We start from the raw sequence: 57,671 nt of genomic DNA, 5'->3' as shown, positions 1-57,671 counted from the left end.
ACTGCAAATTCTTTTTTACGCCTGGCCATTCATGTTCCAGAATACTATAAACCACGGTATCGCGGATACGGCCGTCTGGCATGATAGTGTGGTTGCGCAAAAGGCCATCTCGTTTCGCACCAAGCCGCTCTATCGCTGCTTGTGACTTGTGATTGAAGTAATCGGTACGGAATTCAACTGCAATGCAGTTAAATACCTCAAATGCCTGGGTTAGCAATAATAACTTGCATTCGGTGTTGACGCCGGTACGCTGCACTGATTTTGCATACCAGGTGTGCCCGATTTCCAGGCGCCTGTTGTTGGGTTCCATTTTCCAGTAGCGCGTAGAACCAACAATTTTTCCGCTGGCGTTGTCTCGGATCGCGAATGGAATGGCGGTCTGTTGGTGTTGCATGTCGAGCGCAGCAGCTACCCATTGCTGTACATTTTCCGATGCTGGAACAGAAGTAAAGAAGAGCTTCCATAGTTCGCCGTCAGCGACCGCGCTTTGGATTTCCGGCAAATGCTCCTGTGTGAGGGGTTCAAGCGTGACGTAAATGCCAGACAGTTGTATCGGAGTACATTGCATGATCGTTTCTTTCATTGAATTTATTGAATAAAGATGGAAAAAGGGAATATTTCCTCACGAGCTACACATGACTGTCGCATAATTTTTCTAGCTTGTTGCGTAACAGATGCGAAAAAATGATGAAAACAGTTTGATCGGACCTTTGATAGGAGGTTATAATCTTCTATTCACTCAGAACAACAGTAATGCTTGCTAACGAAAATAAAAGCCGTTATACTGCAAAGCTGTATAGAATTTTGCGGCGTGGCATTTAATCAAATGTTTTGACCTCGTCGCTTTGACCACGTTTAGGAAATCTCATGGCAAATACCGCACAAGCACGCAAACGTGCTCGTCAAGCAGTTAAACAAAACGCACATAACTCTAGCCAACGCTCGACTCTGCGTACAGCAATCAAAGCTGTTCGTAAAGCAATCGAAGCTGGTGATAAAGCTGCTGCTGCAACAATTTTTCAAGCATCTGTATCGACTATCGATCGTATCGCTGACAAAAAAATCATTCACAAGAACAAAGCTGCTCGCCATAAGAGCCGTTTAGCTTCTGCTCTGAAAGCATTGGCTTAATAGCTAAAGCTTAAATTTGTTGCTTGAGCACTGGGCACTGAGCACTGAGCTCAATTAACGAATATATTCAGATGTGAAAAGAAAAAAACCGCAAAAATTTGCGGTTTTTTTTGCTTTTCTGGCATCTTTGTTGGTCTTAGTGATGTTCTGGGTGTTCAGGATATTCTCTTTGATATTCTGATCGTGCTACTGTTTCTCCATCAGAAGAGACGATGTTACGCGCGAGTACGCAATCATTCCTTGTGCTGTTTGTAATACCTTGACCGACCAAAGCTTGTGCTTTTCAGGTCGGTTCGTCGTACCCAATGATGGAGCATGTGCTCTTATTTCAGTGGCAAGCCTTCAATTTTCATGCCTGGTTTGATATTTTTTTGTTTAAACCAGCCTAAATTCATTTCTAAAGCGTAGTTGACGGTTCTTTTTGCGCAATGGGAATCTAATGTTTCTGGCTGCATATCTTCAATGTTGACGATGCGGCCGTCTATATCGATAAATGCGACGGATAACGGAATTAGTGTGTTTTTCATCCACATGCAAACGCCTGCAGGAGCGCCAAAATCGAAAACCATGCCTTCATTGCTGCCCATTTTTGTTCTTAGCATTAAGCCTTGTTCACGCTCTGCAGGCGTGGTGGCGAATTCTGCCTGGATGACATAAATTCCTACTGACAACGGTTTGACAGGTAATTTTCCTTGCGTTTGTGCTTGTGAGGCCGTGCTCAATATGGCCAAAGTGGTTGCGCCCAGCAATTGCATTGCGATAGTGGAGATTTTTGTCATAACCAATGTAGGAATTTAATTTTAAAAGCCGTATCGTACAGTAAAAAAAAAGGGCAGGAAAAGCTCCCGCCCATATTTTTGATTTAACAAGTACTTATTTTGATGTTGCTGCAGAAGAGGCTGCTGTGTCAGCAGCTTCTTTTTTGTGTTTTTTGTGTTTTTTTGCTTTTTTGGCTGGTGCAGCCGCGTCAGCTGCTGGTGCGGCAGTAGGTGCTGCAGGGGCTGCCGGAGCTTGGGCGAAAGCCGCGGAAGCAAATAAACCAACGATTACGGTAGCGATCAATTTTTTCATTTTAAGTCCTTCAAAAAAGTAATTGTTAAGAAGTACGGTAAGTGCGATTCCATTGAACCAATCATGACAACGAAGCAAGGGCGGATTGGTTGACAGTTTTTTTAAGAAATTTTTCTTTGGGTTTATTTGCGCCTTGATTCGCTATTTTTGCGCCTCTACTTCTTGCCATTCGCCTGGCATCAACGGGTGGCTTTCTAGTGAGAAACCGCCAATGTCTGTGCGTATCAGGCGCAAAGTAGGTAATCCTACCGCAGCTGTCATGCGCCGGACCTGACGATTTTTTCCTTCAGACAAGATTATGCACAGCCAACTGGTAGGAATGCTGGCGCGTTGGCGTATCGGTGGATTGCGATCCCAGAGCCAATCTGGCGTCTGAATATGTTTAGCTATGCAGGCTTGTGTAGTAAAGTCCCCTAAATCCAGCGGTTCTGATAGCTTTTTGAGTATGGCTGGCGTAGGCGTGCCTTCCACTTGCACCAAATAGGTTTTTGCTTGTTTATGATCAGGATGGCTGATACGGTTTTGCAGCTTGCCGTCATCGGTCAGCAAAATTAATCCCTCACTATCCGCATCAAGGCGGCCAGCTGGGTATATATTAGGAATATCAAGGTAATCCGCTAAAGTCTCCCTGCTGGGATGGGCGGAAAATTGACACATGACGTTAAAGGGCTTGTTGAGTAAAATCAGTTTCATAACAATATGGTAACCGCAATTTGGTAAACTGATGGCATCTAGTAAAATTCTAGTGCATAATACGAAATGAAGGTCTTGTGTCTTATATAAGAGTTAATACGGCTTAATTACTAAGAATTAATTGCGAAATTAATTGCTAAATTAATTGCGAAATGCAAAAGGCAGAGGCATAACCGGGTAGCACAGTGTTAATATCGCCATCGCTGTTTGCATTAGCACGCAAGGCATATTTGAGAATAGCGCAATTTGCTTATTCATCCAACTACGGAGAAAACGATGTATCAACATATTCAAGTTCCTGCTGAAGGTAAAAAAATTACCGTCAATGCTGATTTCTCGCTGAATGTTCCTGACAATCCTATCATCCCATTTATTGAGGGTGATGGTACTGGCGTGGATATCAGCCCTGTCATGATCAAAGTAGTGGATGCTGCGGTTGCCAAAGCTTACGCTGGCAAACGTAAAATCAGCTGGATGGAAATCTATGCTGGTGAAAAATCAACAAAAGTATACGGCCCAGACGTCTGGTTGCCAGAAGAAACACTGAAAGTCTTGAAAGACTACGTTGTTTCTATCAAAGGTCCTTTGACAACACCGGTTGGTGGCGGTATCCGCTCCCTGAACGTTGCTTTGCGTCAAGAGTTGGATCTGTATGTTTGCTTGCGTCCAGTTCGTTATTTCAAAGGCGTGCCATCTCCAGTACGTGAACCAGAAAAAACTGACATGGTTATCTTCCGTGAAAATTCTGAAGATATCTACGCAGGTATCGAATTCGCAGAAGGTTCCGATCAAGTTAAAAAACTGATCAAGTTCCTGCAAGACGAAATGGGCGTGAAGAAAATCCGCTTCCCAGAATCTTCTGGTATCGGCGTAAAGCCAGTATCCCGCGAAGGTACAGAGCGCCTGGTACGTAAAGCAATTCAGTACGCAATCGACAATGACAAGCCATCCGTGACGATCGTTCACAAAGGCAATATCATGAAGTACACCGAAGGTGGCTTCCGTGACTGGGCATACGCATTGGCACAAAAAGAATTCGGCGCAGAATTGATCGACGGCGGCCCATGGTGCAAATTCAAGAATCCAAAAACAGGTAAGGATATCGTTGTTAAGGATTCCATCGCTGATGCGTTCTTGCAGCAAATCTTGTTGCGTCCAGCAGAGTACAGTGTTATTGCTACATTGAACCTGAATGGCGATTACATTTCTGATGCATTGGCTGCTCAAGTTGGTGGTATCGGTATTGCTCCAGGTGCTAACTTGTCTGACTCTATCGCGATGTTCGAAGCAACGCACGGTACAGCGCCAAAATACGCAGGTAAAGATTATGTGAATCCAGGTTCTTTGATCTTGTCCGCAGAAATGATGTTGCGTCACATGGGCTGGACTGAAGCTGCTGATTTGTTGATCTCTTCAACAGAAAAGGCGATTACAGCGAAGAAAGTGACTTACGATTTTGCGCGTTTGATGGAAGGTGCTACACAAGTATCTTGCTCAGGCTTCGGCGACGTGATGATCGAACATATGTAATAGTGCTCAGTAGAAATGGATGCGTTCATTTCACTTGCATAAAAAACCGGCGTAAGCCGGTTTTTTTTATTTGTTCCGCAGGTTCTACTGAGATGTCGTACGCGTTGATCTGGAGAGGTTAAAGTGGATGGCGTTGGTTGTAATGAACGTATCGTAAAACTCTGCAACTTGTTATTGATGCAAAACCATGGCGACTTTGCTTATGAGTTGGCCTAAGTTGACCTACATGGCGGAACAAATAAAAAAACCCCGCCGAAGCGGGGTTCTTAAAAATACCACAACCCAAATATTAAGGGTTTTGAATGTTAGAAGCTTGCTTGCCTTTAGGGCCTTGCGTGACTTCGAACGACACTTTTTGACCTTCTTTCAGAGTCTTGAAGCCGTTCATTTGGATTGCGGAAAAGTGGGCGAACAAATCCTCACCACCGTCGTCCGGAGTGATAAAGCCAAAGCCTTTGGAATCATTGAACCACTTGACGGTACCTGTTGCCATAATGCATCTTTCAAATAGAAACTAATCACACGAGCCGTAAAAGCAAGAAAACTAGCGACATGCTGGCCTTCCCTTAACTTGCCCCCTTCTTATTGACGAATAAATACTATTCATGTCAATAAATATCATTCTTGGCGGAAAAAAAACTAAAGTCAAGAAACTTTTTATGGGCACTGTTGTATTGTTGTATTTTTAACTTAATTTCTTAATTTTGTCTCAAATCTAACACTCCAAAATAGTTTTGCTCTACTTTGTGCAAAAAGCTTGATCTATCGAAAATGATCACCATCTGTGAAAAGTCTTGAAAGAGGGTAACATTTGACCAGCGATGAAATAAGGTGCTTTTATTCGCTTATTATTTGCCTCTGGATTGAATCAACGTACTAGAATAGACGTATGGGAACTAAGCATGAAAACGGTACGATATTGGAGCGGCAGGCGCAAAAGCTTAAGCCACCATCGATGTACCAGGTAATTTTATTAAACGATGACTATACTCCTATGGAGTTTGTCGTCGCGATTGTCCAGGAATACTTTAACAAAGACCGTGAGACTGCAATGCAGATCATGCTTAAAGTTCACCGGGACGGTAAAGGTGTATGTGGCGTATATTCTAAAGATATTGCACTGACTAAAGTTGAACTCGTTTTGACACACGCTCGTAAGGCAGGACATCCCCTGCAATGTGTGATGGAGGAAGTATGATTGCGCAAGAATTAGAAGTCAGTTTGCACATGGCCTTTGTTGAGGCCAGACAAGCTCGTTATGAATTCATCACTGTTGAGCATTTGTTGCTCGCATTGCTTGATAATCCCTCGGCAGCAGAGGTGATGCGGGCTTGCGCGGTAAATATTGATGATTTGCGCAAAACACTTGGTAATTTTATTACCGATAACACCCCTACGGTTTCTGGTACTAACGAGGTGGATACCCAGCCTACGCTTGGCTTCCAGCGGGTTATCCAGCGTGCGATTATGCACGTACAGTCTTCTTCTAATGGTAAGAAGGAAGTCACTGGCGCCAATGTTCTCGTGGCGATCTTTGGAGAAAAAGATTCGCATGCTGTGTATTACCTGCACCAACAAGGCGTAACCCGCCTTGACGTGGTCAACTTCATTTCGCATGGTGTGCGTAAAGACAATCTGAATGAGCCACAAAAGTCGCCTGAGGGTGGTGAAGAGGGTCATGCTGACGTGCAATCCAAAGAAAGTCCGCTGGATCAATTTACCCAAAATCTGAACAAGCAAGCGGCAGAAGGTAAGATCGATCCGTTGATTGGTCGCGACAGTGAAGTGGAGCGCGTGATTCAAATTTTATGCCGTCGCCGTAAAAATAATCCGTTGTTAGTTGGTGAAGCGGGTGTTGGTAAAACCGCGATTGCGGAAGGTCTGGCGCTGCGTATTACCGAAGGTGACGTGCCTGAAATTTTGCAAACCGCCGTCGTATATTCACTCGATATGGGAGCGTTGCTGGCTGGTACCAAATATCGCGGTGATTTTGAGTTGCGCCTCAAAGGTGTACTCAAGCAATTGAAAGATACGCCTAACGGTATTTTATTCATCGATGAAATCCACACCATTATCGGTGCTGGTTCAGCCTCTGGCGGGACACTGGATGCGTCGAATCTGTTGAAACCGGCTTTGTCCAGCGGACAATTGAAATGTATTGGTGCGACCACTTACACCGAATACCGTGGTGTGTTTGAAAAAGATCATGCTCTGTCACGTCGTTTCCAGAAAATAGATGTGAATGAGCCAACGGTAGAACAAACCGTGCAAATTTTGCGCGGCTTGAAGTCTAAGTTTGAAGAGCATCACAATGTGAAGTATTCCGCGTCTGCCTTGACGACCGCTGCAGAGTTGTCGGCGCGCTTTATCAATGATCGTCATTTGCCAGATAAAGCGATTGATGTGATTGATGAAGCGGGTGCTGCACAGCGTATTTTGCCAAAGTCCAAGCAAAAGAAAACAATTGGTAAGGCCGATATCGAAGACATCATCTCCAAGATTGCGCGTATTCCGCCACAGACTGTTAATCAGGATGATCGCAGCAAGTTGCAGACGATTGATCGCGACCTCAAAAATGTGGTCTTTGGTCAGGAGCCTGCGATTGATGCTTTGGCGTCTGCTATCAAGATGGCACGTGCTGGTTTGGGTAAAACGGACAAGCCTATCGGCTCCTTCCTGTTCTCAGGTCCGACCGGTGTTGGTAAGACAGAAGTCGCCAAACAGCTCGCCTTTACCTTGGGTATCGAGTTGATTCGCTTCGATATGTCCGAATACATGGAACGCCATGCGGTGAGCCGTCTGATCGGTGCGCCTCCTGGTTATGTTGGTTTTGATCAGGGTGGTTTGCTGACCGAAGCGATTACCAAGAAACCGCACGCGGTCTTGCTGCTCGACGAAATTGAAAAAGCCCATCCAGACGTATTTAACATCTTGTTGCAGGTGATGGATCACGGCACATTGACCGATAACAATGGCCGTAAATCTGACTTCCGCAATGTGATCATCATTATGACCACGAATGCGGGTGCAGAAAGCTTGCAGAAACGATCAATCGGCTTCAACGACAGTAAGGAAGCCGGCGACGAAATGGCGGATATTAAGCGTATGTTCACGCCTGAATTCCGCAATCGTCTGGATGCCATTATCAGTTTCCGCCCATTGGACGAAGAAATTATCTTACGTGTGGTCGACAAGTTCCTGATGCAACTGGAAGAACAGTTGCATGAGAAGAAAGTTGAAGCTACCTTTACCGATAATTTGCGTAAATTCCTGGCGAAAAAAGGTTTTGATCCATTGATGGGCGCGCGTCCTATGGCACGCCTGATTCAGGACATGATCCGTAAGGCGCTGGCTGATGAACTGTTGTTTGGTAAGCTGGTTTCTGGTGGTCGCGTGATCGTTGATCTGGACGAGAAGGATCTAATTAAGTTAGAGTTCTCTGAAGGTGATGCTGCCCCTCCTGAGGCGTCTCAAGAAATTGTCGAAGTGGAGTAAGTTCATTTCAAGAGAGAGTAGCTGTCTGAGTATTTCGTCGTTAAAACAAAACGTTTTCGTGCTGCGGAGGAAAAATGGCTAGTCTGATACTACCGTTGTATGTACTGGAATACACGCCTAAGACCATAGACTCGGTGCTTTCGCCTGCTGCTCTGGAGGGGAAAGAGGTAGAGGTTGATGTGTACGATAGAAGGGATGTGACAAAAAAACACATCGGTATCGGACGCAGAATCAAAGGTGAAAGTGATGTGTTCCGGGTTCGGGTCGCTATTGAGGCCGGACAGCACGAAGATGAATGGAGTTACACCATCTTACGAGAATCTGCTGGTCGTAGTCGTAAGGCTAGAAAATGAGCGTAATATAAAAAATCCCCGTAGTTTCTACAGGGATTTTTTTCATCTTTTATGTAGTGACTGACCTCGTCTTTATCAGGTCGTCACTGCGGCGGATGGTTTGTTTGCCATTGCCACCGTGTCATCCACGCTGATGCCAGAAGAATACGCGGGCATTAAGCCTATAGCGACGCCTTCATCGAGGATGTCCTGTACCTGATCTTTGAGTCTGGCAAAAAATAATTGTCGATGTTGACTTGCAATGAGATTCGATAGATCTGCTAAGGCTTGAAGACTGGAGCTATCGAGGTCATACGACTCTTCAAGGCTGACGACAAAGCTGTGGACGCTGTTGTCTGCCGCTGCGATGCCATGACGTATTTCTGTCGTGATACGTTCAGCGTTAGCAAAGAACATCGGTGTTTCAGGGCGGAAAATGATAACCCCTGGCACTGACTTCGCCTCCGGATGTTTTTGCATGCTGACAAAGTCATGGCTGCTCCCCAAGCGTCCAAGCACTGTCACGTTGGCGTTGGCGATCCGGCGTAGCATTAGCGCAATACTGAGTGCGATGGCGGTCAACAAACCATCCAGCACGCCGAGTATGATCACGCCAGCAATCGCAACGAACACCACAATCACATCCCTACGCCAGACCATATATGGTTTAAATGCGTTCAAACTTAAAGAGTGTGAGACTGCATGAATAACGATGGCTGCCAATACCGGTTCGGGAATAAGCTCTATTAAGGGGAGCAGGGTCCAAACCATCACCAAGACCGTTAAAGCGGCGCACAAGCCCGCTAATTTTGATTGTGCCCCCGCCGCTTCATTGGCAGAGGTTGCGGAATAGCCAGCCCCAACAGGCATGCCGTGAAAGAGCCCGGAAACGATATTACTGATGCCGAATGCAAACAAGTCGCGATTGGCAGAAGTCTGGTCGCCATGCTTTAACGCATAGGTGCGAATTGAACTATACGATTCGGCATACAAAATCATGACCATCGCTAGTGCTAACTCACCCAGTCTGGCCCATTCATGATGCGCCAGTGGCGGAAGGCCGGGCGTGGGTAATTGCAATTGCATACTGCCAACCAAGTGGATGCCATATTGCTCGAGATGCAGAAATTTTCCAGCTGCAATACCGCAGGCGATCGTAATCAAGCCGCCAGGAATTTTCGGAAATCGTGCCAAGCTAAACAACATCGCCAGCGCGATAAGTCCAACAAGAATGCCGTTCATATTCCAGGTAGCAAATTGTGAACCGATATCCGCGACGTAATACAGAAAGTTAGTTTCCGTAGAATGCACGTCGACGATTTTAGAAAATTGTTTGATGGTAATCGTGAGCGCCAGCGCAAATGCAAAACCGCGTAAAACGGGTTTAGCGACAAATTCTGAGACACTGCCTATCTTTGCGAGGCTGGCCAAAACAAAGAAGATCCCGCTTAGTATGATCAGGCCAAATGCCAGCGCCATGCGATGTTGTGGATCGCCGTTAGCCATCGATGCGGTGGCAGCCGCCATCACGGCAGCAGAAGAGGAGGTCGCTGAGACAATGGCAAAGCGACTGCTACCTAGCAACCCGTAGCAGAGCAAACCCGCAAATAGTGCGAGTACGCCAGCCTGTGGCGGTAAGTTGCCGATACTGGAATAGGCTACCGCTTCGGGTAACAATAAGCCTGCAATGGAGAGACCTGCAATCACGTCCTGGGTGCTGAATTTCGGCATTTGTAGCCGGAGTCCGGACCATCTGAATTCCATGCTTTTACCTTTTTGGCAGTGCATCAAGCAAACGAAGTGGGCGTTTCAGTATCTTACTTTCAGCCCATCATCAGTGTGTTAGCGCTCAAATTTTTTATACTCCCCATGAGTACTTTTTAAGTATCTATATCATTCGCTGGAAAGACGTAAAGATTTCAAAAAAATGCGGGGAGTATCTCTAAAAGCGAGAGATTAATGTTTACCAGTGCTACCAAAACCACCTTCACCGCGTTCGCTGTCACCGAACTCTTCAACGATATTGAAACCGACTTGCAATACCGGAACGATGATTAACTGCGCCAGACGTTCCATCGGGTTTAAGACAAAATCGTTTTGACTACGGTTCCAGGTCGAGACCATTAATTGGCCCTGGTAATCAGAATCGATCAAACCAACCAGATTGCCCAAAACGATGCCGTGTTTATGGCCCATGCCGCTGCGTGGCAAGATCATTGCTGCATATGCCGGATCACCAATGTGGATGGCTAAACCGGTTGGAATTAAAACGGTTTCACCTGGTTTGATAGTGATCGCTTCATCGATACAAGCGCGCAGATCGAGACCCGCACTGCCAGGTGTGCCGTAAGCTGGCAATTGGTCTTGCATGCGTGGATCAAGGATTTTGAGGTCGATTTTTTTCATATTTATTCAGAGTGTGCTTTGGGAATGGATGTGGCATTGCGCTTGGCAATGCCAGGAAATTTTATTTTGTTAAGCGGATTGCGAGTTCAGACATCAGCTTTGTCGCCAGCGTTTGCTTGTCTGCGCGTCCCAATTCAGCGTGACCATGGGCGTCGAATAACATCAGCTCATTGTCATCTTTGCCAAAGGTATGGTGGCCGATATTGCCCACCAATAATGGAATGTTTTTCTTGATGCGTTTGGCAGCACCGTACTGCAATAAATTTTCTGATTCAGCGGCAAAGCCAACGCAATACGGCGCATCAGGCAACGCCGCGACCAGTGCCAGAATATCCGGATTCTGCGCAAATTCTAAGTGCGGTGTGTCGCTGTCACTGGTCTTTTTAATTTTTTGATCGCTGGCATTCGCGACGCGCCAGTCAGCCACCGCAGCAACAGCGATGAAGACATCCTGCACTTGTGCTTTTAAAGCGCTCATTACGGCATCATGCATTTGCTGGGCCGTTTGCACGTTCACACGTTGCACGCCATACGGTTGCGCGAGAGCGGTTGGCCCTGATATCAAGGTAACCTTGGCACCCGCTTCCCATGCCGCTTGTGCAATCGCATAGCCCATTTTGCCAGACGATAAATTGGTGATGCCACGTACCGGATCGATAGGTTCAAAGGTCGGTCCGGCCGTAATTAGCAAGTGCTTACCTGCCAGAGATTTGGGTTGAAACGATGCAATGATCTCAGTGAGTAATTGCTCCGGCTCTAACATGCGTCCCATACCAGTTTCACCACAAGCCTGATCGCCTGAGCCTGGGCCCATCACCTGTATGCCATCTGCTTTGATTTGGGCGACGTTACGTTGGGTGGCGGGGTTTTGCCACATTTCTACATTCATCGCTGGTGCAATAAGCAAAGGGACATGGGCTGGACGTGCAACACATAAAGTAGAGAGCAAGTCATCACATGCGCCATGCGCAAGTTTGAACATGAAGTCGGTACTGCACGGTGCGATCACAATTGCATCGGCATCACGCGTCAGATCGATGTGCGGCATGTTGTTGTGGATACGCGCATCCCATTGATCGGTGTAGACCGTATTACCGGACAAAGCCTGCATGGTGACCGGCGTAATGAATTGCGTTGCCGCATTGGTCATCACTACTTGCACCGACGCACCGGCTTTGCCTAACGCGCGGGTCAGTTCGGCGACCTTATAGCAGGCGACGCCGCCAGTGAGGCCGAGAACGATTGTTTTACCAGCCAGACGCAGACTCATGATGCTGACTCCTTATTTTTTGACGCGGCGTAGTTCATCGAGAATGAATAAACCTGCGCCCAGGCAAATCGCACTATCGGCCAGATTAAAGGCCGGGAAGTGATAGATGTCCTGATAATGGAAATCCAGAAAATCAATCACATGACCATACATCAAACGGTCAATCACATTACCCAAAGCACCGCCCATAATCAATGTTAATGCCCAGCAAAACAACTTCTGGCTGCTATGGCGGCTCAATAAAAAAATGATGTACGCTGAAGCAATTAAACCAAGGGCCGTGAATACATAACGCTGCCATCCAGATTCCGCCGCCAGAAAACTAAATGCCGCGCCTTTGTTATATACCAACACCAGATTAAAAAACGAAGTCACGCTCATGGACTCAGCATAGGCGAATAATTTGGTGATGGTGATTTTACTGACTTGATCGAGCAAAATCACAATCGCTGCCAGACCCAGCCATGGAATTAATGAAGAACCGGACGACCCGGAGGAGCGTGAAGAGTTAGAGCCTGCTGAAAAATTAGAACGTTTTTTAGTTGCCATGAGTTTTAATTAAAAAGAGGTGAATCGCTAAATGTGCTTTTGCGTGTACTTGCACTTGTGCTATTTGCTTTGATCGTATCATTAATAGAAAAGACCGGGCTGGAGTCCGGTCTTTTCTCAGATGACAATTTGGGGCTTACCAGATAAATCTAAAACAATCAGGCAAAGCGGCGTGTTTCGCCAGCACCAAACAGATTGCTGACGCAACGTCCGCACAAACCGCTATGGTCTGCGTGGCTACCGACGTCGGCACGATAATGCCAGCAACGTTCGCATTTTTCGTACTTAGACGGCGTAACAACAACCGTTTCTGCTGCCTCATCGGCGACTTGTTCAACGTTTGCCGCCGATGTAATCAAAGCGAATTTCAGATCATCGGCAAAGCTGTTCAATACATCAAACTTAGCGCCACTTGCTTTGATCACTACTTCGGCTTGCAGGGATGAACCAATGCCACCAGCAACGCGTACTTCTTCCAATTGCTTGGTCACGTCGTTACGGACGGCGCGCAAGGCCGCGAATTTTTCCAGCAGTGCTGTACTTGCTTCAATCTCAGGCAACGCATAGTAAGTTTGCGTGAAGATGGTTTCATCGCTGGCGCTGTATGCTTCAGCAGTGGCAAAGAATTGCCATGCTTCTTCGGCAGTGAACGACAACATTGGTGCCATCAGGCGCAACAATGCCTGAGTGATATGCCAGATCGCTGTTTGTGCGGAGCGGCGTGCTGCTGACGTGGTACCGCTGGTGTACAAACGATCTTTCAGAATATCGAGGTAAAAGCCACCAAGATCTTCGGAGCAATACGATTGCAGCTTGCTGACCACAGGATGAAATTCAAACTGTTGGTAGTGAGCAAGTACTTCGGATTGCAGAACTGCCATGCTAGCGATCGCATAGCGATCAATTTCCAGCATGTCCGCAATCGCCACCGCATCTTTGTTGATATCGAAATCAGAGGTGTTTGCTAACAAGAAACGCAAGGTGTTACGGATACGACGATACGATTCCGTCACTCGTTTCAGAATTTCATCCGAGATCGACAATTCGCCGGAGTAATCCGTAGAGGCAACCCACAAGCGCAGGATGTCAGCGCCCAATGTGTCAGAAATCTTTTGCGGCGCGACGACATTGCCCTTGGATTTGGACATTTTCTTGCCTTCGCCATCGACCACAAAACCGTGTGTCAGCAACGCTTTGTAAGGCGCATGACCGTCCAACATCGATGCGGTCAGCAATGACGAATGGAACCAGCCGCGATGTTGGTCAGAACCTTCCAGATACAGATCGGCCGGGTAAGCAGATTGCGCTTTATGTGAGCCGCGCAGAACGGTTTTATGCGTCACACCAGAATCAAACCAGACGTCCAACGTATCGCGGTTTTTGACATACATCGGCGCTTCATCGCCTAATAAATCGGCGGCTTCGATTTTATGCCAGGCTTCTATGCCTTCGACTTCGATACGTTTAGCAATGATTTCCAGCAATTCTGGTGTGCGTGGATGTAATTGGCCGGTTTCTTTATGTAAGAAGAAGGCCATCGGTACACCCCATTGACGCTGACGCGACAAAGTCCAGTCAGGACGATTCGCGATCATGCCGTGCAAGCGCGCTTTACCCCAGCTTGGGAAGAAGGCAGTTTCATCAATCGCTTTGAGCGCAGTTTCACGCAAGCTGGTTGCCCCATCGTTAGGGATGTTGTCCATACTCGCGAACCATTGTGATGTCGCGCGATAGATGATCGGTGTTTTATGACGCCAGCAGTGCATGTAGCTGTGGTCAAACATTTTCAATGAGAATAAGGCACCCGCTTCGCGTAATTTATCGCAAATTGGCTTGGATGCTTCCCAGATTGTCATGCCGGCGAAGAAAGGCAGTGTAGACGCAAACTTACCATCACCCATCACTGGCGCGATGATGTCATCGTCTTTCATACCATGCGCTTTGCATGATTGGAAATCTTCGATACCGTAGGCTGGTGCCGAGTGAACGACGCCGGTACCGCTGTCGAGCGTCACGTAGTCGCCCATGTAGACCGGAGAAAAACGATCGTAGCCCGCATCCAATGCTGCAAAAGGATGTTTGAATTTGATTTCAGATAAAGCCGCGCCGAGGCAGGTCGCAATGACTTTGCCTTCGAGTTCATATTTCGTCAGGCTGCTTTCAACCAGATCTTGCGCCATGATCAACAACAAAGGCGCGCCATCACGCGTGGTTTCTACCAGCGCATAGGTGATTTCGGGATGCATGTTCAACGCCTGGTTCGACGGGATAGTCCACGGTGTCGTGGTCCAGATCACGCAGAAACCCTTGTCATGCGGCAGTTTGTCTAATTTGAATGCTGCTGCCAGCTTGTCGTGTTCAGCAAATGGAAAACCCACGTCGATCGATGGATCACGTTTGTTTTCGTATTCAACTTCCGCTTCCGCCAAGGCGGAGCCGCAGTCAAAACACCAGTTGACTGGTTTTAAACCGCGATACACATAACCTTTTTCCAGCAATTGACCGAGTGCGCGTAATTCATCCGCTTCATTGCTGAAGTTCATGGTTTTATATGGATTGTCCCATTCACCCAATACACCCAGACGGATGAAGTCAGCTTTTTGACGGAGGATCTGTTCTTCGGCATACGCACGTGCTTTGGACTGCACTTCATTGACTGGCAGATTTTTACCGAACAGTTTTTCGATCTGGATCTCGATCGGCATACCGTGGCAATCCCAGCCTGGTACGTACGGTGCGTCAAAGCCAGCCATGCTGCGTGCTTTGATGATCATGTCTTTTAAAATCTTGTTCACTGCGTGGCCGATGTGGATATCACCATTGGCGTACGGTGGGCCGTCGTGCAGAATAAATTTTGGACGGCCAGCACTGGCTTTGCGAATACGTTGGTAGATATTTTTTTCTTGCCATTCTTTGACCCATTTTGGCTCACGTTTAGCCAGATCGCCACGCATAGGGAAAGGTGTTTCGGTCATATTGACCGGGTATTTGTTCGCAGCTTTGGCTGTTTTATTTTCAGACATGATGAATTTTCTTTAAAAAATAGAGGGAGAAGAAACCGCAGTGTGTTTCTTCAAATTCGGTCGGTGGCGTTGCTGGCCGGAATGCGGGCGGTCGCCGCGAAATAAGCACGCGCTTGTGCGGCATCGTTATCGATCGCTGCTGTTAGGGTCGCCAGATCGCTGTATTTTTCTTCATCGCGCAATTTCTTTAAGAACTCGATTTGCACGACTTTGCCATAGGCATTGCCTTGATAGTCAAAGACATGGGTTTCCAGCAACACGCGTCCGCTATCATCGACGGTAGGGCGTACGCCCAGACTGGCGACTGCTGGCAGAGGCTGGTCAGACAATCCATGTACTTGCACGATGAAAATACCCGTCAACGCAGGGCGATGATGTGCAATGCGCAAATTGAGCGTAGGAAAACCTATTGTGCGTCCCAGCTTTTGGCCATGAACCACATGCCCGGAAATCCGGTAAGGGTGGCCAAGTAAGTCATTCGCTTCGCTAAAATCACCAGCAGCCAATGCAGCACGCACGGCAGACGAAGAAATTCTGACGCCTTTGTTTTGTACTGCAGGCAAGGTAACTACTTCAAAGCCGTATTGTTTCCCAGCTTCTTCCAGGGTTTTGATATTGCCAGCACGTTTGGCGCCAAAGCAAAAATCTTCGCCAATCATCAGCCATTTCACATGCAAGCCATCGACCAACACTTGTTGGATGAATTCTTGCGGTGTCAAAGAAGCGAAATGCGCGTTGAAATGCTCGACGATCACCCGATCAACACCGGCTTTTCTTAAAGATGACAAATTATCACGCAGATTGGCGATGCGGGTTGGTGCTAATGCGAGGTTACCAGCCAGTTTTGCAAAAAAAGCACGTGGATGCGGCTCGAAGGTCATCACCGCCGATTCCAACCCCAGACGGTCCGCTGCTGCGCGTAAATGGGCGAGCAAAGTCTGGTGCCCCAGATGTACACCGTCAAAATTGCCTATCGCCAGTGCACAGGGGGCACGGGAGGCTGCATTGGGGAGTCCGCGAAATACCTTCATTGTTTCCAGAAAACTGCTGCAAAGCGGTAGATTATAAATGCTTTCGCTCTGAATAGCCCCGTTTGGGCTGCAATTCGGCTTTAAAAACCGCATTCTCATCCCTGGTGTGCGCATATCCGTGTGGATATCGCCGCAAATGAGACTGTGATCGATGGGTTTAGATCGATGGGTTTATGAAGGCCTCATTCGCCTTTGCCCTGATTTTTAGCAACGAAAAAGCGATATTAAGTGTTGAATTTACAAAAGAATGTCGAAAATTTAGCAGTAATATCAACCATCAGTGATGGTGAGACCAGGTGACGCTATCAGAACTCAGACACGACTCTACCGCGTCTTTATTGCCGGTGGCATGTTTCATCACTTCGCCACAGGTGCAAATGCCTTGGTAGGGTTGAATATGTGAGCAGGCGGACACTTTTTGCAAAAACACCTGGACGGATTTACTGCATTTTTTGCATTTAAAAGTCAGGATACGGGCTGGTTTGTTCATGGTAAATCAATTCAAAATAAAAATAGCTGGCGCAGAGTAGATTGACTGCGCCAGTCAGTAAGGCTCAATAAGGCTCAATAAGGTTCAATAAGGCTCAATTTTAAAGCATTACTTCAGTTTTAGACGCCAGAGTGAAGTCACTTCTTTGACCCGCGCTGCATGCAAGGGGTCTGTCGCATCGGTCGATTTTGGATGCTGCGGTTTAATGTCCAGTTTGCCAACGACGGTCAGACCACCGGCATCGATCCAGCTGAAAAACTCTTCTGCAGTGCGTAAGCCTAAATGCTGAGCGAAATCGGACATGATCAGCCAGGCTTCGCCATGTGGTTCCATATGGTCAGCAACGCCAGCTAAAAAGCTTTTCAACATATGACTATCGGGGTCATACACCGCATATTCTATCGGTGAGTTGGGACGCGCAGGCACCCATGGCGGGTTACATACGACCAATGGAGCGCGACCTGCTGGAAATAGGTCAGCTTCCTGCAAAGTAACTTGTTCGCTATAGCCGAGATTGTCTAAATTCTCTTTGGCGCAGGAAAGCGCGCGCAGGTCTTGATCTGTGGCGATAATTTTTTTGACACCACGCTTCGCCAGTACGGCTGACAAAACACCAGTACCAACGCCGATATCAAAAGCAAGCTCAGTCGAAGGCAAGGGTGCTTTTGCGAGCAAATCTATATATTCACCTCGCACCGGTGAAAACACGCCGTAATAAGGATGAATTTTTGCATCCAGTGCTTTAATCGTCACGCCATTTTTACGCCACTCATGCGCACCAATCAAACCCAACAACTCACGCAAAGACGCTACGAACGCATCTTTGGGCTCGCCATACACTTCAGCGCAGGCGAGTTTGACGTCCGGTGCACGGCGTAAAGAAATACTGTAATCGGCTTCAAATGGAATCAGCAACATCGCCAGTACGCGGGCGCGCTGTGATTGTGCTTGCCGGTGCAAGTGAAACGCCTCGCTGGCGCTAGTCGGCACTTTGGCTTTCTTGTTAGCAGGTTTTTTATCAATACGGCGTGCCAGCGATTGCAATAATTGCTTGCCGTTATGAAAATCGCCACGCCATAGCAAGGCAGTTCCTTCACACGCTAGTTTGTAGGCTGTTTCCGTATTCATCCTGTCATCCGCGATCTGCACCCGCTTTGGTGGTGGTGCACCGTTTTCGGCATGCCAGCGGCATGAGCGGGCTTCGTCGTTTTCTATCCAGTGCAATTGCGGGGAGGGGGAATTCATGATTTTCTTATGGTAGTCGCCGTATTTGTGTGGCGAGTTGGGTGATGTTCTTCATTAAGCACGGAGTGTAACAAAGAAATCGCCGGAATTTTACCGATATAGCACGACTTTGACAAAAATCTGCCCGTATTACCGAATAATAAATTGTTTATACCTAAAGGGATTTTGCTCTTTTTGAGCATATGTTAGGCTCCCACTCGACATTCATTTGTACTCTGTTCCGACAAGTTTTTTAATCAGGCATCCCACAATTTCTGGACAACCATGCAAAAACATTTCCATCGTGCAGCCATCGCTGTTTTGATTTCTTCTTCATTGAGTGCACCTGTGAGTTTTGCTCAAAGCGCCGCGAAACCAGATGCGTCAGTGTTAACGTCAGCGTCAACTACAAAAGAAGCAAAAGCTTTTGTGGCAATAAAGCAAGAATTTTTGAATGCACTGTGGAAGCAAGATCCTGACATGGCAATGGCAGCGGGTAAGTATATCGATGCAGCTCGTCTGGTTATCCCTGATCAGGCTGGTCGCGATCAATATCTGGCATTTGCTGATCGTTGGTTAACCCGCCTGGATAAAGTGGATGTAAAGTCATTGCCTGTCAATGAACAAACTGATCTGGTACTGATGCGTAACTACCTCGATGGCACTCGTTGGTACCTGACTCAGTTCCGCGAGTTCGAGTGGAATCCTACTCAGCACAATATTGCCGGTGGTTTTGATGCCATTCTGAATACCGATTTTGCGCCTAAATCTAAGCGCGTCAAAATTGCCATACTGCGTTTGCAAGGTGTTCCAGCATTCTATGCAGCGGCAAAAGCGAGTATTCATGCACCAACGATGGAACACACGCAATTGGCGATACGCCAAAGTGCTGGTGCAATCTCGGTTTTAGCTGAGTTAGAGAAGGATGCCGCCAAAGAAAAATTGACGTCTCGTGAACAGCAAGCCTTGAGTTCCGGTTTGAAAAATGCTCGTGATGCCGTGAATGATTACGTCGCATTTTTAACCGATACTGCAAAAAATCTGACACCAGAAACCGCGCGTTCTTTCCGTATCGGCAAAGATTTATATGAAGGAAAATTCAAAGCCGATATCCGTTCCTCTCTGACTGCGGAGCAAACTTATCAACGCGCATTGGCCGCAAAAGATGAAGCCCATCGCAATATGGAGAAACTGGCCGATCAGCTGTGGTCTAAAACCATGGGAGATCAGCCTAAGCCAGAAGATCGTGCTAAAAAAATTGCGATGGTGATTGCGAAATTATCGGAACAACATATCAAAGGTGAAGACCTATTTCCGGCGATCCGCCAGCAATTACCGGTGTTGGAAAAATGGATCAAAGATCACGACCTGTTAGCGCTTGATACCAAGAAGCCATTGATCGTTCGTGAAACACCAGAATACGAACGCGGCGTTACCATTGCCTCAATTGAAGCACCGGGCATTTTCCGTCCGCACGACAACACCTATTTTAATGTGACGCCATTTGATGGACAGTCAGCAGAAAAAATAGAAAGTACGTTGCGTGAATATAATCACTGGGTATTGCAGATTTTATGTATCCATGAAGCGATTCCAGGTCACTACACACAATTACAACACGCCAATCAATCACCTTCTGTGATCAAAACTTTGTTTGGTAATGGCGCCATGATCGAAGGCTGGGCGGTCTATAGTGAACGCATGATGCTGGAATCTGGCTACGGTGAAAATTCACCAGAAATGTGGTTGATGTATTACAAATGGAACTTGCGTACCGTCTGCAATACCATCCTCGATTACAGCGTGCATGTGTTGGGGATGAGCGAAGCCGAAGCCAAAGATTTGTTAATTAATCAGGCTTTCCAGACGCAGGCCGAGGCTGATGGCAAATGGCAGCGTGTGCAATATTCATCGGTGCAATTGGCGAGCTATTTCAGCGGATTTAGTGAAATCCTTGATTTGCGTGAGCAGCTCAAGAAACAGCAGGGTGATAAGTTCAAGCTGAAGCAATTCCATGAGCAGTTCTTGAGCTATGGCAGTGCTCCGGTGGGGATGATTAAAAATATGATGTTGAGTGGGGAAGCGAAGTAATTTCGTAAGTTCGGGGCAGACCACTCTTGCATTTGCGTTAGAGGGGAGTATTCGTCGTGATTTTTTTAGGGGGAGTGTAACCCGCAAATCACGATGAGCATGTCAACTTCGATACAAATTGATTGCCCTTCGTAGAAACAAGCCGGGGTGGCCCGGCAGCCACTTACTTTTCTTTGCTTCGCCAAAGCAAAGTAAGCAAAAGAAAGGCGACGCTGAGACTTTGCCCTGCGGGTGCCGTCACTGCGTGTCGGCACAATTTGTGCATCACAAAAAATGGGAAAGCGTCGAAACTCGCTACGCTCAGACAGCGACGCTTTCTTTTCCATTTTCTGTGAAGCACAAATTGCTTTGTATAAAGCGGTGACGGGCAAAATCGATATTGCAACGATCACGATCGATTCGTAAGACGCGCAACCCGACGAATCAATATGCCGTGCGAGCCGCACGGGTTGCCCCCCCTCCATAACTTCAAAAACCTCACCCCTTATCCGCTTTCCCTGCCGCATTGGCAAAGCGACTTAGTAATTTATCGATCATCCAAGGCTGGCGATTGTCGTCTTCTGCTTGCTCCTTACGCCGAATCGCATTACGTACGACGTGGGCTCCGATGTAGCGTATAGGTTCAGGTGGGAAGTGGTCCAGCGGCCCTTTGACCAATGGGCTGCGGGTCCAGGCGTTGTCTTGCTCCAGCAGGAGTGAAGACAAAATCTGCCCGCCCATATAGCTGGGGCCTACACCATTACCTGAATAGCCAAAACCGTAAAAAATATTCTCGGCACCATGGAGTTTGCCAAAAAATGGAAATCCAGTCGCGGAGCGGTCAGAGGGGCCATTCCAGCTTGCCGCCACGGGCACATCTTGTAATGCCGGGAAGAAGCGATGCAGGCTCTGCGTCAATTGATCTTGATAAACAGAAGGACGATCAAATGCAGGAGCAATCTGATTGCGCCATGCAAAGGTATTGCCACCTTTGCCGAGCATCAAACGTCCGTCGCTCGTATTTCGGTAGTAGTAGACAAAGGTTCGCGAGTCGAGCACAGAAATGCCATCCGTCAGGCCTATTTGTTTTAACAGCTCAGGACATTTCTCGGTAATGATCATGTCGCTCGACACCACCGCGATACTGCGCTCAAATTGCGGGAAAAAGCTCGCCATCCAGGCGTTCATTGCCAGCACCATTTTTCCGGCTTGCATGACACCAGCAGGTGTCTGGATAGTCACCGTAGAACCCGGTGTGAAGCTCGTCATCGGTGTGCGCTCAAAAATGGCGATACCCATATTAAGCGCCACTTTGCGCAATCCACGAACCAGTTTGCCTGGGTCCACTGTGGCGGCGTAAGGCGAAAAAACACCTTGTATATTCAATCTCGAACCGCTGCGTTTGCCGACTTCTTCTGGCGGTAAATGGCGATATGAATCTAGTCCAACGCTATTCAACGCCTGCATCACCGCATCCATGCTACCTGCTTGCGCAGCATTTGTTGCCGTGTAGAGCGTACCGTCCATGCGTAAATCTGCATTGATGCCTTGGTCTCGGCAGAAATCGGCAATGTGTTGGACTGCATCTTCCGATGCTTTCACCAGACGTACAGCTTCCGCTTCACCAAACAAGCGAAGTAATGTAAAAAATTTCGCTGACCAGGTGAGCACGCAGCCCCCATTGCGGCCGCTGGCGCCTGCGCCGCATAAGTCTTGCTCCAGTATGCTAATGCTGAGAGCGGGATTTTGTTGCTTGGTTTGAATGGCTGTCCACAAACCAGTAAAGCCGCCACCGATGATGCAAATGTCGCTAGTATGCTTTCCTTGTAAGGCGGGAGCGAGTTCCCCGTCCTGCATTAAGGCTTGTTCTATCCAGAATGGTCGCATGAGATTTATTCTTCTCTTTATTTCTTTAGTTCTTTAGTTCTTTATTTCAGGCCGTTTGTCGATGTGCGTCAGATTGACGGTGAATCAGTTCAGCATTTTTCATGTGCCTGGCGAAGTAGATAAAATCCGGAGTTTGCTTTGTCGCAGATTTTGCGGCATCGTCCCAGCGGCGAAGTGCGATTGCATCTGCTGCAAATGCTCGGTTGATAAACTCATCCGCTTGTTCTGGATTGAAAACGCCGCCTTGCAAAGCCAGGCTGCGCTTAGAGTCTGCAGATAAACTGTCATAATAGGCAGGTTCCACGGCGCATAAATAACGCTTGGCGTCGACGTGTAATTTAATTGGTTCCAGAACCGCGTCACCAAACAAAAAGCGCATGTAGGGCAAACAACGGTATTGGTGTACATCGTCCTTGCCAAAGCTGGTGGGCGTAGGGCCGATATCGTGCAATAAATGCCCAATGTCGTGTAATAAGGCAGCAACGATTAATTCATCGCTGGCGCCAGCTTCTTCTGCTAGCGCCGCAGATTGCAATGCGTGCTGTAATTGCGTGACGGGTTCGCCATCGTATTGTTCGTCGCCGCGACGTTCAAATAACGCGATGATGTCGGTAATGTTGACGTTGGATGCCTGCGTCATTTTCCATCCCACGGCAAAGAGTAAGTTTTGGTATTGCAGAAGCTTTTCATCGCTTCTAAAACACCTTCTTTGTAACCAAGGCCAGAATCTTTGATGCCACCAAACGGCGTCAATTCAAGGCGGTAACCTGGCACCTCACGAACATTCACGGTACCGACTTCCAACTCAGCAACAAAGCGGGTGATGTAGTCGAGCCGGTTGGTGCAAACAGCGGATGACAAACCGTATGGCGTCGAGTTAGAAATGCGGATTGCATCGTCAATATCTCTGCAACGGATCACAGGCGACACCGGGCCAAACGTTTCTTCTGCCACTAAAGTGCAATCGTAAGGTACGTGATCTAAGACCGTCGGTGAGTACAATGTGCCTTCGCGGATGTTGCCAACAATGAGTTGTGCCCCACACTTAATCGCATCATTTACCTTTTGTTCAAAACTGATTGCTGCCGCTTCATCAATCACCGTACCCATGTCTGTGTTGCTATCCATCGGGTTGCCGTATTTGATCGCCTTTGTTTTTTCTGTGAGCAAGCGGACAAACTCATCGGCGACCGCTTCATGCACGATCATGCGCTTGACTGCAGTGCAGCGTTGGCCGGAATTTTTATAAGAACCCGATACCGCCAGTGTTGCCGCTTCTTCCAGATCGGCATCTTCCATGACGATTAAAGGGTCATTGCCACCTAATTCCAGTACCTGACGTTTGTAGACGGCTTTGCCAGCGATGTATTTACCGATTTGTACACCACCGGTAAAGGTCGCCAGATCCATATCGGCATTGGTCAACATCTCATCGGCGATTTCACGCGGGTCGCCAGTGATGACAGAAAACATCTCTGGCGGCAAACCTGCTTCATATAAGATATCAGCGAGTAAGAGCGCAGAAAATGGTGTCTTTTCAGACGGCTTTAACACCATGCGATTATTGGTCGCAATCGATGGTGCGACTTTATGCGCCACTTGATTTAATGGATGATTGAATGGCGTAATTGCAGATATCGCGCCCAGTAAGGGCTCACGCAAAGTAAATACTTTACGTTGTTTACCATGTGGTGTCAGATCACAGGAAAACACCTGACCATCATCGACCAGCGTTTGGTTCGCCGCAAACAAGAACACATCGCAGGCGCGTCCTACCTCGTACATCGTATCTTTTTTGCAGAGACCGGATTCGGCTGTGATTAAATCGGAAATGACCTCAGCGTTTTCGCGCAGTAACTGACTGGCGCGCAGCAAAATTTGATTGCGTTGATAGCGTGTTAGTGTGGATTGATAGGTTTTTGCCTGATGAAATACGCTGCGTACATCTTCTACCGTCGCTTTGGCAATGGTTCCTAATAAGGCATTGGTGTAGGGGTTGTAAACCTCGATACGTCTGTCGTTATCGACCAGTTTTCCAGCCATGCGCATAGGTTGATGTAAGGCCAATGCTGGCGATCCACTTTTGTTTACGGCTAAGAGCGCCTTAAAATCTTGAATTAACTTCACACTACTCTCCGGGAAAATGAAAACACCAGGCATTTCAGGCCTGGTGTGTGAATGTGTTACGCGTTCTGAATCAAATTCAGAGCCAGATGCAAAACGTCAAAATTACGCAAACGGTGATTGTCGGGGAGCGCCTTGGTTTTGCGATTCAACATCACTGGTACGGCTTGCTCAGAAATGCCGCCATGTGAGCGCAATGGGAGTTTGAGTTCGGACAAGTCATGACGGTGACGGCTGGTACCTAAAACGACGAGACGTTGGCTGACCACTACCAGATCGCCGATGCGATCTGCTGGCAACTCAAAAAGTGCACTGGCCTCAGCGCGTGTCAATACGGCTTCTAAATCTTGCATGCGATGCAGATGCTGCAAAATATGATCAGCCTGAGATTGGTCATTAATGTAAATCGTGGCATACGAACCAAGCGCGCCATGATGCACCACATAAGGATCGGTAATCGGCAAAATGACGCGTGTGCTACCAGTGCCAAAGTGCGTATCCATTTGATCTTGCAGATAAATGACATTCGCGTTTCCACAAGCATCTGTCTTGGCATTCATGCCGTGATCAGCTGTCACCGCAATGACTGCGCCAAGACTGTCAAGTAGACTCAGATAGTGATCCATCATCGTGTAAAACGCATTGGCGCCTGGTGTGCCCGGCGCATACTTATGCTGGATGTAATCAGTGGTGGATAAATACATCAGGTCAGGGCGCTCTTTTTCTAATAATTTGACACCTGCCGCAAAGACGAATTCTGATAATTCGGCGCTGTACACAGATGGCAAGCTCATGCCGACTAATTCGAGTACGTTTTCGATGCCATTTTCTGAGAGCGTCGCCTGATCAGCTTTTTCAGCAGAGAAGCAAATACCTTGCATGTGGTGACCGAGCAAACTACGCAATTTATCTTTGGCAGTGACCACAGCTAATTTAGCGCCAGCTTTGGAGAACGCTGATAATACCGTTTCTGCGCGCAAATACTTGGCATCATTCATCATGACTTCAGTATTCGTTTCAGTATCCAGGAAATAGTTGCCGCAGATGCCGTGCACTGAAGGAGGAACCCCGGTCACGATTGACAGGTTATTCGGATTGGTAAAGCTTGGTACTACGCAATCGCCCGTCAATACGGTGCCTTGTTCACCCATTTTTTTAAAAAAAGGTGCAACCCCCGCTTGTATTGCTTGATTGATGTACTCCTGCTCGCAACCGTCTATGCAAACGATCACTACTGGTTGTTGCATCCATTGGTAGCTACGACCATTGACGCTGATTTCTTTTACTGACATAAAATTCCTACAGGTTGATGCAACTGTTTTTAAAAAATGTGGGATGAATGAATCGAAACGCGACGTTATTGAGCGTCGCGTTCTTCTTAATTCACGACATTGATAGCTTGATGTGATTTATGCATACGTTGACGACTATCGATCACGTGCTGGCGCATCATGTTGCCAGCAGCGTCGGCATTGCCGGCGGCAATTAAGTCAACGATTTCTCTGTGTTCGTGGATAGAAATTGGCAAGGTACCTTGTTGTTCCAAAGAATTTCTGCGATAGAGATTTAATTCTTTGACCAGGCGACGATAGGTGGTCAGTAATTTCTCGTTGCCAGTCATCTTCACAAGCACATCATGGAATTCCAGATTCAGTAAAGAGTAGGACGAGACATTTTTCTTTTCAGCCAATTTTTCCATCTTGTCGACCATGCTGCGTAATTCTTTGAGTTGCACAACGGTAATGGTCTTGGCTAATTTACGGCCGACTAATTCATCCAGTGCTTCGCGAATTTCGTAAATATCATCGGCTTCTTCGATAGAAATTTGTCGTACATAAACGCCACAATTTTTTTCTTGTCTGACCAAGCCTGTTTCTTCTAATGAGCGAAATGCTTCGCGTACCGGGCCGCGTGAAACGCCCAGCATTTCTGCCAGCGATGCTTCATTGAGTTTGGTGCCGGCACTGATTTCACCCGCCAGTATCATGCGCTCAATTTCGATTTGCGCCAGAGTAGACAGTGAGGCTTGTTGTATGAGTGCGGTAGGTTTTGTGGTTTTTTGCATGACGTCTATGACTGTTTTTATCGATATTCGCACTTTAAATCAAGGATCATTGGATTGTCAACAAAATACAAAATACAATCTACAATGTAATGATCCTGTCATAAATCAAACCTACTATTCGTCCGTTGTTGTTGCATTAAAAACGAGTTGAGAGCGCACGAAAACGTGGTGTCTGGTGACCCAATTTCTGGTTTGCAAAGATAACCAATAATTTTTTATATGACAGGAAAGAGAATCGCGATGAACCCTTCACGTAAGCTTTTTTTGAAAATGTGTTCTGCTACGCTGGTTGCAGGATCTATGTTGATGTCTGGTGCAGTGCATGCAGACAACAAAACAACTTTGTTGGTCTATACCGCTATCGAAACCGATGCGATGAAGTTATATAAAGACGGATTCGAAAAAGCCTACCCAAATATTGAAATTCGCTGGGTACGTGATTCCACCGGTGTAGTGACTTCCAAACTGCTGGCGGAAAAAAATAATCCGCAAGCAGACGTCGTGTTGGGTCTGGCGGCAACGAGCCTTGTGCTGTTGAAACAAGAGGGTATGCTGACAGCGTATCAACCAAAAGGCTTCAAAGAATTGACGGCAGCTTACTCTGACAGCGCGCAACCACCATCATGGGTTGGTATGGACGTATGGGGCGCGGCAATTTGTTTCAACACAGTAGAAGCTAAAAAACAAAACCTGCCAAAGCCAGAGAGCTGGAAAGATCTGCTCAATCCTATCTACAAAGGCAAAATCAGTATGCCGCATCCAGCATCCAGTGGCACTGGCTATCTGGACGTGAGTGCATGGCTGCAAAACATGGGTGAAACAGCCGGTTGGAAATACATGGATGGCTTGCATGCAAACATTGCACAGTACACGCATTCTGGTTCTAAGCCATGCAAACAAGCTGGTTCTGGCGAATTCCCAATTGGTATTTCCTTTGAATTCCGTGCGCATCAAGTCATGCGTAGTGGTGCCCCGATTGAAATGATTTTTCCTAAAGAAGGCTTGGGCTGGGATATCGAAGCAACCGGCATCATGAAGAGCACTAAAAACCTGGATGCAGCGCAAAAGCTGGCGGACTGGATGGCAAGCAAAGAATCCAATCAAATTAGTACTAATTGGTGGGCAATTGTTGCTTACCCAGGTCTGGCGAAAAAATTGGAAGGTATTCCTGACGGTTACGAAAAATTGCTGGTGAAAAATGACTTCAACTGGGCAGCAAAAAACCGTGAACGTATTTTGACCGAGTGGAACAACCGTTATAACAGCAAGGCAGAGCCTAAGCCTTAATACCAGTTTTAAATGAATGAATGTCGAAGATCTGCTGTATTTTCTGAGACATTCATCGCTTTTGTTTGATACCGGATTTTTCTTCTAAGGCAAAGTCCGGTAGTAATTTCATCGCAGCTGATGCCAAGGCATCAAAAACAAAGAAAAAAATTCATGGAACACAGCGCTGATTATCTGGTACTCAAAGGTATTTCCAAATCATTCGGTCATTTCAATGCTCTGAACGACATCAATCTTCATATCGCTGAGGGCGAATTCGTTTGCTTTCTTGGCCCATCTGGATGTGGAAAGACAACCTTGCTCCGTATTATTGCCGGTTTGGAAACACAAAATCAGGGGCAGATTATTCAAAAAGGGAAAGATATTTCCTTTGTTAAACCAGTAAAACGTGATTACGGCATTGTGTTTCAATCCTATGCGCTGTTTCCTAATTTGAGCATTGCTGAAAATATTGCCTATGGTCTGGTCAACCGCCGTCAATCTTCGTCGGTAATTAAAGCCCGCGTGACAGAATTATTGCAATTGGCAGGCTTGCCAGATAGTGGTGATAAATATCCTGGGCAATTGTCGGGTGGTCAGCAGCAACGTATTGCGCTGGCACGTGCGTTAGCGATGTCGCCCGGTTTATTGTTGTTGGATGAACCGTTGTCTGCGCTGGATGCGTTGGAACGTGTTCGTTTGCGCACAGAAATTCGTCAATTACAGCAGCGTCTTGGTGTGACAACGATTATGGTGACGCATGATCAGGAAGAAGCCTTGACTATGGCAGATCGCATCGTTGTTATGAATCACGGCGTGATCGAGCAAATTGGCACGCCAGAACAGATTTATTTGCAACCACGCACACCGTTTGTTGCGTCCTTTGTGGGTAAAGTGAATGTCTTGCGCGCTACCGCCTTGGGGGCGGGGCGTTTCCGCATTGGCATTTTAGAATTTGACTATCCGGTATGGGGTGATAAATTTGTTGCTGGTCAAACTGTTAAAGTGTACTTGCGACCAGAAGATATCGTTGTTCATCGCGATCAACCAAGCCAGCCCTCAAGTGCCGCACGGCCACGTGGCACGATCACGAAAATGGAATTTCTAGGTGCATATTGCCACGCCTGTATTGAGGTGGAGGGTCTGGATAAACAATCGGTCACTGCTGCCATACCTTTGAGCGATGTGCATCAAAATGACTTAAAAGCCGGTACTAAGGTCATTCTTGAATTGGTGCCTGCCAAAGCGAGAATATTTTCCGTGACAAAAGAGGCGAGCACCATCGATGCGGAGGCCGCATGAGTCGATCAGGAAGTTTGCCTTTGCCAGTTACCAATCAACATCATGCGAAAGCGACTGAGGCGATGCGTGCTCACGTTCAGCCAACCGACAGATGGGTGCAGATTCTGTTGCTGTTGATTTGCGGCGGCTTGGTTATATTCTTATTGTTTCCGGTCGCCATTATTCTGCTCAAAAGCTTTCAGGATAAAGAAGGTGCTTTCGTTGGCTTGCAGCAATTTACGACGTATTTTGCGAATAAATCCTTGCGTTCGTCGGTGCTACATACCTTGTTTGTTGCGACCACCGTCACATTGTTGGTGATTCCTGCTGCGTTTATGTTCGCCTACGGTTTAACTCGCAGTCGTATGCCCGGTAAATCAATGTTTCGCACGATCGCCTTAATTCCGATCTTGGCACCATCTTTATTAGCTGGTATTTCATTGATACAGTGGTTTGGCAATCAAGGTATTTTGAAAGACTGGTTAGGAGGGATTTCTATCTACGGTCCATTTGGTATTGTGCTCAGTGAATTTTATGGCGTTTTCCCGCATGCTTTGATGATCTTATTGACGGCGTTGAGTCTGGTCGATGGACGTTTGTATGAAGTTGCGTCGTCCTTGGGAACCCGCCGCTGGCGTCGATTTGTTACGATTACTTTACCTGGTGCTAAATATGGCTTGATCAGTGCAGCACTGGTGGTGTTTACCTACACCTTTAATGATTTCGGTGTGCCTAAAGTAATTGGCGGTAACTTCAATGTACTGGCGATCGACGTCTATCAGTTGGCAATTGGGCAGCAAGATTTTAATAAAAGCGCGGTAGTTAGTTTGTTGTTATTGACGCCAGCCTTATTTGCGTTTGCGATTGATTTAAGAATACGCAAAAAATTACAAGCGCACATGTCAGTGCGCGCAAAAGCCTTTGTGCCAAAAAAGCGTCCACTGTTCGATACATTAATGTTTTTGTATTGCAGCGTGATTGCGGTTTATCTGGTGGCTGTATTGGGCATGGCGGTTTATAGCTCCTTCATCAAACTGTGGCCTTATAACCTGACGATGAGTTTGGATCATTATAAATATGGTTTGGTGGAAGGCGGCATCTTAGAAGCCTATTTTAATAGTTTAAAGATGGCAGGCTTAGCAGCTGTGGGTGGTGTGGCGACGGTATTTATCTCAGCTTACATTGCGGAAAAAACCAAGGGCGCTGAAGGCCTGCGTTCTGCGATCCGTCTGCTTGCAGTGTTGCCTATGGGCGTGCCGGGTCTGGTGTTGGGTCTTGGTTATATCTTCTTTTTTAATCATCCGCAGAACCCCTTAAATATACTGTATCACACGATGACCATATTGGTAATTTCGACGATCATCCATTACTACACGTCTAGTCATTTGACGGCAGTCACAGCGTTGAAGTCGATTGATAATGAATTTGAGGCGGTGTCGGCATCGTTAAAAGTACCGCTGTACAAAACTTTTTTCCGCGTAACGGTGCCGGTATGTTTGCCAGCGATTCTGGATATTGCACGTTACTTCTTCGTGAATGCGATGACGACTGTATCAGCGGTGGTGTTTTTGTATTCACCCGATACGACACTGGCATCGGTCGCTATTCTTGACCTGGAAGAGGCTGGCGATGTTGGACCGGCAGCGGCGATGGCAACCTTGATTGTGTTGACCTCCGTGGTGGTGTGCTTGTTATATGCGTTGCTGACCCGTGTTCTTCTGAAGAAAACGCAAGCATGGCGGACTGAATAAGCATTAACAAGAAATGTTAAAAATATTTTGAAAACAGAAATTGCATAGTTAGGAGAATGAAAATGAGTTTAGTCAGTCGCGATCCAGTTTTATTAACACCAGGGCCTTTGACCACGTCATTGCAAACCAAAAGTGCCATGTTGCGTGACTGGGGATCATGGGATGCCGCTTTCAATGCCGTGACTGCAAAAGTCAGACAGCAATTATTAAAAATTATTCATGGTGAAGAAACTCATGTTTGCGTTCCTATGCAAGGCAGTGGCACGTTTTCTGTTGAAGCAGCAATCAACACATTGGTGCCTCGTGACGGACATGTGCTGGTCCTGATCAATGGTGCGTATGGTAAGCGCATGGCGCGTCTGACCGAAATGATGGGACGCCGCGTCAGTGTTTTTGAAACTCCAGAAGACGTGCCGACGACCGCAGAGGATGTCGAACGTTTGCTTGCGGCTGACAGCTCTATCACGCACGTGGGTTTGATCCATTGCGAAACAAGTACCGGTATTCTGAATCCGCTGGAAGAAATCGCTGACGTTGTCGCGCGCCACGGTAAGGGTTTGATTCTTGATGCTATGAGCTCCTTTGGTGCATTAGAAATAGACGCGAAAAAAATCCAATTTGATGCGGTCATTGCTGCAAGTGGAAAATGTATTGAAGGCCCACCGGGTATGGGTTTTGTACTTGTCAGAAAATCCGTTTTAGAAAAATGTGCTGGCCATTCCACATCCCTGTCACTCGATCTGTACGATCAATGGGTGTATATGGAAAAAACGACGCAATGGCGCTTTACTCCACCGACGCACATTTTGGTGGCATTACATACTGCGTTGAATCAGTTCGAAGCCGAAGGTGGTCAAGCTGCGCGATTGCAGCGTTATACCAATAACTATCAAACGTTGATGGCAGGTCTGGAAGAGTTGGGATTGCAATCTTTTTTAAAACCAGAAATTCAGGCACCGATCATCGTGACTGTGCATGCACCGGCGAATGCGAAATATGATTTCAAAACGTTCTATGAGACTGTGCGTAGCAAAGGTTTTGTGTTGTATCCGGGTAAATTAACGCAGGCTGAGACGTTCCGGGTTGGCTGCATCGGTGCGATCGGGACACAAGAAATGCGTTCGGCGATTCATGCGATGAAGGATGCGTTAGCGGAAATGGTGTAAAAGTTTTGGGAAATTTATAGATACTGCGATCCAGGGCTCTACTAATATCGTCCCTAATGCGTCACTTTTAATATGTAAAAATATCTAAAATGATCGCACTTTGTAGGGCCAAGCCGGGTGTGGCCCGGCGGCCACTTACTTTTCTTTGCTTCGCCAAGAAAGGTAAGCCAAAGAAGGCGGCGCTGAAGGGGACGCTAAGACTGTGCCCTGCGGGTGCCGTCAATGCGTGTCGGCACAATTTGTGCATCACGTAAAACGGGAAAGCGTCGAAACTCGCTACGCCCGCCCTATAAAAATTTTACATGCCGCCCCATGCGGCATTAATCATGGCGACGGCTGCCAATCCCGCTGTTTCTGTTCGCAAAATTCTTGGTCCCATGGAGAGCGACAATACGCCATGGCGGCTGGCGAGTAATTCTTCGTCGTCACTGAGGCCGCCTTCAGGGCCAATGAGCAGGGCTACAGCTTGCGGTGGGTGGTGTTTGGCCCAATCTGCCAACGATTGATCTGCGCGTGGTGAGAGCATAATTCGCTGGTGCATGTCTTGTTGTGCGAGCCATTTGCTCAAATCTAAAGGCGCTGCCAAATGAGCGAGGCGGTTGCGGCCGCATTGTTCGGCGGCGGCGCTGATGATGCCGCGCCAGTGGTCTAATTTCTTTTCTGCGCGTTCTGCGGATAGGCGAACGACGCAGCGTTGGGATGCCAGGGGTTGAATGGCAGTCACGCCAAGTTCTACCGCTTTTTCTATAATCCAATCCATTTTGCTGCCTTCTGGCAAGGCTTGCGCCAGGCTTAAGGAGTAGGGTAATTCCACTTCATCGGGTAAAAATAGCTTTAATTCGGCGCTTGCTCGTTTTTTCTCGATTTCAGTCAGGCTGGCAATAAAGCTGCCGCCTTCACCATTAAACACTTGTACCGTGTCGCCAATTTGCAAGCGTAAGACAAAAACGTGATGGGCCACTTCAGACGGTAGGCTGATGGTGGTGCCGAGTGTGAGTGCTTGATTGCAATAAAAGCGAGGCATGATTATTTTTGAAAAAAGTAATAGTTACGGAGCGAATTATATAGGTCGCCTTGCTGATGCGGCGGTTTTCAACGTTTACGGGGGCTTGATTTCAGCCAAATTAAGTGTATTTATTTATACTATTTTTCTCGATCAGCCTGATGTGAGTCGCCAATCTGGTGCTTAGAAATGGGATATCTGTATTAAGTGACCTTGTGCTCTGGTAAAATATCCGACTTTGCAGGGTCTGAACTTGATTGTGCCCTCGGGCAACACTGACCATTACACCAGTCTTCTCAAACTATCTTCTACCGCCATGATTTCAACTATACAGCCAGCAACTCTTTCTAAAATGGCAAATGCGATTCGCGCTTTGTCTATGGACGCAGTACAAAAAGCCAATTCCGGTCATCCGGGAGCGCCTATGGGCATGGCTGATATCGCTGTTGCATTGTGGAAAGGCCACTATCGCCACAATCCATCCAATCCAAAATGGATTAATCGCGATCGTTTTGTGTTGTCGAATGGTCATGGTTCGATGTTGCATTACTCATTATTGCATTTGACAGGCTACGACTTGTCGATGGATGAAATCCGTGATTTCCGTCAATTGCATTCCAAAACTGCGGGTCACCCAGAAGTTCACGTGACACCAGGCGTGGAAACAACCACTGGCCCGTTGGGACAAGGTATCACTAATGCGGTGGGTATGGCCTTGGCAGAAAAACTGCTGGCAGCTGAATTCAACCAAGCTGGCATGAACATCGTTGATCACCACACCTATGTGTTCATGGGTGATGGTTGCCTGATGGAAGGTATTTCCCATGAAGCCTGCTCTTTGGCAGGTACTTTGCAACTGAATAAACTGATTGCTTTCTGGGATGACAATGGCATCTCTATCGACGGTCACGTCGAAGGCTGGTTCACTGACGATACACCAAAACGTTTCGAAGCCTACGGCTGGAACGTGATCCGTGCAGTAGATGGTCATAATGCCGTTGCCGTTGACGCCGCCATTGCCGCCGCTAAAACATCGGACAAACCAACCCTGATCTGCTGCAAAACAGTGATTGGTAAAGGTTCACCGAACATGGAAGGCACTCATAACGTCCACGGCGCAGCATTGGGTGACAAAGAAGTTGCCGCTGTACGTGCTCATATCGGTTGGGACTACGCACCATTTGAAATGCCAGCAGACGTCTACGCAGCATGGGATGCCAAAGCATCAGGCGCGCAAGCTGAAGGTGACTGGAATGCACAATTTGCAGCCTACACCGCACAATTTCCACAAAAAGCGGCTGAACTGACCCGTCGTATGAACGGCGACTTGCCTGCTAATTTTGATGAGGTGGTGGCAAACGCCATCGCATCCTGCGTAGAGAAAAAAGAAAACATCGCAACACGTAAAGCCAGCCAAAACGCGATTCAGGCATTTGCACCATCGTTGCCAGAATTCCTCGGCGGCTCTGCTGATTTGACAGGTTCTAACCTGACCAACTGGAAAGAATGTGTTGCCGTGCGCGGAAACCAGGCTGGTAACCACATCAACTATGGTGTGCGTGAATTTGGTATGAGCGCGATGATGAATGGTATCGCTTTGCACGGCGGTTATATCCCGTTTGGCGCAACCTTCCTGACCTTCTCTGATTACAGCCGCAATGCGATCCGCATGGCTGCGTTGATGAAAATTCGCACGCTGTTCGTGTTCACGCATGACTCTATTGGTCTGGGTGAAGATGGTCCTACGCATCAATCTGTTGAGCATATCTCCAGCATGCGTTTGATCCCTAACCTGGACAACTGGCGTCCATGTGACACCGTTGAATCAGCGGCGGCATGGGCGCATGCAGTGAAACGCAATGACGGCCCATCCACATTGATTTTCTCACGTCAGAATTTGCCTTATCAAGAACGTAGCGCGCAACAAATCGCGGACATCCAACGTGGTGGCTATGTATTGCAAGACGCCCCTGATGCAAAAGCAGTGTTGATTGCCACTGGTTCCGAAATCGAATTGGCGGTGAAATCCGCAGCAGCGCTGGCTGAGCAAGGTATCGCCGTGCGCGTAGTTTCTATGCCATCGACAGACGTATTTGACCGTCAGGATGCTGCATACAAAGCAGCGGTATTGGGCAAAGGCTTGCCACGTATTGCTATCGAAGCTGGTGTGACTGACTTCTGGTACAAATATGTCGGTTTGGAAGGCGCGGTGGTCGGTATCGATACTTTCGGTGAATCCGCACCTGCTGGCGTTTTGTTTAAGCTTTTCGGCTTCACAGTAGACAACGTTGTCGCTAAAGTTAAAGCAACACTGGCTTAAGCAAGATGACAGAAATGATGAGCAGTATCAAAGAAGTCAGTCTGCGTCGTGCTACTGTAGCGGACGCAGAAGCCATCGCAGCGGTACGTGTTGAAGCCTGGCAAACCACGTATCGCGACATGATTCCGGATACTTATCTGGACCAAATGCGCGTGGAAGACAGCTTCTTGCATTGGAAACAAATTCTGCAAGCCTTGCCTGTGGCGGGTGACCGCGTTTGTGTCTACGTTGCGGAAAGCGAAGGACACATCATCGGTTTCGCATCCGGCATGTTGTTACCGGATGCGAAGTTCGGTATGCAAGCGGAATTGACGGCAATTTATTTACGTCCCGCTTGGCAACGTTCCGGCATAGGTCGTCGTATGGTGCAAAAGGTGGCGCGCACTTTGCAGGCACAAGGCGCGGAAAGTTTATTAGTGTGGGTGATTTCTGGTAACGCAATTGCCAGAAATTTCTATGAAGAGTTGGGCGGCGTTTTGTTGCATGAACAAGCGTTTAGCTGGGATGGCATGGATCTGAAAGAAGTTGGTTACGGCTGGCGCGATTTGTCCGTGTTAATGGCTTCCGTGAATGCCATGCCAACATCGTCTTCTGTTTACTGAGAGAATCGCGGTAACTGCGTCAGAAGAATGAGAAATAGCGTGAAATAGTGTGAAATAGCGCGGATTTATCGGCGGAAAGCTACTCAGCGTATGAGTGAGACCGGCGGTAGTCCTGGAAGTCTTAACAGTTTATTTTGTTGTTTATTTATTTATTGTTGTATAGTCCTTTGGAGATAAAACCATGACGATTCGCGTCGCAATTAACGGCTATGGCCGTATCGGCCGCAACATCCTTCGCGCTCACTACGAAGGTGGCAAATTCAAAAACGAAATCCAGATCGTTGCTATCAATGACCTCGGCAATGCTGAATCCAATGCCCACCTGACACGCTACGACACAGCGCACGGCAAGTTCCCTGGCACAGTCAGTGTTGAAGGCGACACAATGATCGTCAACGGCGATAAAATCAAAGTGTTTGCAGAACGTAACCCAGCGAATATCCCTTGGGGTGAATTGAATGTTGACGTTGTTCTGGAATGCACAGGCTTCTTCACGACAAAAGAAAAAGCATCTGCCCATTTGGCTGGCGGCGCTAAGAAAGTCATCATCTCCGCTCCAGGCGGTAAAGATGTCGACGCAACAGTGGTGTACGGCGTGAACCACGGTGTTCTGAAATCCACAGACACAGTGATCTCTAACGCTTCATGCACAACAAACTGCTTAGCGCCTTTGGCAAAACCATTGAACGACGCGATCGGTATCGAAAGCGGTTTGATGACAACGATCCACGCATACACGAACGATCAGGTATTGACTGACGTGATGCATGAAGATTTGCGTCGTGCGCGTTCTGCGACCATGAGCATGATCCCAACTAAAACTGGTGCAGCTGCAGCAGTTGGCCTGGTATTGCCAGAATTGAACGGCAAACTGGATGGTTACGCAATGCGCGTTCCAACCATCAACGTTTCTGTTGTTGATCTGACTTTCATCGCTAAACGCGACACAACCGTTGAAGAAATCAACAAAGTCCTGAAAGAGGCATCCGAAGGCGCGTTGAAAGGTATTCTGGATTACAACACAGCACCGTTGGTATCGGTTGACTTCAACCACAACCCAGCATCTTCTACTTACGACGAAACATTAACTAAAGTAAATGGTCGTCTGGTGAAAGTTTCCAGCTGGTACGACAACGAGTGGGGCTTCTCTAACCGTATGCTCGACACGACAGTGGCATTGATGAGCGCAAAATAAGTCTTATTTTTGCAAGCTTAAAAATACCCCGAACTTTCGGGGTATTTTTTTGTCCAAAACTCACCCTCAAACGAGTTCGTGGCATTGATGATTCTTTGCGCTCAGTGAATCAGCGGATTTTCTTACATTAAGTTATACAGGAGACTTTACGATGAATATTAAAAAAGTAGTTGCCGATAACAAAGGTTTTTTAGTGTTCATGCTCGGCATGGTGTTGGTCAGAAGTGCTGTCGCTGATTATTATTCTGTGCCATCAAGTTCCATGTATCCGACCTTATTGGAAGGTGATCGCGTGATTTGTGACCGCATCGCTTACGATTTTAAGTTGCCATTTACGGATGTGATCGTAAAGCATCTGGATGACCCTCAACGCGGCGATGTTGTCACTTTTAGTTCGCCTGAAGATGGTACGCGTCTGGTTAAACGTTTGGTTGCGATACCTGGTGATGTGGTTGAAATGCGCGATGAGCATTTATACATCAATGGTCAGGCAGCCAATTACGAACCTATTTCTGTTGCCAATGCCGATCACCTTACCCCACAACGTGAGTTCGCGGGAGAGCAGCGCGTCTACAAAGAACGCCTCGGTAGTCTTGACCATCACATTATTGTCATGCCCGAGCGTTTTGCTCTGCGTACTTTCGCTCCAGTGAAAGTGCCGGAAGGTCAGTATATGATGCTTGGTGACAATCGCGATAACAGCAAAGATTCACGTTATATCGGATTGGTAAAGCGCGAATTGATCACCGGGCAAGTCAAGCGCCTGATGTTTTCATTAAATGGCGACCATTATTACCTGCCGCGCTTTGAGCGTTTTGGTTCTAAAGTGTAGTTGATCGATAAAATTGGCGATAAAGTTGATTCCAAAAGGAATTCCATGAAATTTAATTATTTGCTTGCCGTTGCCGGAATGCTCGCACTAATCAATGCACCTGCTTGTATGGCAGCATCGAGTGACACGTTTCGCTGTCAAAATGACTTGGTGAGAATTGGTGAAACTAAATCTACTGTCTCGCAAAAGTGCGGTGAACCAGTTTTTAAGGACGCATTTTGCAAACCTGCTGACAAAGCGCCTGCTGCAAACAATGCAAATGTCAGCGTTGTTCCATGCGAAGCTGTCGATGAATGGACTTATAACCCGGGTGCCGGGCAATTTATGACGACTTTGCGCTTTGAAAGTGGCAAACTGGTTTCCATTAAATATGGGGCGAGAGCGAAGTAGTTTTAAATTCTATTTGTTCCAACTTGTTTGCAAACCCGTGCAATGCCGTGAAATGCGAAGCAATCATAGTACTTAAGTTCGTCACTCCCGCGCAGGCGGGAGCTGGTTGGTGCATCAGCGCCAAACCAGGTTGATAGGCAGAGTAACCCCGTCAGGGAAATCTGCATGTATTCTTAAATACGATAACCAAGTGCGGCCGAAATCTGTTCGGCGGTGTCGGTCAGATTGCTGAGCCAGTCTTCTTGCAAACGATCAGCAGGTGCGGAAATCGATAAACCTGCGATCATCTTGCCGCTATCGTCGCGTATGCCTGCTGCCATGCAGCGTACACCGAGTTCGAGTTCTTCGTTATCTCTGGCGTAGCCATTGCTACGTACGTCTGCCAATTCTTTTTCCAGCTTCGCCAGATCAGTAATGGAGTTTTTGTTATGACCAGCTAATCCGGTGCGGGTTGCGTACGCGCGGATCGCTTTCGGTTCATCGAGCGATAAAAATAATTTACCAGTAGAAGTGAGATGCAGCGGGGCACGACCACCAATGGCTCGTACGACCTGCATACCGGAACGTTCAGAATAGGCGCGGTCGATGTACACGATCTCATCGCCCTGGCGCACGGACAAATTGATGGTTTGATTCGTTTGCTTATGCAAAGCACGCATAAAATCGACGGCAGCTTCACGCACGTTCAGGCGGCTTTTGACGATATTACCCAGCTCCAATAAACGCATGCCCAGTTGGTAATAGCCTGTCTCGGCACGATCCACAAAGCGGGTAGTGACCAGATCATTCAGGATGCGGTGTGCAGTTGATGGATGGAGGCCTGTCACGATGGCGAGCTCTTTGAGACTAACCGGGTCTTGATAGCGCGATAGCGCATCAAGTAATGAAACCATGCGTTCTATGACCTGAATAGAAGTTTTATCAGTAGCTGTAGCGTCGATTTTCATAAGATCTGTGATGCAATGCAATAGGATTGTTATACCATAATGTGAAAAGTTCGTCATTGATTCGCGTTGTAAAACCCTATACACAGCTAAGATAAAGAAAGAAATGATGTAAATTTGCGAATTTTTAAATAAATTGTTCACTTGACTTAGCTGCGGTGCAACATTTTTATTGCAGGCACTTCTTTTGCTATTTTGACGATCTTTCAAATTTTCTATTGATCGTGAGTAACACTGAAAAATTAGCGCAAGATCGCGCGGGAATGCGCAGCTTTGTCATGTAAAATTCCGCGGCGAGATCAGTGCACCTCAGTTGGTGCTCAGCTGGTGCTCAGTTGGTGATTAGTTGGTGCTCAGTTGGTGCTCAGTTGGTGATTACTCAGCGCTTGCAAGAGATGTCGAGCTATTGGAATGTCTTGTTGTGTCAGGGTCTCCCGATTGGGTAGCGTAACGAAGCACAATGATTTCATGTATGCCTTATAGAATTCTGTCGAAGGAAGATGTATGCCAGTCAAAGAACAAGCTGTGAGCGAATTTAAAAGTAAGAGTGGTTTCAAACGCATTTTCTCAGCGTTTTTTTACTCTATCGATGGTTTTAAATCCGCATGGAAAAACGAACATGCGTTTCGCCAGGAATTAGTATTGGTCGTGATCGGGATCGTTGCTGCATTGGCGTTACCAGTTTCTTCATTTGAAAAATTAATGATGATCGCGGTGCTGCTGCTGATATTGGTAGTGGAGTTGCTTAACTCAGCGATTGAGGCCGTGGTTGATCGCGTTTCTTTAGAGCGCCACTCTTTATCAAAAAACGCCAAGGATTTTGGTAGTGCAGCCGTGCTGCTCACATTAATTATCGCGGTGGCGACCTGGTCTGTTATTTTATTTAATCGTTTTTACTACTGATCACTGACATGATGGCAAGCTTACGCAGCACAAAAAATACCGATCTCGAAGCAGCATTGGCTGCCGCAATTAATAACAAAACCAAGCCCTTGGGTAGCCTGGGTCGTTTGGAAGAATTGGCAGCGCAAATAGGCTTGATTCAGCAAACAACTACACCCAACTTACATGCCCCAGGCATCATGATTTTTGCTGGTGACCATGGTGTCGTTGCTGAGGGCGTATCGGCGTATCCGCAGGATGTCACGTGGCAGATGGTAGAAAATTTTCTGGCGGGCGGGGCGGCGATTAATGTGTTCGCTAAACAGAATGGTATTGATCTGCAGATTGTTGATGCTGGCGTCAATCATGATTTTGGAGCACGTGAATTTTTGCACAATTGCAAGGTTGCGAACGGTACCTGTAATTTTGCACAAGAACCTGCAATGACTTCGGCACAATGTCAGATGGCTTTGCAAAACGGCCGCGATCTGGTCGCTCGTTTGAGCGGTAATGTGCTCGGTTTTGGTGAGATGGGTATTGGCAATACGACCGCTGCGGCAGCGCTGATGCATAAATTAAGCGGCGTCGCCGTTGCCGATTGTGTTGGTGCCGGTACCGGTTTAAATAGTGCTGGTATCTTGCACAAGCAAAAAGTCATCGAGGCTGCAGTGGCCTTGCATGCAAAGGTGACTGAACCGCTAGATGTGCTTGCATGTTTTGGCGGTTTTGAAATTGCGACCATGGTAGGTGCGATGCTGGCTGCAGCCGAACGCCGCATGGTTTTGCTGATCGATGGATTTATTGTAACCAGTGCCTTGTTGGTGGCAGCAAAAATGGAACCGGCGATCTTGGATTACTGCGTCTTTTCTCATAAATCCGATGAGAGTGGACACGCGCGTATGCTGCAAGCATTAGGCGCAAAACCTGTGTTACAACTGGATTTACGTCTGGGCGAGGGAACTGGTGCTGCTTTGGTTTATCCTATGCTCCAGGCAGCGGTCAATTTCCTGAATCAAATGGCGACATTTGGTTCCGCCCAAGTTAGCGAAAAAAGTGCGGGCTAAGTCACTATTATGATAGCTAGTCTGCGCCATCACTGTTTGCATCAATTGCGTCTGTTCTTCATCGCGATGCAGTTTTTTACACGTATTCCTATTCCGCAATGGGTGGGTTTTGATGCGTCATGGTTGCATCAGGCGTCGAGGTATTTTCCTGCTGTTGGATGGGTGGTCGGTAGTGTGGTTGCTGCGGTGTATATCGCTGCTTTGCAATGGTGGCCTGCGGCGATCGCTGTCGTGCTTTCTATGGGGGCGGGGATTTTACTGACGGGCGCATTTCATGAGGATGGATTTGCCGATGTATGCGACGGCTTCGGTGGTGGCATAACACCAGAGCGCGTGTTGGAGATTATGAAGGATTCTCGCGTCGGTGCTTATGGAGCGATCGGTATCTGCCTGATGCTCTTGTTGAAATTTGCCTTGTTGGTGAGTTTGCCGACAGTACTGGTTGTGCCCGCTTTATTAATTGCACATCCTTTATCGCGTTTGGTTTCTTGCAGCCTGATTTGGTTGCTGGATTATGCCAAGCTAGAGGGCAAGGCCAAGCCCTTAGCTCAGCATATGAGTTCGAATGAATTTGGTGTCGCTTGTCTGAGCGTGATTTTGCCGCTCGGAGCGATTCTGTTGTGGCAGCCAGTCATACTTGAGCGATTGCTTCCTGCTTTGATATTGATGCCATTGGCCGCGTTTTTTCTGGCGAGAACATTTGTTAAGCGCATCGGTGGATATACTGGCGATTGTCTGGGCGCTGTTCAACAAGTAACCGAAGTTGTTTTCTACCTCGGCTTACTGGCGCACGCTCCTGGCTAAACATGCGTCTGTATCTGATCCGGCATACTAAGCCAGACATCGCGCCTGGAATTTGCTACGGTCAGAGCGATGTTCCAGTCAAAGAGAGTGATATTGCTGAGCTGGTGCCGACTTTTCTTTGTCGTTGGTCTGATAGTGTTCCTGTGTACACCAGCCCACTGTCGCGTTGCTTGAAACTGGCGCAACAACTTCACTCTCATCCCATCGTTGATGCCCGTCTTATGGAGTTGAACTTTGGTGCGTGGGAGATGCAAACATGGGAACAAATTCCTCGCTGGCAAATCGATGCATGGGCGTCGGATACTGTTCACTATGCTCCCGGTGAAGGCGAAAATGTAATGCAAATGACGACCCGCGTCATTGCATTCATTTCTGACCTGCAACAGCATGCCGTAGAACAAGCTGTCGTAATTTGTCATAGCGGAATCATTAAAATTCTGAGTACTTGGCAGCGGGGAAATACTTCTGTCGATTTAGCACAACGGGTAGCAAAATTGCATGTAAATATTGAATTTGGTTCTTGCACTGAACTAGAAATACTGATGTAGTACTAATATTGTTTTTTTGTATATTGCTTGTGCAATTTGACCCGCATGCTTAACTTTCTGTGGCGTAATTTTTTGTGCGTTCCATGGTTTGACTGAGTCATGAGTCCTGAGTACTGATACCGCGTGCTAAGCGTTAAGCGAATGATAGAGCTAAGAAGAGCCCCAAGAATCAATGTTACCTGGCGTACCGGCATCAAGCTCAAGGACGGTAGCTTGATGTTTTGTAGAGCCGTCAATATTTCTAAAACAGGGCTGCTGCTCGATTGCCCCCAAAGACTAATGCGCAATCAAACCTATCACGCAATGATAGAAATTCCCTCCATAGAAATTCGCAGTGAAATTATCCGTGTCAGTTGTCAATGCGAGATCAAACACATCGTATTAACCGACGATCATTACCGGGTCGGTATTGCCTTAGACGGATTATCTGATTTGCACCAAGAACTCATCAACGCCTGGGTATCAAAGGCAAATCAAAAAGCCACTGTCGAATAGATAACATTTTCCTGCTATTTGTGTGGCTACACCTCTGCCTCCACCATATCACCTTGCCCGCATCGCCATCCATCTATAGAATGGCGGGGTTTTGGTGCTCGCGGACATGTCCATGTCTGCGGTTAAACGGGAAACATGATGTTATTTCTGTATCAAATCAATCAGGCTTTGTCGCTGTATCGCATCGCTATGTTGATTTCAAATAAGACTTAACGTGAATGTGCTGCCCCCGCAACGGTGAACAAATTGCTGAGCTTAATGCTCAGCCAGCCATCTTCCAATACCACTGTGCTATTTGCATGGGAAGGTCAGGTGGTGATATTTGTCAGCCCGGATACCGGCCAGAATACGTGAAGTAATACGAACGGGGAGTTTCGTCGTTAGCTGACGCCAGGCGTCTGACTAAGTTTGGGTAGCGTAAGCACCCGACGATCTTTGTTCTGCGATTATTTTGTTCTATGCAGCCTGCGGGGACGTTGGCTGCGTGCTCTATTTATTATCTATATCATGAATCTAGTTTTAAAACCTCTTGCCATTTCTTTGGCTGTGGCTGCCGCTTTTTCGGCAAATGCCTCTGCGCAATCTGTCTCCAATACTGCACAAAATGTCGTTGTAACCGCTGGCCGTCAGGTTCAGGCCGCCAAAGATGTGTTGGCAGACAATGTCGTTATCACTTCTGAGCAAATTGCAAACGCAGGTTCCGAATCTTTGGTTGATTTGCTGCAACAACAACGTGGTATTGAAATTACCCGTAATGGTGGCGCTGGCACGACTTCTTCTGTGTTAATGCGCGGTGGCAGCAATGCGCAAAACGTGGTCTTGATTGACGGTGTACGGTACAGCTCATCCACACTCGGCGGTGCTAGCTGGGAAACCATTCCACTTGGACAGATCGACCACATTGAAATCGTCTACGGACCACTCTCGAGTTTGTATGGTGCTGATGCAATGGGCGGCGTGATTCAGATTTTTACTAAAAAAGGCAATGGCCCTGCAGCATTGACAGCTTCTGTTGGTGCCGGTAGTTATGGTTTGCGTAAAATGCAGGCGGGTGTTTCTGGCTCATCCGGCAATGAATTCAATTATGCGTTGAACGTCGGTCATGAAAACAATATTGGTTTTTCTGCGACCAATCCGAATGCCGGAAAATATAGCTATAACGCGGACAAGGATGGCTATAAACTTGATAGCGCAAGTGGTAATTTCAACTGGCAATTGGCGCCAGGATATGAAACTGGTGTGAAGTTCATGCAAAGCCGACTGAACGCGCAGTTTGACGCAGGTTCATCGTATGATGACCACTCCGTTGAACAGTTGCAAACCATTGCTGTATATGGCAAAGCAAAGGTCAATGACGTCTGGACGGCTAATCTGCAAGTTGCTCAGTCGAATACGCTCGGCTATACCGATGCTTCATATGGTCAAAGTCAGATCGATACGCATCAGAATCTGTTCAGCTTACAAAATGATATTCGCCTTGGTAAAGACGTATTACAAGTGATCGCAGAAAGTCGTCAAGAAAAAGTCAGAGGTACTACTGCAGAATTGAACCAGAAACGCACGACTAATTCAGTTGCAGCTTCTTACGTATGGAAGTTAGACGCCCATTTAGCTAGTGTTAGCATTCGTAATGATAATAGCTCTGTGTACGGTTCAAATACGACTGGCAGCCTTGCTTATGGCTATCGTTTGACGCCAGACTGGCGCGTCAATGCCAGCTACGGCACAAGCTTCCGTGCTCCGACTTTCAATGAACTTTACTATCCAGGCTATGGTATTGCGAGTAACCAGCCGGAAAAAGCAAAAAATGCAGAAATTGGTGTGTATTACGAGCAGGGCGTAAATCAGTTGAGTGCCGTGTACTATCAAAACAAAGCGACTAATTTATTGGTCAGTACCAATGTTTGCCCAGTTCAACAATCTACGCATCTATACGGGTGTGCTTATAACGTCGACAAAGCAACCATGTCTGGTTTGACTTTGGGCGCCAATACCCGTCTCGGCGACCTGGCATTGCGCGGTGCTTTAGATTTCCAGAATCCGGTTGATGACACAACAGGCAAACGTCTGGCACGTCGCGCTAAGCAGCATGCGAGCTTTTCTGCCGAATATACTTTGGCACAAGCGAAACTCGGCGTAGAAACAATTTTCTCTGGCGATCGTTTTGATAACGTCACTAACACGCGTACGTTGAGCGGTTATAGCCTGATGAATTTGTATGGCACCTATGCGTTGAACAAAGATCTGTCTGCGGTAGCACGTTGGAATAACGTGTTAAACAAAGACTATGCACTGGCCTATGGTTATAACACACCGGGTTCGAATGTGTATGTCGGCCTGAACTACGGTTTTAAATAATTCAGGACAGTCGAAAAACCATCCCGGCAAAATTAGTATTACTCGCTGGGGTGGTTTTTGCGAAGTGGGAATTGCAAAGTAGTACCAGATGTTTTAACGAAAATTCGGTGACCTCGAACGAACTTGGAAGCCAAATTTTGATGCATAGTTTGAACGCCGAGTTTGAATGTCAGCGTTCAGCCAATTTATAAGTCAGAGTAACGAAGCTGTCTGCAAAGATTTTCGTTTCTTTTGCTTTCCCATTTTTATGGTTCAGGCATGACAAAAATGTCTCTTTTTTCTTTTCGTCAGGTTCCGCACCAGCCTTTGCTCTTGGCTGCGAAGCGCGCCAGTCTGATTATTCCTCTTTTAATTTTCGTCTCTGTTTCCAGCATTGTCATTGCCTGCCTGACCGGCTCGGTGAGTTTGAGTCTGAGCGAATTGTGGCATGCCATGATGGAGCTGATACACGGAGAGCCATCCTCACTTGCCGCCAGTTTGCTGGAACTACGACTCGGGCGTGCTTTGAGTGGCTTTATTACTGGTGCCACATTGGCGCTCTCTGGCGTCATGATGCAAGCATTATTGCGTAATCCGCTCGCTGATCCGTATGTGCTTGGGATTTCTGGTGGTGCGTCGGTTGGCGCTTTGGCGATGATTTTATTTTATGGCGCATTCTGGATGGTCGATTTAGCAGCGTTTGCCGGCGCGATCGCTGTTGCCTTGTTATTGTTTGCATTGGCATACCGTGATTTGCGCGGCACTGGTAGCAGCGACGGCAGTGCGCCTATTTTATTGCTGACGGGGGTGATTGTGGCGTCTGGTTGTGGTGCCTTGATTACGCTCATGCTGTCAGTTGCACCAGACAGCCGTTTGCGCGGCATGGTGTTTTGGATGATCGGTGATTTGTCAAACACGCAGGGCAGCTCTATGCCCTGGATCGTTGGCGTGTTGATATTGATATTTGCGATGCGTAATGCGCGTGGCATCAATGTGGCAGCGATGCATGCGGACAACGCCACGACGCTGGGCGTGAATATCGGTCGCTTACGCCAGTTATTATTTTTGTGCTCGGCTTTGCTGACGGCAAGTGCAGTGAGTACTGCGGGCAGCATTGGTTTTGTTGGTTTAATTATGCCGCATGCCTGCCGCTTTGCTTTAGGCCCTGATCATCGTTTGTTGATTCCTAGTGCGACCTTGGCGGGAGGGAGCTTTTTGGTGTTGGCTGATACGATTGCCCGCACCGTCGTCGCACCGCAGCAGTTACCTGTGGGCGTGATCACGGCGATGATCGGTGTACCGATGTTCCTGCTGCAATTACATCAATTGCGGAGGCGCTAATGGAAACCCGTTACCTGAGTCTGAAGGCTGGTCAGCGGCAATTAGTCGATAAATTAAGCTGGCAAGTGAAAGCCGGTGAATGCTGGTGCATCATTGGTCGTAATGGTGCGGGTAAAAGCACGCTTTTGCGTACCTTAGCTGGCTTGCGTGAAGCCGATGGCGGACAAATTTTTTTAAACGATAAACCTTTGCCTGCATGGCCTTTGCTGGCGTTGGCGCGTGAGCGTGCTTTTTTGCCGCAAAGCCGAGTCGATGCGTTTGCCTATACCGCCATTGATACGGTCTTGAGTTCGCGCCATCCATATCAAGGCACCCAGTATTGGGAATCGAATTCAGATTTGGAAATCGCTATGCAAGCATTGCGCGATCTGGATGTGGAAGAACTCGCGCAACGCGACGTGCGCAGCTTGTCGGGTGGTGAACGTCAGCGCGTTGCTATCGCCGCTTTGCTGGCGCAGGATGCGAAGTTGATGCTACTAGATGAACCGGCGAACGCGCTTGACCTCGCTCATCAGGTGAGTGTGATGCAGTTGTTTTCAACATTATGTCGTGAGCAAAATAAGTCAGTCGTCATGGTCAGCCATGATTTAAATCTGGCTTACCGGATCGCGACCCATGCTTTGCTGTTGATGGGGGACGGCAGTTGGGTCGCTGGTCCTGCTGACAACATACTTAATGCCGACCAGCTTAGTCTGTGCCTTGGACATCCAATAGAACGTTTTACCCATCACGGTCAGACCTTGTTTTTGCCCCGCGATTAATGAAAGTTATCATGAGCAATTTAAATTCACCAGACATCAACGTTGGTCATCAGGACGTCACCTCAGCCGCAGAGATCGATAATATCAATACCCGCCATCAACGTCGTATGCAACGCAAGAAAGCATTGATGGATGAAAAAATCGATCAGGCGCAACGGGCAACCGGCGTACTGCTGATTCATACCGGCAACGGCAAAGGCAAGAGCTCCAGTGCTTTCGGCATGGTCATGCGTGCTTTGGGACATGGAATGAAAGTCGGTGTGGTGCAGTTTATTAAAGGGGCAATGTCGACCGGTGAAGAAATTTTCTTACGCCGTTTTCCGGATGAAGTGCAATTTCATGCAATGGGTGAAGGCTATACCTGGGAAACGCAAAACCGTGAACGTGACATAGAAAAAGCAACGCTTGCCTGGGAACAAGGTAAAAAATTTTTAAATGATCCAAGCATAGGTTTAGTCGTTTTCGACGAGCTCAATATTGCGCTCAAATATCACTACCTGGATATCAATACGGTCATTGCAGATTTAGATGCCCGACCAGAAATGCAGCACGTGGTTGTGACTGGACGTGGTGCTTTGCCAGAACTGATTGCAATTGCCGATACCGTGACAGAAATGCAGGTGGTCAAGCACGCATTCAAAGATGGCATCATTGCTCAGGCAGGCGTTGAATGGTAGGCGTATCAGCAAAAGTGGTGCTGGTCTCGGCCATCGCTTCTGGACAAGGAAAAACCACGACTACCGCAGCCCTTGCAAGAAAATTAGTACAACTCGGAAAAACGGTTCGTGTATTTAAAACGGGACCTGATTTTATTGATCCCATGATGCTGGAACGCGCTTGTGGGTCACCTGTTTTTTCACTTGATTTGTGGATGGTCGGGCATGCCGCATCGCAAATGATGTTGGCGCAAGCGGCACAACATGCGGATGTGATTTTGATTGAAGGCGTGATGGGTTTGTACGATGGCAATCCTTCATCGGCTGATCTGGCGCGCGCATTTGGCGTGCCCGTATTAGCCGTATTGGATGCGTCAGCCATGGCGCAAACCGTGGGTGCGCTGGCGTTAGGCTTACGCGACTTTGGCCCGGTCAATCTGGCGGGGGTGATGGCGAACAGGATTGCTTCGCCAGGACATGCACAAATGGTGGCAGAAGCGATGCGCGATATCCCTCTACTTGGCAGTCTCGCACGTCAGGAAAAAGCCTTGCCTGAGCGGCATCTTGGGCTGGTACTACCACAAGAAGTGCAGCAAATAGACGCCATCTTAGATCAACTCGCAGCGCAACTCACGCTGGATATGGAGGCATGGGATGCTTTGCCTGAAACCCGCTTTGAACTCGATGCCGAATCTGATCGCGACGTCCAATCATCTTCAACACCGCTACAAGGTAAAACAATTGCGATTGCACGTGATGCGGCGTTCGCTTTTTTATATCCAGCGAATTTGCAATGCTTGCGTGATTTAGGCGCAAAGTTAGTCTTTTTTTCACCGCTCGCCAATCAAGCAATACCCGCTTCAGCCGATGCGGTGTATTTGCCTGGCGGTTATCCTGAATTGCATGCGCAGACATTAACCCAGGCAAACGTTTGGCTGGCATCGATTCGAGCCGCACATGCATCTGGAATGCCGATCTGGGCAGAATGCGGTGGCATGATGTCGATCACCGAAGGTCTGGTTGATCAGAACGAGCAAGCCTGGCCCATGGCTGGCTTGTTGGCTGGAACCGTGCATATGCAAAAACGATTGGCCGCCTTGGGTGGGCAAAAGTGGACGCATTCTGATGAGTCTGGCGAGCCTGCAGAGTTGCGGGGGCACACTTTTCACTACTCGCGCTTTGAAACACATTTGCAACCCATCGGGCAAACGACGAAGCAGCGCGATGGCGCTGCAGGTGAGGCAATTTATCAATCTGGAAGTTGTCGTGCGTCGTATTTTCATGCGTATTTCCCGTCAAATCTGTCTTCAACTGCAGATTTGTTTTTACCGGTGCAATCATGAAACGTATGCTGGTCTTTGGTGGCGCTCGATCAGGTAAAAGCAGTTTTGCAGAGCGTATTGCGCAACAATGGAGTGAGCCTGAAAAACGAGTGATTTATGTTGCTACGGCAAGTGCATCGAGCGATCCGGAGATGCTGGCGCGGATAGCTCATCACCAAAGCCAACGCCCCTCGCGTTGGACAACGGTAGAGCAAAAACTTGAGCTGGGTGCCGTCATTGAACAGTACAGCCAGCCGGATACCGTAGTGCTGATCGATTGCCTGACCGTCTGGTTATCGAATTGTCTGTTTGCTGAAGCGACAGAGTTTCCGGAGATCGGCATCATCACGCCACCAGCAACGTTCACGCAGCAAAGACGGGCATTGCTCTATGCGCTCGCGCAAGCCAAGGGCGACGTGATACTGGTATCGAATGAAGTTGGCATGGGCATCGTTCCTATGGGAGCGATTTCGAGATGGTTTGTTGATGAGGCCGGGCGCTTAAATCAAGCCGTTGCAACAATCTGTGAGCAGGCGGTGTGGGTCGCTGCTGGCTTGCCTTTATATTTGAAAGGCCAGACATGCTGATGATGAGTGCGACTGTTATCGCTTGCTGTGTCGTGCTGGGATTGGCGCTGGACATGTCGATTGGAGAAGTCCGTCGCTGGCATCCTTTGGTCGGTTTTGGCAACATGGCGAATTTCATTGAGCGTAGGTTAAATCATCCAGAAGCAAGTCGTTGGAAAGGTGCGTTGGCGTGGTGTCTGACGGTATTGCCTTTAGTGTGTTGTACGCAAGTAGTGCTGATACTTGCCGCCCGCTTTAGCTTGTGGCTCGCCCCTTTATTGAATGTGCTACTGCTGTATTTTTGTGTCGGCTTGCGCAGCTTGCGTGACCATAATTTGCCGATACAGTCCGCTTTGCAACATGGCGATCTGGACACTGCCCGCCGTTTGACATCGTATATCGTCAGTCGCGATACCGCACATGCGGATGAAGAATATCTCGCCAAAGCCAGTGTTGAGTCAGTGTTGGAAAATGGTTGCGACGCCGTGTTTGGAACCTTGTTCTGGTTTGTCTTGCTTGGTGGTGCAGGTGCCGTTTTGTATCGTGCGTCAAACACATTGGATGCGATGTGGGGTTATCGGAATCAACGTTTCTTACGTTTTGGTTGTGTTGCTGCACGCATCGACGATGTCATGAACTGGATACCGGCGCGACTGACAGCACTTAGTTATGCTTTACTGGGGCAAACACGGCTGGCTTTACATTGTTGGCGTACTCAGGCACCTGGTTGGCCTAGTCCGAATGCGGGACCAGTAATGTCGTCTGGTGCTGGCGCGTTGGGTCTGGCTTTAGGTGGCAGTGCCCGTTACGATGGGATCGATGAAGTGCGTCCACCATTAGGCATGGGGCGAAACGCAACAGCGCAAGATATACAAAGTGCCTGGCGACTCGTTTTGAATGTCAGTATTTTGTGGACTGGTATTTTGGTATTGGCCGTTATCGTCATGAGCGGAGCTTTGTATGCAGCATAACTTGTTGGCCCATGGTGGCAATTTACGTGACGCCGTAAAAAATTTTAACCGCCCTTTAGAGCAATGGTTGGATTTGTCGACCGGAATTAATCCGCATTTTTATCCTGCACCGGTATTGGCTGACAATGCCTGGCACCGTTTGCCAGAGCATTCAGACGAACTCATCATCGCGGCACAAACTTATTACGCCGCGCCCACAATGTTGGCGGTTGCTGGTACACAGGCAGCGATTCAGACTTTACCTTTATTACGTAAAAACTTGCATGGCATAGCGCGAGTTGTGGTGTCCGCACCGTCGTATGCAGAACATGCTCATCAGTGGCGGCGCGCCGGACATCAGGTGACCGAAGTTGCTTATGCTGCGCTCGATAGCATGCTTGATCAGGCTGATGTGTTGGTGTTATGTAATCCGAATAATCCTACCGGTGAAACCATCGCGCCTGATCAATTGTTAAAGTGGGGCGAACGCCTTGCACAGCGCGGTGGCTGGCTAGTCGTCGACGAAGCATTTGGAGATACCTTGCCGATGCTAAGTGTTGCAGCACAAACCCAGCGAGCTGGTTTGATTGTTTTGCGTTCCGTCGGTAAATTTTTTGGTTTAGCAGGAATACGCTTAGGCTTTGTCGCAGCGCAGACTGAACTATTGCAACAACTGGCGGCGATGCTGGGGCCATGGGCCGTGAGTGGTCCTGCTCAGCAAATTGCGATTGCGGCGTTAAATGATCGCGCCTGGCAAATGGCGACCCGCACGCAATTGCAAGCGCAAGGTGAGCGTTTGCGCAGCCTGTTGAAGCAACATGGGATCAACTCGTCAGGGACAGATTTGTTTCAATGGGCAAACCATCGTGATCTGGATGGACATACCGAAGTTTTATGGCATTTCATGGCAGAGCACGGTGTCTGGTTACGCTGGTTTCCAGAAGCAGCGGATCGTCTGCATGGTGGACCGCATGGTTTGCGTTTTGGTTTGCCGGGAAGCGAAGCAGGTTGGCAGTTATTAAGCAGTACTTTGAATGAATGGACACAGCAGCATGTATAAATCTCTTCGGATCGCTTTGACGACTTGTCTGATGACATTATCAGCGAGCAGTTTTGCTGTGATCACAGTGACGGACGACTTAGGAAATATCGTTACGTTAGAACGCCCGGCACAAAGAGTCATTAGCCTTGCACCGCATGTCACCGAACTGATTTTTGCGGCGGGTGCCGGAAGTAAAATCGTCGGTACCGTCAAGTATAGCGATTACCCTGAATCGGCAAAAAGTATTCAACGCGTCGGTGACTTACGTCAGGTAGATCTGGAACGTATCATCGCCTTAAAACCAGATTTATTAGTCGTATGGATGCATGGCGCTTTTAATCAACAACTAGAAACGCTACGTAAATCAGGCATTCCATTTTTCTTTAGCGAACCACAAAAGCTCAATCAAGTTCCCGACACGTTGACTAAATTTGGCCAGATGATGGGTACGGAAAATGCCGCGCAAGCCGCCGCGACAAGCTTTAGCCAGCAGTTGCAACAACTCAGTTCGCAGTATCAGAATAAGCCTAAGGTCAGGACTTTTTATCAAGTCTGGGGTCGTCCGCTCTATACCCTGAACGATAAGCACATCGTTAGCGATGCGATTCGTCTTTGTGGCGGTGATAATATTTTTGGTCAACTGTCGGCCTCCGCACCTGTTGTGACAGTGGAAGCCGTATTGCAAGAAAATCCTGAACTGATCATCGGTACTGATGCCAAAGGCGAAAGCAAGAACGATATTGTTCAATGGAAAAGCTTTAACACCTTGCTGGCAAATAAAAATCATAATTTGTTGTCCATTGATGGTGATTTAATGAATCGACCGGGGCCAAGAATTATTGATGGCGCAAAAGCGATCTGTTCTGCATTGGAGCAGTCACGTCAACATCGTAGTAGCGCTTCAGGTAAAGGCCAAAAATGAGTATGTATCAACGTGTAGCCTGTCTTTCGACTGAGGCCGTCGAGGTGATGTACGCATTAGGGGCTGAGGATTTAGTTGCAGGTATCTCCGGTTACACCGTCAGACCAGCGCGGGCACGTGAAGAAAAACCGAAAATCAGCGCGTTTTCTTCAGGTAAGGCGGAACGCGTGTTAGCGGTGCAGCCTGATCTGGTACTGGCATATTCCAATATGCAGGCAGAACTGTGCAAAGAATTAATTAGTACTGGGGTAGAAGTACACGCATTTAATCAACGCACTATCGCTGGGATTTTGCGAATGATTAAAACGGTCGGCAATCTTGTCGACAAGCAGGCAGAGGCTAACGCGCTGATTGCCAGCTTACAGACTCAGATTGATTACATTAAGGCACAGACCAGTGATGACCAGCCTCGTCCCAAGGTCTATTTTGAAGAATGGAACGAACCTTTGATGTCAGGTATTGGCTGGGTCTCAGAGTTGATCTCGGTTGCAGGTGGTAATGATGTGTTCTCTGATCTGGCGGTGCACTTTAGCGCCAAACAAAGAATTATTGCCGATCCTATGGAAGTTGTCAGGCGTGCTCCGGACATTATTATCGGTTCTTGGTGCGGTAAAAAATTTCGTCCAGAAAGCCTGAAGGAACGTGAAGGCTGGAGACAAATACCAGCTGTCCGCGAAGGTTATGTATTTGAAATCAAATCGCCAGACATTTTGTCGCCAGGTCCAGCGGCGATTGAGCATGGCTTACTTCAATTGCGTCAGATTATTGGCACATGGCAAAAAAGCCATGTTTAGTCCAAATTTGAAACTATCCATGTCATTTTTCTTGAAATATTAGCGATACAATCAACTCTCTTATTTTCCGCTACAATCCGCTTGCACCGATTTTCGTACCTTTGCGGAAACTATGAGTTCCAAGGTATTTTAAATCGCTAAGTCATGCAGTTGCGCGTGTTTTTCATTGTTTTGACATTGTTGTTGAAGAGCTGAACCAATGATTAAATGTCTGCGCCCTGTCCAAACTCCGTTTCCAGGTTAAAACATGTGGATTGTTCAGATAGCACTTAGACGCCCTTACACTTTTATTGTAATGGCCTTGCTCATTTTATTGTCTACGCCGTTGGTTTTAACCAAAATGGCGACCGATATTTTGCCTGACATTAATATTCCGGTCGTGAGTATTATCTGGAACTACGGAGGTTTGTCAGCGCAGGAAATGGGGCAGCGTATTACTGCTACCAATGAGCGCAGTCTGACGACGACCGTCAACGACATTGAGCACGTCGAGTCGCAATCGCTGGCAGGCATTGCCATCATCAAAATTTTCTTTCAGCCTAACGTCAATATTCAGATGGCAATCGCACAGGTTGTGGCGATTGAACAAGCACAGTTACGTCAATTACCAGCGGGGATTACGCCACCGCTGATCATCAAGTACTCTGCATCGAGTATTCCGGTCATCCAATTAGGCCTGTCGAGCCCGACCATGACTGAGCAAGCCCTCGGTGATACGGCAATTAACTTCTTGCGTCCCCAGTTGATTACCGTTCCAGGTGCGGCAATTCCTTATCCTTACGGTGGCAAAATGCGTGTGGTGTCGGTGGATCTGGATAATCAGGCCTTGCTGGCAAAGGGTTTAACGCCGACCGATGTGGTCAATGCCGTCAATGCACAGAATTTAGCCTTGCCTTCAGGAACAGCAAAAATTGGCGGTACTGAATTCAACGTTGCCATGAATGGCTCGCCGGACACGATTGCAGGTTTGAATAACATTCCGGTACTGGCAAAAAACGGCAGCACAACCTACTTATCTGAAGTCGCCAGAGTACGCGACGGCTTTAGTCCGCAAACCAACATTGTCCGGCAGGACGGGCAACGTGGTGCGTTGTTATCTGTGCTGAAAAACGGCGGTTCTTCGACGTTGGATATCGTCAACACACTCAAAGGCATGTTGCCCGCAGTCGCGCAGGGTGTGCCTAAAGATTTAAAAATTTCTACTTTGTTTGATCAGTCGGTCTTTGTCAAAGCGGCGATTAGCGGTGTGATTCATGAAGCCTTAATTGCTGCCTGCCTGACTGCTGCAATGATATTGCTGTTCCTTGGTAACTGGCGCAGTACCTTGATCATTGCGGTATCGATTCCTTTATCAATTTTGTCTTCGATTCTGGCTCTGTATGCGATGGGAGAAACCATCAATATTATGACGCTGGGCGGTCTGGCATTGGCGGTGGGTATTCTGGTCGATGATGCGACAGTGACGATTGAGAATATCGAGCGGCATTTACATCAGGGCGTCGATTTGCACAAAGCGATTTTGGACGGCGCCGGAGAGATCGCGATCCCGGCACTGGTATCGACGCTGTGTATTTGTATTGTGTTCGTGCCTATGTTTTTCCTGGCTGGGGTCGCCAAGTATTTGTTCGTACCTTTGGCAGAAGCCGTGGTGTTTGCCATGTTGGCGTCCTATGTCTTGTCACGGACATTGGTACCGACGATGGTTATGTTGATGATGGATCACGCGCATATCGATCCGAATGCCAAACCAAGCCTGTTACAGCGCGTGTATCGCCGTTTTGATGCTGGATTTGAAAAATTCCGCGGTGGCTACATCATCATCTTGTCTACCTTGTTGACGCATCGTAAAGCGTTTGGTGGCGTATTTCTGGCGTTCTGCGTATTGTCTTGCGGCCTGGTATTCACCTTAGGGAGAGACTTTTTTCCTGCCGTTGACTCGGGGCAGATTCGCTTACACATGCGAACTCCTACCGGTACCCGATTGGAAGAAACCGCGCGGATTGCTGACGAAGCCGAGACGGTGATACGAACTGTCATTCCTGCGAAAGAGCTTGTTACGGTACTTGATAATATCGGCTTACCATACAGCGGTATTAACTTGTCGTACAGCAATGCAGGCACCATAGGTAGCATGGATGCCGAAATTTTGATGTCCTTATCCGAAGACCATCAAGCGACAGCAACGTATGTTGATCAATTACGTCGCGAGTTACCTAAGCATTTTCCGGGTGTAGAATTTTTCTTCCAACCTGCTGATATCGTCACGCAGATTCTGAACTTTGGTTTGCCTGCGGCGCTGGATATTCAGATTGCTGGCGCTGATTTACGAGCTAATTATCAAATCGCCAGTAAATTGATGAAGCAAGTCAAAACGATTCCAGGTGCGGTGGATGTGCATATTCATCAAAAAAATAATCTGCCGACCCTGGCATTGAATATGGATAGAAGTCAGATCAAACAACTAGGTTTAAATCCGGTCGATGTGGCGCAGAACTTATTGGTTTCTTTGTCAGGCAGTTTTCAGACTGCACCAGCGTTTTGGCTCAATCCTGCCAATGGCGTGGTGTATAACATCGCGGTGCAGACGCCTCAATATCAGATCAATGATCTCGATGCGCTATTACGTACACCAGTAAAAGCTGCGAATGCCGTTCCGAATGCCAACGGTAGTATGCCGACGCAAATGCTGCGCAATCTGGTTGATGTGAAACCCGCAGAACAGTTTGCAGTAGTCTCCCATTACAACATTAAACCTGTCATCGATTTGTATGTCAGCGTAGAAGGTCGCGATCTGGCGGGCGTCGCTGGTGAAACAGAAAAACTGGTCAATCAATTACGTGCGGAACTGCCACGTGGTACCACAATTAATATTCGTGGTCAGGTCGAAACGATGAAATCCTCATTCGTCGGTTTGGGCATTGGTCTGGCAATGGCGATCGTGTTGGTGTACTTATTGATTGTCGTGAACTTCCAGTCGTGGATTGATCCATTCATCATTATTACGGCATTACCTGCCGCGTTGGCAGGTATTGTCTGGATGTTGTTCTTAACTGGTACGACGTTGAGCGTCCCCGCCTTGACGGGGGCGATTATGACCATGGGTGTGGCGACGGCAAATAGTATTTTGATGGTGTCGTTTGCGCGTCAATGTATGAATGAAGGCTTGCCACCATTGTCAGCCGCGTTGGAAGCCGGGGCGACACGGATACGTCCGGTGTTGATGACTGCATTGGCCATGATCATTGGTATGATTCCAATGGCGATTGGTTTTGGCGAAGGTGCAGAGCAAAATGCGCCTCTGGGTCGCGCCGTTATCGGTGGCTTGCTATTTGCCACCATTTCTACTTTATTTTTTGTTCCTATTGTTTTCGCTGGCATTCACCGATATCTGAATCATCGCCAGGATAAAATCAATCAGCGCGGCGGACATACTGATCATGCCGTACCTGCCAGCGCACCAGTTGCAGAAGAAGGGAAGTCTTAAGATGTCTGAACAATCTGAAAAACGTCATGCCAACATGGGCATCCATGGTAGCCAGGATCATCACGCGGCGCATCCGCATCGCGGCCCTATTTTGCGTCGTGCCCGTCTGATCAGCCTCGGTGTGTTGATTTGCCTCGGTTTAGGTGGTGTTGCGACTTTCGCTTTGCGTGCTAACCATGCCCATGCTTTGGCGCAAGCAACAGCAGAACATAGCAAATTGTATGTGACAACGGTCAATGCTAAGCCTGCTTCTGGTAAAGGCGAATTGACTTTGCCAGGCACTTTGCAAGGCATGATAGAAGCGCCGATTTACTCACGGAGTAGCGGTTACGTTTTACGTTGGCACAAAGATATCGGTGCGCGTGTAGCCAAAGGTGATGTGTTGGCAGAAATCGATACGCCAGAAATTGATCAGCAGCTGGCACAAGCCATTGCCGCTCGTGATCAGGCCGCATCCAGCCTTGATCTGGCAAAAACCTCAGCTGAACGCTGGGAAGCTTTACGCAAAAAAGACGCGGTAACGCAACAAGAATTGAATGAGCGTAACAGCGCCTTTACGCAA

The 57,671-nt window shown here is 47.8% G+C and carries 54 protein-coding genes and 1 riboswitch (2 of these 55 cut by a window edge); of the genes, 33 read left to right on the top strand and 21 right to left on the bottom strand.

What is annotated here, in order from left to right; genetic code table 11:
* Positions 1–568, bottom strand: the 5' portion of a protein-coding gene (locus ACO0KY_RS10390; RefSeq protein WP_423045808.1) for a GNAT family N-acetyltransferase. It extends 26 nt beyond the left edge of the window; the window shows 568 of its 594 coding nt (coding positions 1–568); the start codon lies at positions 566–568; the stop codon falls past the left edge of the window.
* A gap of 299 nt (positions 569–867) precedes the next feature.
* Between ACO0KY_RS10390 and rpsT the strand changes: the two genes are divergently transcribed.
* Positions 868–1,131, top strand: a complete 264-nt coding sequence (gene rpsT, locus ACO0KY_RS10385) for a 30S ribosomal protein S20 (protein ID WP_186883248.1) — start codon at positions 868–870, stop codon at positions 1,129–1,131.
* Between the two features lie 323 nt (positions 1,132–1,454).
* On the opposite strand, the gene ACO0KY_RS10380 is transcribed toward rpsT, so the two are convergent.
* The 3 genes from ACO0KY_RS10380 to ACO0KY_RS10370 all read right to left on the bottom strand — a co-directional run bounded on the left by ACO0KY_RS10380 (position 1,455) and on the right by ACO0KY_RS10370 (position 2,895).
* Positions 1,455–1,910 (bottom strand): DUF192 domain-containing protein, encoded by a 456-nt coding sequence (locus tag ACO0KY_RS10380; RefSeq protein ID WP_423045806.1) that lies wholly within the window; start codon positions 1,908–1,910, stop codon positions 1,455–1,457.
* Between the two features lie 94 nt (positions 1,911–2,004).
* Positions 2,005–2,202, bottom strand: a complete 198-nt coding sequence (locus tag ACO0KY_RS10375; RefSeq protein ID WP_423045804.1) for a hypothetical protein — start codon at positions 2,200–2,202, stop codon at positions 2,005–2,007.
* A gap of 141 nt (positions 2,203–2,343) precedes the next feature.
* On the bottom strand, positions 2,344–2,895 hold the full coding sequence (locus ACO0KY_RS10370) for a pseudouridine synthase (protein WP_423045802.1): 552 nt from the start codon (positions 2,893–2,895) through the stop codon (positions 2,344–2,346).
* 276 nt (positions 2,896–3,171) lie between these two features.
* Between ACO0KY_RS10370 and icd the strand changes: the two genes are divergently transcribed.
* On the top strand, positions 3,172–4,425 hold the full coding sequence (gene icd / locus ACO0KY_RS10365) for an NADP-dependent isocitrate dehydrogenase (protein ID WP_186911773.1): 1,254 nt from the start codon (positions 3,172–3,174) through the stop codon (positions 4,423–4,425).
* A 289-nt stretch (positions 4,426–4,714) separates the two neighbouring features.
* Here icd and ACO0KY_RS10360 read toward each other — a convergent pair whose 3' ends face one another.
* Positions 4,715–4,918, bottom strand: a complete 204-nt coding sequence (locus ACO0KY_RS10360) for a cold-shock protein (protein WP_110257373.1) — start codon at positions 4,916–4,918, stop codon at positions 4,715–4,717.
* A 396-nt stretch (positions 4,919–5,314) separates the two neighbouring features.
* On the opposite strand from ACO0KY_RS10360, the gene clpS reads away from it, so the two are divergent.
* From clpS to ACO0KY_RS10345, 3 genes are all read left to right on the top strand, one after another.
* Entirely contained in the window at positions 5,315–5,623 is a 309-nt protein-coding gene (gene clpS, locus ACO0KY_RS10355) for an ATP-dependent Clp protease adapter ClpS (RefSeq protein WP_186911774.1), read from the top strand.
* Entirely contained in the window at positions 5,620–7,920 is a 2,301-nt protein-coding gene (clpA, locus tag ACO0KY_RS10350; protein ID WP_186911775.1) for an ATP-dependent Clp protease ATP-binding subunit ClpA, read from the top strand. Before clpS ends, clpA begins: the two co-directional genes overlap by 4 nt.
* Positions 7,921–7,994: 74 nt before the next feature.
* Positions 7,995–8,273 carry a hypothetical protein gene (locus ACO0KY_RS10345; RefSeq protein WP_186911776.1) on the top strand — a complete coding sequence of 93 codons (279 nt, stop codon included), beginning with the start codon at positions 7,995–7,997 and terminating at the stop codon, positions 8,271–8,273.
* Positions 8,274–8,348: 75 nt separating this feature from the next.
* Here the strand turns inward: ACO0KY_RS10345 and ACO0KY_RS10340 are convergent, their stop codons facing one another.
* The 8 genes from ACO0KY_RS10340 to ACO0KY_RS10305 form a co-directional block, all read right to left on the bottom strand.
* Positions 8,349–10,016 carry a SulP family inorganic anion transporter gene (locus ACO0KY_RS10340; RefSeq protein WP_423045799.1) on the bottom strand — a complete coding sequence of 556 codons (1,668 nt, stop codon included), beginning with the start codon at positions 10,014–10,016 and terminating at the stop codon, positions 8,349–8,351.
* Positions 10,017–10,208: 192 nt separating this feature from the next.
* On the bottom strand, positions 10,209–10,658 hold the full coding sequence (gene dut, locus ACO0KY_RS10335; protein ID WP_423045797.1) for a dUTP diphosphatase: 450 nt from the start codon (positions 10,656–10,658) through the stop codon (positions 10,209–10,211).
* Positions 10,659–10,719: 61 nt separating this feature from the next.
* Positions 10,720–11,922: a bifunctional phosphopantothenoylcysteine decarboxylase/phosphopantothenate--cysteine ligase CoaBC gene (coaBC, locus tag ACO0KY_RS10330; protein WP_423045918.1), complete on the bottom strand. Its 1,203-nt coding sequence runs from the start codon at positions 11,920–11,922 to the stop codon at positions 10,720–10,722.
* Positions 11,923–11,940: 18 nt separating this feature from the next.
* Entirely contained in the window at positions 11,941–12,477 is a 537-nt protein-coding gene (gene lspA, locus ACO0KY_RS10325) for a signal peptidase II (RefSeq protein WP_423045795.1), read from the bottom strand.
* A 158-nt stretch (positions 12,478–12,635) separates the two neighbouring features.
* Positions 12,636–15,500 (bottom strand): isoleucine--tRNA ligase, encoded by a 2,865-nt coding sequence (ileS, locus tag ACO0KY_RS10320; protein ID WP_423045793.1) that lies wholly within the window; start codon positions 15,498–15,500, stop codon positions 12,636–12,638.
* Positions 15,501–15,550: 50 nt separating this feature from the next.
* The gene (locus ACO0KY_RS10315; RefSeq protein ID WP_423045791.1) at positions 15,551–16,531 is read right to left on the bottom strand and encodes a bifunctional riboflavin kinase/FAD synthetase; all 981 of its coding nucleotides are present in this window, start codon (positions 16,529–16,531) and stop codon (positions 15,551–15,553) included.
* Positions 16,532–16,808: 277 nt separating this feature from the next.
* A complete protein-coding gene (locus ACO0KY_RS10310; RefSeq protein ID WP_423045789.1) occupies positions 16,809–17,021 on the bottom strand; it encodes a hypothetical protein in 213 nt (70 codons plus the stop codon).
* 108 nt (positions 17,022–17,129) lie between these two features.
* Entirely contained in the window at positions 17,130–18,266 is a 1,137-nt protein-coding gene (locus tag ACO0KY_RS10305) for a methyltransferase (RefSeq protein WP_423045787.1), read from the bottom strand.
* A 264-nt stretch (positions 18,267–18,530) separates the two neighbouring features.
* Here ACO0KY_RS10305 and ACO0KY_RS10300 point away from each other — a divergent pair, with 264 nt between their 5' ends.
* Positions 18,531–20,336, top strand: coding sequence for a DUF885 domain-containing protein (locus ACO0KY_RS10300; protein ID WP_423045785.1), 1,806 nt, complete (start codon positions 18,531–18,533; stop codon positions 20,334–20,336).
* Positions 20,337–20,401: 65 nt separating this feature from the next.
* Here the strand turns inward: ACO0KY_RS10300 and ACO0KY_RS10295 are convergent, their stop codons facing one another.
* The 6 genes from ACO0KY_RS10295 to ACO0KY_RS10270 form a co-directional block, all read right to left on the bottom strand.
* Positions 20,402–20,728 (bottom strand): hypothetical protein, encoded by a 327-nt coding sequence (locus tag ACO0KY_RS10295; RefSeq protein WP_423045783.1) that lies wholly within the window; start codon positions 20,726–20,728, stop codon positions 20,402–20,404.
* Between the two features lie 85 nt (positions 20,729–20,813).
* On the bottom strand, positions 20,814–22,202 hold the full coding sequence (locus tag ACO0KY_RS10290; protein WP_423045781.1) for an FAD-dependent oxidoreductase: 1,389 nt from the start codon (positions 22,200–22,202) through the stop codon (positions 20,814–20,816).
* A 46-nt stretch (positions 22,203–22,248) separates the two neighbouring features.
* Positions 22,249–22,842: a phosphonate degradation HD-domain oxygenase gene (locus ACO0KY_RS10285; protein WP_423045779.1), complete on the bottom strand. Its 594-nt coding sequence runs from the start codon at positions 22,840–22,842 to the stop codon at positions 22,249–22,251.
* Positions 22,839–24,251, bottom strand: coding sequence for a phosphonoacetaldehyde dehydrogenase (phnY, locus tag ACO0KY_RS10280; protein WP_423045916.1), 1,413 nt, complete (start codon positions 24,249–24,251; stop codon positions 22,839–22,841). Before phnY ends, ACO0KY_RS10285 begins: the two co-directional genes overlap by 4 nt.
* Before the next feature lie 134 nt (positions 24,252–24,385).
* Positions 24,386–25,618 carry a phosphonoacetate hydrolase gene (gene phnA / locus ACO0KY_RS10275; RefSeq protein WP_423045777.1) on the bottom strand — a complete coding sequence of 411 codons (1,233 nt, stop codon included), beginning with the start codon at positions 25,616–25,618 and terminating at the stop codon, positions 24,386–24,388.
* 86 nt (positions 25,619–25,704) lie between these two features.
* Positions 25,705–26,391, bottom strand: a complete 687-nt coding sequence (locus ACO0KY_RS10270; protein WP_423045775.1) for a phosphonate utilization associated transcriptional regulator — start codon at positions 26,389–26,391, stop codon at positions 25,705–25,707.
* A 240-nt stretch (positions 26,392–26,631) separates the two neighbouring features.
* Between ACO0KY_RS10270 and ACO0KY_RS10265 the strand changes: the two genes are divergently transcribed.
* From ACO0KY_RS10265 to ACO0KY_RS10250, 4 genes are all read left to right on the top strand, one after another.
* The gene (locus ACO0KY_RS10265) at positions 26,632–27,678 is read left to right on the top strand and encodes a putative 2-aminoethylphosphonate ABC transporter substrate-binding protein (protein ID WP_423045773.1); all 1,047 of its coding nucleotides are present in this window, start codon (positions 26,632–26,634) and stop codon (positions 27,676–27,678) included.
* Between the two features lie 153 nt (positions 27,679–27,831).
* Positions 27,832–28,959 carry a putative 2-aminoethylphosphonate ABC transporter ATP-binding protein gene (locus tag ACO0KY_RS10260; RefSeq protein WP_423045771.1) on the top strand — a complete coding sequence of 376 codons (1,128 nt, stop codon included), beginning with the start codon at positions 27,832–27,834 and terminating at the stop codon, positions 28,957–28,959.
* The gene (locus ACO0KY_RS10255) at positions 28,956–30,689 is read left to right on the top strand and encodes a putative 2-aminoethylphosphonate ABC transporter permease subunit (RefSeq protein WP_423045769.1); all 1,734 of its coding nucleotides are present in this window, start codon (positions 28,956–28,958) and stop codon (positions 30,687–30,689) included. Before ACO0KY_RS10260 ends, ACO0KY_RS10255 begins: the two co-directional genes overlap by 4 nt.
* Positions 30,690–30,751: 62 nt before the next feature.
* A complete protein-coding gene (locus tag ACO0KY_RS10250; RefSeq protein WP_423045767.1) occupies positions 30,752–31,855 on the top strand; it encodes a 2-aminoethylphosphonate--pyruvate transaminase in 1,104 nt (367 codons plus the stop codon).
* A 298-nt stretch (positions 31,856–32,153) separates the two neighbouring features.
* Here ACO0KY_RS10250 and ACO0KY_RS10245 read toward each other — a convergent pair whose 3' ends face one another.
* Positions 32,154–32,879 (bottom strand): 16S rRNA (uracil(1498)-N(3))-methyltransferase, encoded by a 726-nt coding sequence (locus ACO0KY_RS10245; RefSeq protein WP_423045765.1) that lies wholly within the window; start codon positions 32,877–32,879, stop codon positions 32,154–32,156.
* On the opposite strand from ACO0KY_RS10245, the gene ACO0KY_RS10240 reads away from it, so the two are divergent.
* From ACO0KY_RS10240 to ACO0KY_RS10215, 6 genes are all read left to right on the top strand, one after another.
* On the top strand, positions 32,878–33,045 hold the full coding sequence (locus ACO0KY_RS10240; RefSeq protein ID WP_423045763.1) for a hypothetical protein: 168 nt from the start codon (positions 32,878–32,880) through the stop codon (positions 33,043–33,045). The genes ACO0KY_RS10245 and ACO0KY_RS10240 overlap by 2 nt on opposite strands.
* A gap of 72 nt (positions 33,046–33,117) precedes the next feature.
* Positions 33,118–35,178 carry a transketolase gene (tkt, locus tag ACO0KY_RS10235; RefSeq protein ID WP_423045914.1) on the top strand — a complete coding sequence of 687 codons (2,061 nt, stop codon included), beginning with the start codon at positions 33,118–33,120 and terminating at the stop codon, positions 35,176–35,178.
* Positions 35,179–35,195: 17 nt separating this feature from the next.
* Complete coding sequence (locus ACO0KY_RS10230) at positions 35,196–35,780, top strand: GNAT family N-acetyltransferase (RefSeq protein ID WP_423045761.1); 585 nt, start codon at positions 35,196–35,198, stop codon at positions 35,778–35,780.
* A gap of 181 nt (positions 35,781–35,961) precedes the next feature.
* Positions 35,962–36,975 (top strand): type I glyceraldehyde-3-phosphate dehydrogenase, encoded by a 1,014-nt coding sequence (gene gap / locus ACO0KY_RS10225; protein ID WP_186911797.1) that lies wholly within the window; start codon positions 35,962–35,964, stop codon positions 36,973–36,975.
* Between the two features lie 151 nt (positions 36,976–37,126).
* Complete coding sequence (lepB, locus tag ACO0KY_RS10220) at positions 37,127–37,807, top strand: signal peptidase I (protein WP_423045759.1); 681 nt, start codon at positions 37,127–37,129, stop codon at positions 37,805–37,807.
* A 45-nt stretch (positions 37,808–37,852) separates the two neighbouring features.
* The gene (locus ACO0KY_RS10215) at positions 37,853–38,197 is read left to right on the top strand and encodes a DUF2845 domain-containing protein (RefSeq protein WP_423045757.1); all 345 of its coding nucleotides are present in this window, start codon (positions 37,853–37,855) and stop codon (positions 38,195–38,197) included.
* A gap of 173 nt (positions 38,198–38,370) precedes the next feature.
* On the opposite strand, the gene ACO0KY_RS10210 is transcribed toward ACO0KY_RS10215, so the two are convergent.
* Positions 38,371–39,144: an IclR family transcriptional regulator gene (locus ACO0KY_RS10210; protein ID WP_423045755.1), complete on the bottom strand. Its 774-nt coding sequence runs from the start codon at positions 39,142–39,144 to the stop codon at positions 38,371–38,373.
* A gap of 501 nt (positions 39,145–39,645) precedes the next feature.
* Between ACO0KY_RS10210 and ACO0KY_RS10205 the strand changes: the two genes are divergently transcribed.
* From ACO0KY_RS10205 to ACO0KY_RS10125, 17 genes are all read left to right on the top strand, one after another.
* A complete protein-coding gene (locus ACO0KY_RS10205) occupies positions 39,646–40,044 on the top strand; it encodes a diacylglycerol kinase (protein ID WP_186911801.1) in 399 nt (132 codons plus the stop codon).
* Positions 40,045–40,055: 11 nt separating this feature from the next.
* A complete protein-coding gene (gene cobT, locus ACO0KY_RS10200) occupies positions 40,056–41,087 on the top strand; it encodes a nicotinate-nucleotide--dimethylbenzimidazole phosphoribosyltransferase (protein ID WP_423045753.1) in 1,032 nt (343 codons plus the stop codon).
* Between the two features lie 9 nt (positions 41,088–41,096).
* Entirely contained in the window at positions 41,097–41,891 is a 795-nt protein-coding gene (locus ACO0KY_RS10195) for an adenosylcobinamide-GDP ribazoletransferase (RefSeq protein ID WP_423045751.1), read from the top strand.
* 2 nt (positions 41,892–41,893) lie between these two features.
* Positions 41,894–42,439: a histidine phosphatase family protein gene (locus tag ACO0KY_RS10190; protein ID WP_423045749.1), complete on the top strand. Its 546-nt coding sequence runs from the start codon at positions 41,894–41,896 to the stop codon at positions 42,437–42,439.
* A gap of 141 nt (positions 42,440–42,580) precedes the next feature.
* Positions 42,581–42,934, top strand: coding sequence for a PilZ domain-containing protein (locus tag ACO0KY_RS10185; protein WP_423045747.1), 354 nt, complete (start codon positions 42,581–42,583; stop codon positions 42,932–42,934).
* Between the two features lie 75 nt (positions 42,935–43,009).
* A riboswitch (cobalamin riboswitch) is annotated at positions 43,010–43,294 on the top strand.
* A gap of 147 nt (positions 43,295–43,441) precedes the next feature.
* Positions 43,442–45,292 carry a TonB-dependent receptor domain-containing protein gene (locus tag ACO0KY_RS10180; RefSeq protein WP_423045745.1) on the top strand — a complete coding sequence of 617 codons (1,851 nt, stop codon included), beginning with the start codon at positions 43,442–43,444 and terminating at the stop codon, positions 45,290–45,292.
* A 267-nt stretch (positions 45,293–45,559) separates the two neighbouring features.
* Positions 45,560–46,612, top strand: coding sequence for a FecCD family ABC transporter permease (locus ACO0KY_RS10175; RefSeq protein ID WP_423045912.1), 1,053 nt, complete (start codon positions 45,560–45,562; stop codon positions 46,610–46,612).
* Entirely contained in the window at positions 46,612–47,373 is a 762-nt protein-coding gene (locus tag ACO0KY_RS10170) for an ABC transporter ATP-binding protein (RefSeq protein WP_423045743.1), read from the top strand. Before ACO0KY_RS10175 ends, ACO0KY_RS10170 begins: the two co-directional genes overlap by 1 nt.
* 11 nt (positions 47,374–47,384) lie before the next feature.
* Entirely contained in the window at positions 47,385–48,050 is a 666-nt protein-coding gene (gene cobO / locus ACO0KY_RS10165) for a cob(I)yrinic acid a,c-diamide adenosyltransferase (RefSeq protein ID WP_423045741.1), read from the top strand.
* Positions 48,044–49,372 carry a cobyrinate a,c-diamide synthase gene (locus tag ACO0KY_RS10160; protein WP_423045739.1) on the top strand — a complete coding sequence of 443 codons (1,329 nt, stop codon included), beginning with the start codon at positions 48,044–48,046 and terminating at the stop codon, positions 49,370–49,372. The genes cobO and ACO0KY_RS10160 overlap by 7 nt, the downstream gene beginning before the upstream one ends.
* Positions 49,369–49,938: a bifunctional adenosylcobinamide kinase/adenosylcobinamide-phosphate guanylyltransferase gene (cobU, locus tag ACO0KY_RS10155; RefSeq protein WP_423045737.1), complete on the top strand. Its 570-nt coding sequence runs from the start codon at positions 49,369–49,371 to the stop codon at positions 49,936–49,938. Before ACO0KY_RS10160 ends, cobU begins: the two co-directional genes overlap by 4 nt.
* A complete protein-coding gene (gene cbiB, locus ACO0KY_RS10150; protein WP_423045735.1) occupies positions 49,932–50,888 on the top strand; it encodes an adenosylcobinamide-phosphate synthase CbiB in 957 nt (318 codons plus the stop codon). The genes cobU and cbiB overlap by 7 nt, the downstream gene beginning before the upstream one ends.
* A gap of 1 nt (position 50,889) precedes the next feature.
* A complete protein-coding gene (gene cobD, locus ACO0KY_RS10145) occupies positions 50,890–51,927 on the top strand; it encodes a threonine-phosphate decarboxylase CobD (RefSeq protein ID WP_423045910.1) in 1,038 nt (345 codons plus the stop codon).
* Positions 51,920–52,831, top strand: a complete 912-nt coding sequence (locus ACO0KY_RS10140) for a cobalamin-binding protein (RefSeq protein ID WP_423045733.1) — start codon at positions 51,920–51,922, stop codon at positions 52,829–52,831. The genes cobD and ACO0KY_RS10140 overlap by 8 nt, the downstream gene beginning before the upstream one ends.
* Complete coding sequence (locus ACO0KY_RS10135) at positions 52,828–53,625, top strand: cobalamin-binding protein (RefSeq protein ID WP_423045731.1); 798 nt, start codon at positions 52,828–52,830, stop codon at positions 53,623–53,625. The genes ACO0KY_RS10140 and ACO0KY_RS10135 overlap by 4 nt, the downstream gene beginning before the upstream one ends.
* Before the next feature lie 247 nt (positions 53,626–53,872).
* Positions 53,873–57,109 carry an efflux RND transporter permease subunit gene (locus ACO0KY_RS10130; RefSeq protein ID WP_423045729.1) on the top strand — a complete coding sequence of 1,079 codons (3,237 nt, stop codon included), beginning with the start codon at positions 53,873–53,875 and terminating at the stop codon, positions 57,107–57,109.
* Position 57,110: 1 nt separating this feature from the next.
* Positions 57,111–57,671 carry the start of an efflux RND transporter periplasmic adaptor subunit gene (locus tag ACO0KY_RS10125; RefSeq protein WP_423045727.1) on the top strand. 681 nt of this gene lie beyond the right edge of the window, so 561 of the gene's 1,242 nt are visible here — the first part of the coding sequence; the start codon lies at positions 57,111–57,113; its stop codon lies beyond the right edge, outside the window.

The sequence above is a fragment of the Undibacterium sp. Dicai25W genome, from assembly GCF_049340505.1.
Taxonomy (GTDB): Bacteria; Pseudomonadota; Gammaproteobacteria; order Burkholderiales; family Burkholderiaceae_D; genus Undibacterium; species Undibacterium jejuense.
The sequence above is the reverse complement of the archived record's forward strand: the minus strand, read 5'-3'. Positions and strand labels throughout refer to the sequence as shown.

Bases quoted from the DNA above. Each gene is read 5' to 3' on its own strand.
- rpsT (WP_186883248.1), top strand. From the start codon at position 868: ATGGCAAATACCGCACAAGCACGCAAACGTGCTCGTCAAGCAGTTAAA.
- ACO0KY_RS10380 (WP_423045806.1), bottom strand. From the start codon at position 1,910: ATGACAAAAATCTCCACTATCGCAATGCAATTGCTGGGCGCAACCACT.
- ACO0KY_RS10375 (WP_423045804.1), bottom strand. From the start codon at position 2,202: ATGAAAAAATTGATCGCTACCGTAATCGTTGGTTTATTTGCTTCCGCG.
- ACO0KY_RS10370 (WP_423045802.1), bottom strand. From the start codon at position 2,895: ATGAAACTGATTTTACTCAACAAGCCCTTTAACGTCATGTGTCAATTT.
- icd (WP_186911773.1), top strand. From the start codon at position 3,172: ATGTATCAACATATTCAAGTTCCTGCTGAAGGTAAAAAAATTACCGTC.
- ACO0KY_RS10360 (WP_110257373.1), bottom strand. From the start codon at position 4,918: ATGGCAACAGGTACCGTCAAGTGGTTCAATGATTCCAAAGGCTTTGGC.
- clpS (WP_186911774.1), top strand. From the start codon at position 5,315: ATGGGAACTAAGCATGAAAACGGTACGATATTGGAGCGGCAGGCGCAA.
- clpA (WP_186911775.1), top strand. From the start codon at position 5,620: ATGATTGCGCAAGAATTAGAAGTCAGTTTGCACATGGCCTTTGTTGAG.
- ACO0KY_RS10345 (WP_186911776.1), top strand. From the start codon at position 7,995: ATGGCTAGTCTGATACTACCGTTGTATGTACTGGAATACACGCCTAAG.
- ACO0KY_RS10340 (WP_423045799.1), bottom strand. From the start codon at position 10,016: ATGGAATTCAGATGGTCCGGACTCCGGCTACAAATGCCGAAATTCAGC.
- dut (WP_423045797.1), bottom strand. From the start codon at position 10,658: ATGAAAAAAATCGACCTCAAAATCCTTGATCCACGCATGCAAGACCAA.
- lspA (WP_423045795.1), bottom strand. From the start codon at position 12,477: ATGGCAACTAAAAAACGTTCTAATTTTTCAGCAGGCTCTAACTCTTCA.
- ileS (WP_423045793.1), bottom strand. From the start codon at position 15,500: ATGTCTGAAAATAAAACAGCCAAAGCTGCGAACAAATACCCGGTCAAT.
- ACO0KY_RS10315 (WP_423045791.1), bottom strand. From the start codon at position 16,531: ATGAAGGTATTTCGCGGACTCCCCAATGCAGCCTCCCGTGCCCCCTGT.
- ACO0KY_RS10310 (WP_423045789.1), bottom strand. From the start codon at position 17,021: ATGAACAAACCAGCCCGTATCCTGACTTTTAAATGCAAAAAATGCAGT.
- ACO0KY_RS10305 (WP_423045787.1), bottom strand. From the start codon at position 18,266: ATGAATTCCCCCTCCCCGCAATTGCACTGGATAGAAAACGACGAAGCC.
- ACO0KY_RS10300 (WP_423045785.1), top strand. From the start codon at position 18,531: ATGCAAAAACATTTCCATCGTGCAGCCATCGCTGTTTTGATTTCTTCT.
- ACO0KY_RS10290 (WP_423045781.1), bottom strand. From the start codon at position 22,202: ATGCGACCATTCTGGATAGAACAAGCCTTAATGCAGGACGGGGAACTC.
- ACO0KY_RS10285 (WP_423045779.1), bottom strand. From the start codon at position 22,842: ATGACGCAGGCATCCAACGTCAACATTACCGACATCATCGCGTTATTT.
- phnY (WP_423045916.1), bottom strand. From the start codon at position 24,251: ATGCGCATGGCTGGAAAACTGGTCGATAACGACAGACGTATCGAGGTT.
- phnA (WP_423045777.1), bottom strand. From the start codon at position 25,618: ATGTCAGTAAAAGAAATCAGCGTCAATGGTCGTAGCTACCAATGGATG.
- ACO0KY_RS10270 (WP_423045775.1), bottom strand. From the start codon at position 26,391: ATGCAAAAAACCACAAAACCTACCGCACTCATACAACAAGCCTCACTG.
- ACO0KY_RS10265 (WP_423045773.1), top strand. From the start codon at position 26,632: ATGAACCCTTCACGTAAGCTTTTTTTGAAAATGTGTTCTGCTACGCTG.
- ACO0KY_RS10260 (WP_423045771.1), top strand. From the start codon at position 27,832: ATGGAACACAGCGCTGATTATCTGGTACTCAAAGGTATTTCCAAATCA.
- ACO0KY_RS10255 (WP_423045769.1), top strand. From the start codon at position 28,956: ATGAGTCGATCAGGAAGTTTGCCTTTGCCAGTTACCAATCAACATCAT.
- ACO0KY_RS10250 (WP_423045767.1), top strand. From the start codon at position 30,752: ATGAGTTTAGTCAGTCGCGATCCAGTTTTATTAACACCAGGGCCTTTG.
- ACO0KY_RS10240 (WP_423045763.1), top strand. From the start codon at position 32,878: ATGATTATTTTTGAAAAAAGTAATAGTTACGGAGCGAATTATATAGGT.
- ACO0KY_RS10245 (WP_423045765.1), bottom strand. From the start codon at position 32,879: ATGCCTCGCTTTTATTGCAATCAAGCACTCACACTCGGCACCACCATC.
- ACO0KY_RS10230 (WP_423045761.1), top strand. From the start codon at position 35,196: ATGAGCAGTATCAAAGAAGTCAGTCTGCGTCGTGCTACTGTAGCGGAC.
- gap (WP_186911797.1), top strand. From the start codon at position 35,962: ATGACGATTCGCGTCGCAATTAACGGCTATGGCCGTATCGGCCGCAAC.
- lepB (WP_423045759.1), top strand. From the start codon at position 37,127: ATGAATATTAAAAAAGTAGTTGCCGATAACAAAGGTTTTTTAGTGTTC.
- ACO0KY_RS10215 (WP_423045757.1), top strand. From the start codon at position 37,853: ATGAAATTTAATTATTTGCTTGCCGTTGCCGGAATGCTCGCACTAATC.
- ACO0KY_RS10210 (WP_423045755.1), bottom strand. From the start codon at position 39,144: ATGAAAATCGACGCTACAGCTACTGATAAAACTTCTATTCAGGTCATA.
- ACO0KY_RS10205 (WP_186911801.1), top strand. From the start codon at position 39,646: ATGCCAGTCAAAGAACAAGCTGTGAGCGAATTTAAAAGTAAGAGTGGT.
- cobT (WP_423045753.1), top strand. From the start codon at position 40,056: ATGGCAAGCTTACGCAGCACAAAAAATACCGATCTCGAAGCAGCATTG.
- ACO0KY_RS10195 (WP_423045751.1), top strand. From the start codon at position 41,097: ATGATAGCTAGTCTGCGCCATCACTGTTTGCATCAATTGCGTCTGTTC.
- ACO0KY_RS10190 (WP_423045749.1), top strand. From the start codon at position 41,894: ATGCGTCTGTATCTGATCCGGCATACTAAGCCAGACATCGCGCCTGGA.
- ACO0KY_RS10185 (WP_423045747.1), top strand. From the start codon at position 42,581: ATGATAGAGCTAAGAAGAGCCCCAAGAATCAATGTTACCTGGCGTACC.
- ACO0KY_RS10180 (WP_423045745.1), top strand. From the start codon at position 43,442: ATGAATCTAGTTTTAAAACCTCTTGCCATTTCTTTGGCTGTGGCTGCC.
- ACO0KY_RS10175 (WP_423045912.1), top strand. From the start codon at position 45,560: ATGTCTCTTTTTTCTTTTCGTCAGGTTCCGCACCAGCCTTTGCTCTTG.
- ACO0KY_RS10170 (WP_423045743.1), top strand. From the start codon at position 46,612: ATGGAAACCCGTTACCTGAGTCTGAAGGCTGGTCAGCGGCAATTAGTC.
- cobO (WP_423045741.1), top strand. From the start codon at position 47,385: ATGAGCAATTTAAATTCACCAGACATCAACGTTGGTCATCAGGACGTC.
- ACO0KY_RS10160 (WP_423045739.1), top strand. From the start codon at position 48,044: ATGGTAGGCGTATCAGCAAAAGTGGTGCTGGTCTCGGCCATCGCTTCT.
- cobU (WP_423045737.1), top strand. From the start codon at position 49,369: ATGAAACGTATGCTGGTCTTTGGTGGCGCTCGATCAGGTAAAAGCAGT.
- cbiB (WP_423045735.1), top strand. From the start codon at position 49,932: ATGCTGATGATGAGTGCGACTGTTATCGCTTGCTGTGTCGTGCTGGGA.
- ACO0KY_RS10140 (WP_423045733.1), top strand. From the start codon at position 51,920: ATGTATAAATCTCTTCGGATCGCTTTGACGACTTGTCTGATGACATTA.
- ACO0KY_RS10135 (WP_423045731.1), top strand. From the start codon at position 52,828: ATGAGTATGTATCAACGTGTAGCCTGTCTTTCGACTGAGGCCGTCGAG.
- ACO0KY_RS10130 (WP_423045729.1), top strand. From the start codon at position 53,873: ATGTGGATTGTTCAGATAGCACTTAGACGCCCTTACACTTTTATTGTA.